The organism is Halorarum salinum, from assembly GCF_013402875.1.
Classification (GTDB): domain Archaea; phylum Halobacteriota; class Halobacteria; order Halobacteriales; family Haloferacaceae; genus Halorarum; species Halorarum salinum.
Genome location: NZ_CP058579.1, coordinates 401,996 through 457,262 on the forward strand (window position 1 = coordinate 401,996; position 55,267 = coordinate 457,262).

Below are 55,267 nucleotides of genomic sequence, written 5' to 3' on the forward strand. Positions count from 1 at the left end.
ACCTACCCCACGGCGCGGGTGCGTTCGCTCGCTGGCGGAGCCTCTCGGAACTGAAACGACGGCGCGCCCGGCTACGAGGCCAGCCCGATCTTCTCGCGGTAGGCGCCGTAGTGGCGTTCGAACACGTCCATGATCTCGCCCATCGTGGCGTACGTCTTCACGGCCTCGACGAGGACGGGCATCACGTTCTCGCCGTCCTCGATGGCTCCGTCCAGGTCGGCGAGCGCCGCCTCCACGGCCGCGTCGTCGCGCTCGGCCTTCACCTCCGCCAGCCTGTCGAGCTGGCGCTCCTGGGTCTCCTCGTCGACGTGGAGCAGGTCCGTGTCGGGGTCCTCGTCGACGGCGTACTTGTTCACGCCGACGACGACCTCCTCGCCCTCCTCGACGCGCTCCTGGTACTCGTAGGACGCCTCCTGGATCTCGCGGTGGAAGAAGCCCTGCTCGATGCCCTCGAGCACGCCGTCGCGGACGGAGCCGTCGCCCATCCCCCGGATCTCCTCGAGGTACGCCATCGTCTTCTCCTCGACCTCGTCGGTCAGGCTCTCGACCATGAACGAACCCGCGAGCGGATCCACGCTGTCGGCCGCGCCGGACTCCTCGGCGATGATCTGCTGGGTGCGCAGGGCGACGCGGACCGCCTCCTCCCCGGGGAGCGCGAGCGCCTCGTCGAAGGAGTTGGTGTGGAGGCTCTGGGTGCCGCCGAGCACGCCCGCCAGCGCCTGGATCGTCACGCGGACGATGTTGTTGAGCGGCTGCTGGGCCGTGAGCGACTGCCCGGCGGTCTGGGTGTGGAACTTCAGGCGCTTCGCCTCGTCGGCCTCGGCGCCGTACCACTCGTCCATCACGTTCGCGTAGACGCGGCGGGCCGCGCGGAACTTCGCCACCTCCTCGAAGATGGAGTTGTGCGAGTTGAAGAAGAAGGAGAGCTGCGGGGCGACCTCGTCGACGCCCAGCCCGCGCTCCTCGGCGTCCTCGACGTAGGCGAAGCCGTCCGCGAGGGTGAAGGCGAGCTCCTGGATCGCGGTCGATCCGGCCTCGCGGATGTGGTAGCCCGAGACGGAGATGGGGTAGATGCCCGGCGTCTCACGAATCGCGAACTCGACGGTGTCGGTGACGAGATCGAGTGAGGGCTCCGGGGGGATGACCCACTCCTTCTGGGCGATGAACTCCTTCAGCATGTCGTTCTGGAAGGTGCCCCGGAGCCGTTCGCGTGGGACTCCCTGCCGGTCCGCGAGCGCGACGTACATCGCGAAGATGACGGGCGCGCTGGGGTTGATGGTGAACGAGGTGGACACCTCGCCGACGTCGATGCCGTCGAAGAGGATCTCCATGTCGCGGAGGGTGTCCACGGCCACCCCCTCCTTGCCGACCTCTCCGTCCGAGAGCGGGTCGTCCGAGTCCTTGCCCATCAGGCTCGGCATGTCGAACGCCGTCGAGAGCCCTGTCTGGCCGTTCTCGATGAGGTAGTGGAAGCGCTCGTTCGTCTCCTCCGCGGTGCCGAAGCCGGCGAACTGGCGCATCGTCCAGGTGCGCCCGCGGTACATCGTCGGGTACGGGCCGCGGGTGTACGGCTCCTCGCCGGGGAAGCCGAGGTCCTCCCCGTAGTCGAGGTCGGCGACGTCCTCGGGGGTGTAGAGGTCCTCGATCTCCAGGTTCGAGACGGTCGCGAACCGCTCCTTGCGCTCGCCGTGGGCGTCGACGGCCGGGTCCCGGGTCTCGGCCTCCCACTCCTCGCGGGCCTCGCGTATCGCCGCGAGGTCCTCCTCGTCGTACATGGACGCACTAATTGCCGGAACGGTCATTAAGGATTCGGGTGGTCCGGAGTTCTCGGTGATCGGTTTCCGGATGGGTACTCGGGTCGTAGGTGGTCGGGCAGACTCCCCTCTGGTAGTGTCGGAGTGCAGACCGCGAAACCCCCGCAGCTATCGCTTTCCGGTTCAGTTAGTGCGTCGCCGAACACGTCCAGAAAGCCCCCGCGGCTGTCGGCGACGGCGCGACTGGCAAGCACCGCAGCGCCCGAACAGGGTGAGGGCGCGAGGAGCGCAGCGGCCGCACCGACCCGAGACCTCCGCGGGGGCTCTCGAGGCAGCCGTCACCACGAAAGCCGAATCAAAAACAGCCGTCACCCGGATGGCCAAACCAACCCATCAACCGACGACGAAGAAGCAACGACACACAAAAGCCCCTCACCCCCCAACGCCCACCCAGAAGTGCAGCCCTACGAACGAAAACAGCTCCTCGAGCGGATCAACCGCGAGAGCGCCACCATCGGCGTGGACATCCCCGATCGGATCGACGTCCAGGGCGAGCCGATCGACCTCCGCGAGTTCGTCTTCGAGATCAAACGGCGCGACACCGTCCCCGAGGGCGAGCGCGACCGCGTCGAGCGGGCGAAGCGGAACCTCCGCCGCGAGCGCATCGAGCGGCTCGAGCGCATCGAGGAGGACGAGGTGGACTTCGCGACCGGCGAGGAACTCGCCGCCAGCATCATCGGCATCGACCGGGCGCTGGAGGCGCTCGAACAGCTCCGGCCGCCCGACCTCGAGTCCGAGGCCGAGCGCCAGGAGGCGATGGACCGCAAGCGGTGGATGAGCTTCCTGAAGAAGGCGCTCGGGCACGACGAGTCGAGCGGCCGTCGGGGCGGACGGTAGCCCCGGACCGCCGCCCTCGCTCGTCCACGTTCCCGCTCGCGAGTCGGTCCCGCCCGGCCCGTCGTTCTAAGTTCCGTCCCCGCGAGAGCACGGACGATGAGGAACGCAGAGGTCGCCGCGCTGCTGGAGGAGTTCGCGGACCTGCTGGAGGCCCGGGACGTCTCCTACAAGCCGAACGCCTACCGGCGGGCCGCCGAGAACGTCCGCGACCACCCCCGTGCGATCGAGGACATGGCCGCCGAGGGGGAGGAGGCGGTCGCCGAGATCGACCAGGTGGGCGACGCCATCGCGAGCAAGGTCGTGGAGTACTTCGAAACCGGCGAGATCGAGGAGCTGGCGGAGCTCCGCGCCGAACTCCCGGTCGACATGGTCGCCCTGACGCGCGTCGAGGGCGTCGGCCCGAAGACGGTCGGCACGCTGTACGAGGAACTCGGCGTGACCACGCTCGAGGAACTCGAGGAGGCAGCCGAGGCCGGACGCATCCGGGAGGTGAAGGGGTTCGGCCCGAAGACCGAGGAGAACGTCCTCGAGAACGTCGCCTTCGCCCGGCAGGCGGGGGAGCGCCAGCGCCTGGGCGACGCCCGCCCGATCGCCGACGACGTGCTGGCGTACCTCCACGAGATCGAGGGGGTCGAGGCGGTCGAGGTCGCCGGCTCCATCCGCCGGTGGAAGGACACCATCGGCGACGTGGACGTGCTCGCCGCGACCGAGACGGGGCCGGCGGTCGTCGACGCGTTCACGGACTGGCCGCTCGCGGACGCGGTCATCGAGGCAGGCGAGCAGAAGGCCAGCGTCCGCGCGAACGACGTCCGGGTCGACCTCCGGGCGGTCGTCCCCGACGAGTTCGGCGCCGCCCTCCAGTACTTCACCGGGTCGAAGGCGCACAACCTCCGGGTCCGCAACCTCGCGATCGACCGCGGGCTGAAGATGAACGAGTACGGCATCTTCGACGTCTCCGACGTCGCGGACCCGGACGCCGACCAGCGTGCGGGCGAGCGCCTCGGCGGCGCGACCGAGGCGGAGATGTACGAGCCGCTCGGCCTGCCGGTGTTCGCCCCCGAGATCCGGTGTGACACGGGCGAGGTCCAGGCGGCCCTCGACGGCGACCTCCCCGACCTGCTCGAACACGAGGACGTCCGCGGCGACCTGCACACCCACACCGACTGGTCCGACGGGGGCTACACCGTCGAGGAGATGGTCGCCGCAGCGGCCGAGCGGGGCTACGATTACCACTGCGTCACCGACCACGCCGTGGGGCCGGGCGTGTTCGGCGACGCGGGGCTCACCGACGAGGAGGTGCGCGAGCAGGCCGAGGCGGTCGAGCGCGTCCGCGAGGAGGCCGCGATCCCGGTGTTCCACGGCGTCGAGGCGAACGTCGACGCCGACGGCGACGTGACCACCAGCGACGACCTGCTCGCTGAACTGGACGTCGTGATCGCGTCCCCACACGCCGCGCTCGACCAAGGGGAGGCGACCGACCGGCTCGTCCGCGCCGTCGAACACCCGCACGTCGACGTGCTCGGCCACCCAACGGGACGGCTCATCAACCGGCGCGCGGGCCTCGACGTGGACTTCGAGCGGCTCGCCGAGGCGGCCGCCGCCGCCGGGACCGCCATCGAGGTGAACGCCAACCCGGCACGGCTGGACGCCAACGGCGACGCCGTCCGCGCGGCGGTCGACGCCGGCGCCCCGATCGCCGTCGACACCGACGCCCACTCGCCCTCGGAGTTCGAGTACGTGCGCTACGGCGTCCACACCGCCCGGCGTGGCTGGGCAGAGACCGCCGACGTGGTGAACGCGCGGGACGCCGAGGGGCTCCGCGAGTTCCTCGACGACTGATGACCCCCGACGGAGCCGACGGGAGCGGAAACGGTGACGCCGGGCCGGACGGTACGGACGAACGCGACCGCCTCCTCCTGGACGCCATGCTCGGCACGCTGGCGACGTACCTCAGGATGTGCGGCTACGACGCCGCCTACGCGCTCGACCGTGGAATCGAGGACGACGACCGGCTCCGCGGGCTGGCGGCCGCGGAGGGGCGCCGGCTGCTCACGCGCGACGCGTCGCTCGCGGACCGAACCGACGGCGCGCTGCTGCTGGAGTCGCGCGAAGTGACCGACCAGCTCCGCGAACTGCGCGCCGCCGGCCTGGACCTCTCGCTGCCCGACCGACCGACGCGCTGTGGAACCTGCAACGGCCCGCTGGCGTGGCTCGACGATTCGGAGCCGCGGCCGTCGAACGCACCCGCCGACGGGCCGACGTGGCGCTGTCGGGACTGCGGGCAGCACTTCTGGAAGGGGAGCCACTGGGACGACGTTCGCGACACGCTCGCGCGTCTGTAGCCGCCTCGGGATCCGGGGGTTACCGGGGGTTCCACTCCTCGCAGGCGTCCATGTCGTCCATCAGGTCGTCGTGGAGCCCGCAGTACGGCTGCATCCCGTTCTCGGTCCTGACGTACTGGAAGTGGGTGCAGGAGCCGCAGTAGGCGTCGCCCGCGTTCTTCGGCCGGTCGCCTGCCGCGTCGGTATCGCCCGTCGACGGGGCCGACTGGGTCGACTGATCCGACGGGGAACCCGCGGCGGGCGAGGACGCGGAGGCGGTCGACGCTCCGCCCGGTCGGTCCCGGAGCGGCTGGATGTCCTGCGTCGACGCGCCGCCGTCGCTGGCGGGTGAATCGCCCCCGGAGGACTCGCGGCTCGCTGAGTCGCGCCCGGACGAATCACGTCCGGGCGAATCACGACTCGCAGGACCCTGACTCGTCGAGTCGCGCCGCCCGGAACCGCGTCGGGTGGGCTCGGACGCGGGCGAGTCCGGGGCGGAGGTCGCCAGGTCGCCGCGGCGGTTCGTCTGCGTTTCGACGTCGCCGTCCGGGGTGTTCCCCATGAAGCCGATCCCTCCCATTCGACCCATCGCGCCCTTCGCACCGTCGACCTCGGTGACCTGCGAGCGGGGGACCTCGATGATCTCCGTCTCGCCCTGGCGGGTGACCTGCAGTCGAACCGTTCCGCCGGGGTCGTTGCGGGACTTGAAGTTCGCCACGCCGACGAACAGACACCAGAAGGTCGTCATGATGCCGAGGAAGTAGACGCCCGACGTCGGGAGCGTGAGGTTGACCAGTCCCTCGCCGCAGTTCGATCCCGACCACTGGCACGGGTACGCGTGGGCGAACAGCGCGACGCCGAGCAACGCGACGCCCGCGCCGACGATGGCGGCCGCCCGGGTGCGTCGACCGGCCGGGAGGACGGTGAAGATGCCGAGAAACACCGCGGGAACGCCGAGTCCCCCGAGCACGCCGCCGTACTGTCGGGCGTCGGTGAGGCCGAGCGCGCTTATCGAGGACTCGGTCGTGGCGACGGCGATGCCACAGACGACCAGCAGCGCGCCGAGGAGAAACAGCCCCACCCCGAGGTACAGCCGACGGAGGCTGGCGTACTCGCCAACCTGCCCCTCGTACACCTCCGAAAGACTGGTCATGCCCCCGGCTATGAGACCATCACACAAAACAGTATGTCAGACGTGGTCGTTCGACGGGCGTGACGGGGAGGCGGAGCCGCGGGCTCGGATTCGACTCCCCAACGGGGTGGCCGCGATCCGCCGCGGTCGGGCGTCCGGTTCCTCACCGTTCGGCGACGACCGCCTCGACGGCGGCGGGCCGGCGGGCGACTCCCCGAAACGCCGCGAACGGAAAGGATTACACCCGGCGCTTTCGAACCTCCGTCCATGGCCGACGACGAATCCGAGGAAGCGGAGGAGCCCGCCGTCGAACTCGGCGAGGGGCCGGCGGTCGAGGGCGCCCCCGTCGCGCGGGTCGCCTCGCGACTCACCTGGCCCCAGGAGAAGTCCCGAATCGTCGAGAAGGAGGGCGACGCGGTGATCCGAACGCCGGACGGTCCGTGCGAACTGGACGAGGTGCTCGATGCGGTGGACGTGACGTACTTCGACCGGAGGCAGACGTTCGTCGCCGCCGTCGAGGACGTCGTCGGACGCGGCCCGGTCGAGACCGCCGAGTGACCGGCCGACGACCCCGGGCACGCGAGTAACCTTTTCCCGCGCTCGGGCGAACCTCCGCACATGACGCTCCCGTTCGATCCCGAGGCGGTGTCCGCCGGCGACGTCGGCGAGAAGCGCGCGACCCTGGAGATGGACCACGAGGCCGCCGTCGAACACGTCCGCGAGACGTTCCTGGCGAACGGCTTCGGCGTCCCGGTCGAGTTCTCGCCGTCCGAGTTGCTGAACGAGAAGGTCGACGCCGGCCGCGACCCGTACTACGTGCTGGGCGCGTGCAACCCGGGGATGGCCGACCGGGCGCTCGACGCGACGGGGAGCCGGATCGGCGCACTGTTCCCGTGTAACGTCGTCGTCTGGGAGGAGGACCCGGGCGTCCAGACGGTGTACCACGTGAGCATCATGCGAATCGCGCGACTGCTCGGTCTCGACGCGGACCGCGAGGCGATCGACGACATCGTCGCCGAGACGGGCGAGATGGTCGACGCCGCGTACGACGATCTGGACACGGTCTGATCGGCCTCACGCGCCGGGACCCCCGGCGGCACGGACGTCGACGGGGATGGCTTCTACACCCCGAAGTCCGCGAGGCTCGACTGGAGTCCGGCGACCATCGTGGACTTCGACCGGAGGCGCCCGAGCGACACGGGGAGGTGGTCGACCACCGAGCGGACCGCGGCCTCGAACGTCTCAGCCTCCCCGTGTTCGCCCTCGAACGCGTTCCGGACCGCCTCGCGGATCTGCCAGACGCCGACCGGGCCCCAGTAGTCGTCCGAGACGTGCCGGAGGACGAGCACCTTCGCCTGTCGACCCTCGGCCGAGAGGTGTTCGAGTACGCCGAACCGCGCGGCGTAGTAGGCGCCGGCGGTCTCCTCGACGTAGCCGGTCCGCCCGTCGCGGTTCTCGTGGGCGCTCGACATCGCCGTCCCGGTCGCCGGGTCCGGGTTCCAGATGCTCCCCGGCGCCTTCATCTCGACCAGTTCGTACTCCCAGTCGCCCGGGGCGAGCACGACCCAGAAGGCGTTCCCGAGGTACTCGTTGCGCCACACCTGGACCGAGTCGACGCTCGGCGCGTCGCGGACGGTCCCCCGGAGGTACTTGCCGACGGTGTCGTCGACGGCGGTGATGGACCACCGGGTCGGGACGAGTCGGCGGTCCTCCCCGCGCCCCAGCGCGCCCGCCGAGAGCACGGTGTTGATGTCGTACACGTCCAGCCCGCGGCGGTAGAGGTAGGTCATCGCGCCCTCGGCGTTCCAGTCGTCATCCTCCAGCGTCTTCTTCACCGGGCGGGGGACGTGCGGGTTCTCGGTGAGTTCGGCCGACTCGGCGCGTGCACGCGGGCCGGTGGGCGTGGCGATGTCGGCCTCCGAGACGTCGAAGTCCAGGTCCGGGCCGTCGTCGAGTCCGATCTCCACGTCCACGGGGCGGTCGGCGATGGCGACCTCGCGCTGGGTGCCGAGGAAGCCGTTCCACGCGTCGTGGACGTTCGTCACGTCGGCCGCCCTGTTGGAGTTGAGCAGCGAGGTGCGCCGCTCGAAGACGTCCGAGATGGAGACGCGCTCGTCGTACCAGCCGGCGTTCGTCTCGAAGCTGGCCGCGTCGGCCTCGTGGCCGACCGGCGAGAGGATGCCCGTCGAGACCTTCGGGTAGTTCGAGCGACCGACGAAGATGGACGGGGAGACGGAGCCGAACACGGAGTCGCCGCTCGTGGCCTCCTCGAAGCGGTGCTGGAACGACTCCATGTGATCGAGGAGTTCGTACGACTTCTCCGAGGCGAGCCGGCGCCGCTCGGCGCGCTCGTTGGCCTCGAACTCCACGAACTCGTCCAGCTTCATTCGGTGCCGGCTAGCGGCCGAACGGGCTTGAACGTTCCCCGTAGCGGCGGCTCGCGGGCCGAGCGTGGGAGTGGCGGGTCGGGAGCGGGGGCGAGCAGGCGACGCGGACGGCGGGGCCGCGCGGCGGTGCGTCACGAGTGTCCGGACCGGCTCCCGTCGGGCCGGAGGCAACCGCGGAGCGCCGCGCGGCGGTGCTCAGGTCACGGGGGCGGTGGTCCCGTCACCGTACTTGAAGCTACGCGTCGCTCGACGGGACGCGTTCCGGACGAAAAGTTCGGTTCCGGGGTTGGGACGACGCCCTAACTGTGGATGCCCATCGCCTCGATCTGCTCCTGGTAGCGGTTGCGGATGGTGACCTCGGTCACCTGGGCGACGTCGGCGACTTCCCGCTGGGTCTTCTTCTCGTTACACAAGAGCGAGGCGGCGTAGATCGCGGCCGCCGCGAAGCCCGTCGGCGACTTCCCCGACAGCAGTCCCTCCTCCGCGGTCGTCTCGATGATCTCGTTGGCCTTGTTCTGGACCTCCTCGCTGAGCTCGAGTTCGGAGCTGAACCGCGGGACGTACTTCTTGGGGTCGACCGGCTTCATCTCGAGGCCGAGTTCCTGGGAGATGTAGCGGTACGTCCGGCCGATCTCCTTGCGTTCGACCCGCGAGACCTCGGAGATTTCCTCGAGCGAGCGGGGGATGCCCTCCTTCCGACAGGCGGCGTACAGCGCGGACGTGGAGACCCCCTCGATGGAGCGGCCGCGGATGAGGTCCTCTTTGAGCGCGCGGCGATAGATGACCGAGGCGACTTCGCGCACCGAGCGGGGCACGCCGAGCGCGGAGGCCATGCGGTCGATTTCCGAGAGGGCGAACTGGAGGTTGCGTTCGCCGGCGTCTTTGGTGCGGATGCGCTCTTGCCACTTGCGGAGGCGGTGCATCTGGGAACGCTTTTCCGAGGAGAGCGAGCGACCGTAGGCGTCCTTGTCCTTCCAGTCGATGGTGGTGGTGAGGCCCTTGTCGTGCATCGTCTCGGTGACGGGCGCGCCGACGCGGGACTTGGACTGCCGCTCGGAGTGGTTGAACGCCCGCCACTCCGGCCCGCGGTCGATCTGGTCGTCCTCCACGATGAGCCCCGTCGGCTCGTGAATCAGCTCCCCGTCAGCCGTTCGAACGAGGTCCTCCTCGTCGACGTCCTCCGGATCGAGCTCCGTCCCCTCGTCCGACTCGGACTCCCCTCGGTCCTCCCACTGTCGTCGCTCCCGTTCCTCCCGCTGGCGGGTGGGCCGTGTCATCGCGTTTTTATACTATCCGTCGCTGCACACTTCAACGTTGGCCCGGTAGGAGGAAAACCGACCGACTGAACGCGAACGGAACGCTTTCGCGTCGAGGGGTTCCAGCGTGAGGTATGCCGGTCATCGAGTGCGACACCGAGTCCGCCCGGAGGCGACTGGAGGACGCCGGGGTCGTCGTTTCCGAGGGCAACACCGACCACGAGCAGTGGCGCGCGGAGCGCGACGGCGCGACGGCGGTCGCCTACGACGACAAGGTCGTGGTCCAGGGGAGCGACCCCGCGCGGCTGACGACGCTGCTCCGTGGTGGGGGCGGGCGGGGACACGTCTACTTCGACGGGGCCTCCCGCGGAAACCCGGGGCCGGCGGCCATCGGCTGGGCCGTCGTCACGAGCGACGGCGTCGTCGCCGAGGGCTCCGAGCGCATCGGGGAGACGACGAACAACCGGGCGGAGTACGCCGCGCTGATCCGGGCGCTGGAGGGCGCACGCGACTACGGGCTCGACGAGGTCGACGTGCGGGGCGACTCCCAGTTGATCGTGAAGCAGGTCCGCGGCGAGTGGAACGTGAACGAGCCGACGCTCCGCGAGAAGCGGGTCCGCGCCCGCGAGTTGCTGGACGGGTTCGACCGCTGGACCCTCGAACACGTCCCGCGGGAGATAAACGAGCGCGCCGACGAACTGGCGAACGAGGCGTTCGATGGTGCCTGAACGGACCGACGAGCCGGACGACGTGGAACCGGACGGGAGGGACCGGGTGGAGACGGGGGCTGACGAGGGAGGTGACGCGGAACCCGAAGCGGACGCGGAATCGGAACCGGACGGCGACGAGGAGCTCCCCGCCGACCTGATCGAGGAGGCCGAACGACTCACCCGCCTGGCCCGAAAGGCCGTGGACGAGGAGGAGGCGGCCGCCTACCGGTCGGACCGCGAGCGGCGGCTGGCCGAGCACGACTTCACCGCGCGGGTCCGCGAGGGGGACGACACCCTCGTGTTGCACCCGGAGGAGTGGCTCGAGGACGGCCTCGCTCGCGTGGACCGCATCGAGGACACCTCGCGGGCGATCGAACGTCCCCTCTCGGGTCCGGGTGACCCGGACGACTGGCAGGCGGTCGAGGAGTACAACGCGTCGCTCGTCGAGCGCGTGACCGCAGAACACGGCGAGACACACGGCGCGAACGCGCGCGCGTTCGCCGACTTCATGGGGAACCACTACGCCAAGCGGATGGACGAGGCGACCGACGAGGAGGTCGCGGAGTTCCTCGCGGAGTACTTCCCGCGGAACGCGTGGCCGACGGACGAACAGCGGGACCTCGCCGAGTCGTCGGTCGGGTTCGTGTTCGAATCGACGGACCGGTAGCTTGGCAGGTGAAAAACGGGGTGGGCCCGACCCCCCGGGCGGGCCCCCCTTCGAGTCGTCGTTCCCCGCGTGATCGTCGGCTCGCCGACCGGCCGTCGGTCGGGCGTCAGTCGTCGATGCGCTCCCGGACCTCGTCCGCGCGGTCCTCCCCGGTGACGTACTTGGAGAGCACCCAGTCGATCCGGTCGAGGACCGCCTGGCGGCCCGTCTCGGTGAGCGCGTACTGGTTCGTGCGCTTGTCGAGTTCGCTCTTCTCGACGAGGTCCATCTCGACCAGGTCGTCCAGGTTCGGGTAGAGCCGACCGTGGTTCACCTCGGCGTCGTAGTACGATTCGAGCTCCCGTTTGATCGCGAGTCCGTACATCGGCTCCTCGGCGAGGATGACGAGGATGTTCTGTTGGAACGCGGTCAGGTCGCGAGCGACGCCCACACTGTCGCTCTTGGTTTGTGCCTCTGACATGCGATAGGGGTAGAGATGTCACCTGTCTATTTAATAGTTGGCAACCGAGACGGCGTTTTCTGGCGATAGAAGGCGAGAGACGGCGCTAATCGACGGTTCCGATCGACCGTTCCCCCGAAGTCGTCGGATCGAGCGTGCGCCTCGGGCGAGTGTCGGACAGCCGAATGGATAAATCCTCGGCCTGCGTTCCCCGGGTGAAAGAGCCTCGTCCCTCGCGCGCGGTTGCCGTCGGAGCGTCCGCGACCGCCGACGCGGACGCGACTGCCGTCCGGGCGAGCGCGTGCCGAAAGGACTTTGCCCGTTTTCCGGGAAGCCACTGGTGCATGACGAACCTCTGGGAAGACCTCGAGACGGGGCCGAACGCCCCCGAGGAGATCTACGCCGTCGTGGAGTGTCTGAAGGGCGAACGCAACAAGTACGAGTACGACAAGGACATCCCGGGCGTCGTCCTCGACCGCGTGCTCCACTCGAACGTCCACTACCCCTCCGACTACGGCTTCATCCCGCGGTCGTACTACGACGACGAGGACCCCTTCGACGTGCTCGTGCTGCTAGAGGACCGGACGTTCCCCGGCTGCATCGTCGAGGCCCGCCCGGTCGCCCTGATGAGGATGGACGACGACGGCGAGCAGGACGACAAGGTCGTCGCCGTCCCCTCGGAGGACCCGCGGTACGACCACGTCGAGGACCTGGCGGACATCCCCCAGCAGACGCAGGACGAGATAGACGAGTTCTTCTCGACGTACAAGAACCTCGAGGAGGGAAAGGAGGTCGAGACGCTCGGCTGGGAGGACCGGCAGGCCGCCTACGACGCCATCGAACACGCACAGGACCTCTACGAGGAGCACTTCGGCTGAGCCCGGGGCCCCGTTCCCGAAGCGACCCCACGAACCGCCAGCCGTAACGCCGGCTCATGCCCTCCGGACATAGCCCCGGTCCGGAGGATGTGTTATGATTATGGGTAATCTTTTGCCGCGGCGGCGGCTAGTGCCGACCGAGCATGGCCGCCAAACGACCGACCCTCGGCGTGAACCACCCGACGGTGATCCCCGCGAACTTCGAGCCCGAGCACCCCCGGGAGGAGGACGAGGACCTCGAAGCACCCGAGACCGACGAGGACGAGTAGCCCGATCCGGGGAGCGCCCCGCTCCACCGAGAACGACGAGCCGGGTATCGGATTCGCACGACCGCTCGTCGACGGAGACGGACGTCGGCCGTGGATGTCCGGCGGTCTCACGACGAGAGTTCCCCGACCGGCGCGCGTGACCGCGAAGGCGGACGAAGTACGGTCGAGCGGACGTTCGACGTCCGGGCTTCCGCGGTCGTCCGGCGTCGGGGGAGACGGCGCCGGTACGCCGCGGAACCGCATCGCTCGGAGGCAACTCCTATTACCGGCCCGCAGGTAAGGGCGGGTAATGGCGAGATGCGAGGTGTGCGGCGAGTACGAGAACATGCCGTACCAGTGCCGTCGCTGCGGGCGGACGTTCTGCGCGGAACATCGGCTCCCGGAGAACCACGACTGTCCGGGGCTGAACGAGTGGAACGACCCCGGCGGCGTCTTCGACTCGGGGTTCGACGACTCCGTGGACGACCGCGGCGGCGACTCGGGCGGCGTGACCTCGCGGATGAGCTCCTACGTGGACCGGCAGACCTCCACCGGCGGCGCAGTCGGGTTCTTCAGGGGGAACATGACGTTCGTGTTCCTCGGGCTGATGTGGCTCACCTTCGCCGCACAGCTCGTCGTCGGGGGCCTGGTCTCGCGCCAGCTCGAACTCGACCTGTTCGTCCTCCAGTTCGCCCACCCCGAGTACGTCTGGGCGTGGTTCACCTCCATCTTCGCCCACGGCGGGTTCACCCACATCGTGTTCAACAGCATCGTGCTGTACTTCTTCGGACCGGTCGTCGAGCGGCGACTGGGGTCGAAGCGCTTCACCGCGCTGTTCCTCGCGTCGGGCGCGCTCGCCGGCCTCGCGCAGGTCGGCGCGACCCTCTACATGACCGGCGGCGCGCTGCCGCGCTCGCCCGGCGTCGTCGGCGCCTCGGGCGCCATCATGGCCGTCATGGGGCTGTTGACGGTGCTCCGGCCGAACCTGAAGGTGTACCTCTACTTCATCCTCCCCATGCCGCTGTGGGTGCTCACGCTCGGGTTCGCCGCGTTCTCCATCTTCGCGGGGCTGGGAACGTTCGGGAACGGGAACGTCGCGAACTGGGCCCACCTCGCCGGCCTCGGGATGGGCCTCGCGTACGGCGCGCTCGTGAAGGGTGAACGACAGGCGCCCGAGTCGCTCCGGTTCGGCGGGCCGGGCGGACCCGGCGGCCCGGGTCGCGGCCGGTTCTGAATGCCGGACGTCGTCCGCCCGGAGTTCCGCCCCGACCCCTCGCTCTCCCGCGAGGCGATGGAGGCGCTCCAGCGGGACGTCGCGGCCGCCGCCGTCTTCGAGGACGACCTGGGGTTCGACCCCGCCGCGGTCCGACTCGACGCCGGCCAACGGTCGCTCGCGACCGGCGTCGAGCCCGCGGCCGGCGCGGACGCCACGGACGGCACGAACACCGCCGACGCCGCCGCCCGGTTCCCGGACCCGCCCCTCGTCGCGGGCATCGACCAGGCGTTCCTCGACGATCGGGCCGTCTCGGCGGTCGTGGTGACGCGGGGAAGCGAGGTCGTCGAGCGGACCTACGCCGTCTCGCCGCTGGACGTCCCGTACATCCCCGGCCTGCTCTCGTTCCGCGAGGGCGGCCCCGTCCTCGACGCGCTGGCGACCCTGGATGCCGAACCGGACCTGTACGTCCTCGACGGGAGCGGGCGGGTCCACTTCCGCGAGGCCGGCATCGCCACCCACGTGGGCGTCATGCTCGACGCGCCCGCCGTCGGCGTCGCCAAGAGCCTCCTCTGCGGGAGGCTGGAGGAGGAACCGGACGGCCGGCCCGCGGGCTGGCGGACGCCCATCCTGGCGAACGGCCGGGTCACGGCCCCCGAGGGGACCGTCATCGGCTACGCCTACCAGTCACGCCAGTACGACACCAATCCCGTCATCAACCCGCTGTACGTCAGCCCGGGCCACCGCGTGAGCGCCGAGACGACGGTCGATCTGGTCGCCGGGTTGTGCGACGGCTACAAGCTCCCCGAGCCGACGCGGCTGGCGGACTCGTACGCCGACGATGCGAAGCGCGAGGTTCGTAAGGGGTAGTTCGTTTCGTTCGGATCGCCCGCCCCTGCGACGCTCGGTTCGTTGATCGGTTCGGGCATCGTAGCGCAGACGCCGAAAGCCCCCGCGACTGTCGGCTCGGTGCGGCCGCTGTGCTCCTCGCGCCCTCACTGCGTTCGGACGCTGTGGTGCTTGACGGTCCGCGCCAGCGCCGACGGCCGCGGCCCCTTTCAGTCCCACCCGCCGCACCCACAGCCACCCCAGCCGATCGCGATGCTCGCTCGCTGCGCGTCTCGTCCCTCGCGCGTCGTTGGCCGCGCACTACCCGGGACCTTCGGTCCCGTGCGGTCACCCTCGCTCGCGTGACCGAGGCGCGGCCGCCGCGCGCCAACCGGCGGGTTCGTCGAGCGCACCTCGGCGACGGCTTCGGAACTCTCCTCGAACGGCCCAGGCCCGAATCGCGGAGCGGGGAGAAACACGAACGGCCGAGGGGGCCGAAAGTTAACACCCAGGCCGCCGACGTGGGGACATGGAACGGACGGTCCTCATCACAGGCTGCTCGTCCGGCATCGGGCGCGCGACCGCCGAGGCGTTTCTCGACGAGGAGTGGACGGTGTACGCGACTGCCCGGAACCCCGCCGACGTCCAGACGCTGGGCGAGCGGGAGGGCTGTCGGATCGCCTCCATCGACGTGACCGACCCGGACGACGTCGAACGGGTCGTCGACGAGATGCTCGACGAGACCGGCCGCATCGACTGCCTGGTGAACAACGCCGGCTACGGGCAGATCGGACCCGTCGAGGACGTGTCCACCGACGCCGTGGAGGCCCAGTTCGACGTGAATGTCTTCGGGCCTCACAGGCTCGTCAGGGCAGTCCTCCCGGCGATGCGCCGGCGCGAGGACGGCACCATCGTCAACGTCTCCAGCGTGCTCGGCCGGACGGTCGTCCCGGGCACGGGAGTGTACGCGGCATCGAAGCACGCGCTGGAGGCGATGAGCGACGCCCTCCGGAGCGAGGTCCGCGAGTTCGGCGTCGACGTGGCGCTCGTCGAGCCCGGTCCGGTCGACAGCATGTTCGAGGACCGCGCCAGGGCCGAACTCGAGGGGCTCGACCGCTCGGGCGCCTACGAGTCGTTCTACGGCCTCTACGAGGACTACGACGCCGTCGGCGGGGGCGGCGTCGGCTCGATCCCTCCCGAACGGGTCGCCGAGGAGATCGTCAACGCCGCGAGCGCGACCAAGCCGGCCGCCCGCTACCCCGTCGGCCCGCTCGCCAAAGCCGGCGAGGTCGGGCGCTACGTCCCGACGTGGCTCGCCGACGGGGTCTGGTCGCTCGTGCGAAAGCTCGGATGACCGCGACTGGTGCGATGAAACGACCGACCGCCGATGACTGACGAACGACTCCGCCGGCTCCACGACCACCTCGACGCGACCGCCGAACTCCCGGTCGAGCGGGAGGCGAGCGCGTACCTCGGCGAGGCGGAGGCGGTCGCCCGGGACCTCGTCGAACGGTCCGCCGAGTCCGCGGTCGTGCGCGAGCGAACCGGCCACGTGCGTGACCTGCTGGCCGAGATCGAGGGAACGGGGAACACGGACGCCGACGAGCACGTCGCGGAGGCGCGCGCGCTCGCGAGCGAACTCGCGGGGGAGGGCGCCGACGATTAGGCGAGGCAGGCCGCGACGACCCGAAGCGCGTCCGGCCCGCGGACCTCGTCGGCGAGCAGGGGGATCCGCCTCACGTCGCGGCCGCGGAACAGGTCGGTCGAGCGCGAGAGGGCGGACTGCTGGACCTCCCAGCGGCGCTGGCAGAACTCACAGCCCTCTAGATCCGGCGTGACGACCCAGTCGTCGTCGATGGCCCCGCCGGCCACGTCGCCCGGGTCCTCCATCACCCGGTTCACGACGAGCGTCCGGACGGGAATCCCGAACTCGTCGAGCCGTTCGACGAGGCGCTCGGACTCCATGACGCTCATCTCCTCGGGCACCATCACGACCCGGAAATCGGTTCGCTCGGGGTCCCGGAGCACCGACCGCAGGCGCGCTATCCGACCTTTCAACTCGTCGAGGTCCGGCCCGCCGGGGCCGCCCTCGCCCATCCCGAACAGCCCCTTCATCCCCTCCATCATCCCGGAGAACCGCTGACGGAGCCTCATCAGGCGACCGACCATCGAGTCCAGCAGTTCGGGAAGCTGGAGCAGTCGGAGCGTGTGGCCGGTCGGGGCGGTGTCGACGACGACGCGGTCGAACCGCGGGTCGTCGAGGTGTTCGAGCAACTGGCGCATCGCCGCGGCCTCGTCCGCGCCGGGCATCGGCCCGCCGAGCATCGCGCCGAGCGGCCCGTCCTCCATCGGACCGGCCCCCGTCGACCCGTCCCCGGCCGATCCGCCCCCCATGGCCCCTCCCAACCCGCCGAGGCCCCCGAGGGGGTTCCCCGCCGACGGGTCCGCGTCCTCGCCCGCTCCCGCCGCGTCGCCGAACAGCCCCTCGTCCATCGCGGCGTCGGGGTCGATCTCGGCTGCGTACAGCGGCACGTCCTCGTGGATGCGCGAGGGCTCGGCCGGAATCGAGGTCCCGAGCGTGTCCGACAGCGAGTGGGCCGGGTCGGTCGAGACGACGAGCGTCGCGACGCCGTCGGCCGCGCTCGCGAGCGCGGTCGCGGCCGCACAGGTCGTCTTCCCGACCCCGCCCTTCCCGCCGTAGAGGACGTACTCGGGCGCGTCGCGCTCGGCGGTCCCCGCGACGTCGACCGCCTCCCCCATCCGCGTCCCCGCTCCCGGTACGGCGTCCTCCTCCCCGTCGTCCACGCGTTCGACGGGTTCGACGTCGATGTCGCTCATTACGTCCGTCGAGGCGTTCGGGACTTGTCTATCCGTTGGTCCCCGTCGAGCCGCGGCCGTCGCGGACTCCGTCGAGCCGACGGTCGAACCACGTCTTGGATACGAGGGTTCAAGTACGAAACCGCAACCAGAACCCCGCGGACGTCCACGGTCCCGACGGCGATCGGGACCGACAGTCCGCGTAGGCCCTCACGGGCCCGAGCCATCCGGCGACGGCCGCTCGAACGGCCCGCGAGCGGCTACGAGAAGTAGTCCGCGAGCCGTGTGGCCGCCTCCTCGACGCGGGGGGTGACGAGCGCGAACCGGAACCATTCCGCACGCGCCGAGCCGAACGTCTCGCCCGGCATCCCGGCGACGCCCGCCCCGTCGACGAGTCGCTTCGCGTTCGCCATCGTCCCCGGGAAGCCGTCGAACCGCGCGAGCACGTAGAACGCCCCGTCGGGAGTGGTGTACTCGGCGTCCGCCACGTCGAGCGCGTCCGTGAAGGTGCTCACCCGGTCGCGGAGCATCGACCTGACCCGCTCGTAGTACTCCGGTTCCGTCCCCCGGAGCGCCCGGAGCACCGCGACCTGCGGCGGCCGGGACGTGGCGACGTTCACGAGCATGTGCCGCGTCTTCGCGCCGCCGACGAACTGCTCGGGGAGCACCGCGTAGCCGACGCGGAAGCCGGTGATCGCCATCGACTTCGAGAAGCCCGAAGTGACGATCACGCGGTCCGAGTCGAGCGTCAGCGCCGACTCGAACCCGCCCGTGAAGTCGAAGTGGTCGTACACCTCGTCGGAGACGAGCGTCGCGTCCACCTCCGCCGCGAGGTCGGCCAGGTCCCGCATCGTCTCCCGGGAGTACACCGCCCCGGTGGGGTTGTTCGGCGTGTTCACCAGGACGAGCGCGGTGTCCTCGCTGGCCGCCTCGCGGAAGCGATCCGGGTCGATGGAGCCGTCGCGCTCGGTCGGCACCAGGGTCGTGTCGCCGCCGAGCAGTTCGGTCTTGCCGGGGTAGTACGGGTACACCGGATCCGCGAGGAGCACCTCGGAGCCGGCGTTCCGATCCAGCGCCGCCGCCATCGCGAGGTAGTTCGCCTCGCCCGTCCCGTTGGTGACGACGATCCGACCCGGGTCGACGTTCCGGCGCGCGGCGATCTCCTCGCGCAGTTCCACGAGCCCCTCGCTCGGGGGGTACTGGAACTCGTCCGGTTCCGCGTCTGCGTACTCCCGGAGTCCGTCCCGGAGCGCGGTCGGCGGCTCCCAGTCCGGGTCGCCCGACACCATGTCCACCACGTCTCCCTCGGCAGCCCTGGCGTACTGCATCAGGTGGAAGAACTGCGGCCGCTCGTAGTTCATGGGCGTCGCTGGGTCCCCGCCGGTCTTTACTCCCGCGGTCACGACGTCGGCACCGGCCCGTCGACGCCGACCCGCGGATATTTGACCGAACCCGACCAAGCGGCCGCCATGGACGAACCCGCGATCGACCCGCCGATCGAGGAGCGCGTCGGCGACGCCCTTCGGGCGGCCGGGGCGACCGTCGCGACGGCCGAATCGTGTACAGGCGGGCTGGTCGGTTCCCTGCTGACCGACGTCCCCGGGTCGAGCGACTACTTCGACCGGGGGGTGGTGACCTACTCCTACGACGCGAAGCTGACCGAACTCGCGGTCCCGCGCGAGCACCTCGACGAGGAGGGCGCCGTCTCGAGGCCGGTCGCCAGGGCGATGGCCCGCGGGATACGCGACACCGCGGGGACCGACTGGGGCGTCGCCACGACGGGCATCGCCGGCCCCTCGGGCGGGACCGAGGAGAAGCCGGTCGGCACCGTGTTCGTCGGGGTCGCCCGTCGCGGGGACTGGGGGACCGGCGAGAGCGGCGCGGCCGTCTCGCGCTACGAGTTCGACGGGAGCAGGGCCGAGATCAAGGGGCGGATCGCCCGGCGGGCGCTCGCGGACCTGCTCGAATCGGTGGAGGGGGACGAAGGGAACTGAAGCCGCCTCGCGGAACTCCGGGCCGAATCGGAGTCGACTCAGTAGACGGAGACCTCGTCGAACCGGCCCCGGTAGGCGATGTGGCGGGGGTGGGTCGGCTCCATCCCCGACAGGAACAGCCGGTCCAGTTTCCCGTAGGAGTTCTCGATTCCGAGGTGGGCAAACTCGGCCAGCCGGCGCGCTCGCGTCGCCGGGTCGGACCGCTTCACGACCGTCCGCTCCACGCGGTCCCTGAGCGCGGCGACCAGCGCCTCCTCGTCGCGCACGTCGTCCTCGAACTCGGTCCAGGCGGCGCCGACGGTGCCGCGAAGGTGGGCGTACGAGGAGCCGAACCCCGGAACGTCGAACGCGTTCGAGATCCGGACGCCGCGCTCGTTCTGTCGGGCGAACAGCTTCGCGTTGTACGTCTCCACGGCGTGGAGGCGGTTCCGATACGCGCTCACCTCGGCGCGCGTGAGGCTCACGTTCATGAACTCCGGGTGGGGGACGAGAACGGCGGCCTCCTGTCGCTCGAACTCGGCGAGCGCGGCCTCGTAGGTGACGAAGTCCGGGACCGGCTCCGAGAGGCCGAGCGCGAGGAGGTGACGGCGGTTCCGCCAGTCGCCGGTGAACACCTCCCGGGCGGGAACGACGGTCACCTCGTCCGTCGAGTACCGCCTCGAGCGGGCGCGGATCTCCGGGAGCCGGGTGAAGTGGGGGGCGTACACCAGCGTGTCGACCCCCGCCTCGGCGGCGCGCTCGACGACTCGCTCGTCGAGCACTTTCACGTGGAGGTCGACGCGTGTCGGGGCGTCGCTCACGACAGGAAATCGACGGGACGGAGGTTAGTGGTTGCGCTTCCGGCGGTCCCGAGAAACGCTTTTGGGGGCGCCGGGCGTGGAACCCCGCATGACCCGGTGGGCCTGCGCGATCGGCGGGTGCGACGCGTCGTTCGAGGGCGTCGAGGACGCCGTCGTCCACCAGACGGAGCGCCACGAGCGCCACGAGTGCAAGGTGTGTGGCACCGTCGTCCCCGACGGCTACTTCGCCATCCGACACGCGTTCGACGAGCACACGCGCGCCGAGTTCGTCCGGGCTTACGACGCCGACTCCGACGCGGTCCGGGTGCGCGAGGAAGTGAAGGAGGACGTCGAGTCGGAGGTCGACCTCGAGTCGGTCGTCGAACGCATCAACGGAGCGGTGTAGCCGGGACCGGCGGCGCGGCGTGGGGGACTACCGTTCGTCGCTGTCCAGCACGCGGATCTGGTCCCCGCGGACCGTCACCGGGATCGGGACCGTCGCCTCGTACAGTTCGACGGTCACCTGGTCCTTGCCCTCGTCGATGCGCTGGACCTGCGCCTTCTCGCCCTTGAACGGGCCGGCGATGAGTTCGACGATGTCGCCCTCCGCGATCCCCTCGACGTCCGGGGTCGGCGAGAGGAAGTGTTCGACCTCGGACATGGAGGATCGGCCGGCCTCGCCGTCGGGGCCCTCGACGAGCCCGCGGGCGTGGGGAACCTCCTCCAGCACGCGGCGGATGATCGCGTCCCCGTCGGCCTCGACGAGCACGTAGCTCGTGAGCTGGTCGGGCGCGAGCACCGCGTGGATCTCCGACATCTCCTTGCTGGCGATCATGTCGGCGACGGTGCGCTCCTGGCTCGCCGTCGTCTTCACCGAGAAGATGGGCAACTCAGACACCCCCCGGGAGGAACGACATGACCGCGAAGATGACGAACCCGAGGAAGCCGACGAGGAAGATGCCCGCACCGGCGATCTTCGAGACCTGGGAGAACTCCTCCCAGGAGGGCGTGCTCGCCAGTTTGAGCACCCGTACGTAGCTGTTCAGGTCGTACTTGACGTCCATCGTTGCCGGGGATACTTCGCCGTGGCATCTATATCTGTTGCATCCGGTGTGAGCGCGGACGGCCGTAGGCAGGTGTTCCTGGTCCGCTGAACGGCGGTCATGGCGGTCGATCGTCCGGGCCCCGTTCGGTCGGAGGTGAGGCGGATCGGATCGCGACGGAGCGTGCGGATCGACGACCGGGCGTTCTCGAACGACGGGTGGCGGGAAGTCGCGTCGAAACGGTGGCACGTACCCGTCGAACCGGATTCGGAGTCACACGCCGTCGAGTTCCCCGAACCGCTCGGGCGGGTGCCGATGGTTCGTCGCCCGTTCGAAGCCGTACGCAAGCTCGAACAGGCGAGGTTCGGCGAAGTCCCGCCCGAGGAGTTCGACGCCGACCGGGAGTCCGGCGTCCGTGAAGCCGGCCGGAACGACGATCGCGGGCAGCCCCGTGTGTGCCGAGAGCTCGCAGTTCATCTCCGTGAACGGCTGGTGCTCTGGAATCTCGACGGGCGGAACCCTCGACGGTGGGTACAGCAGGGCATCGAGGTCGAGTTCGGTCATGCGGGAGAGCGTGGTCCCTCTCAGTCGCTGCCGTCGCCGGAGCCGGCGGAGGTACCCCGCGTTCTCGTCCAGCGATTCGACGTCGACGTCCAGGATGCCGGCCTCGTCGATCCTCGATTCGATCGAGGGTGCGATCTCCCCCGTCCCGTGGACCTCCGCCAGCGAACCGTACGGCGCTGCGTCCCCGAGTTCCGAGAGGTACCGGTCGAAGTCGCGAGCGAACTCGTACTGGAGAACGCGGGCGCTCTTCAGGAAGTCGACGTCGACCACGTCGACGGGGTCGACGATCGCCGCGCCGGCCGCGGCCATCTCCTCGACGGCTTCCTCGACGACGGTCGTCACGGCGGCAGCGTCCGTCTCGGACGCGCTCTCCTCGTCCCGGAGGCCGAAGAACTCCCGTGCGACGCCGATGCGCGCGCCGTCGAGCCCGTCGGCGTCGAGGTGCGGGACGTACCCGTCCGCCGGAACCTCGTCCGCACCGGTCGCCGTGACCGGGTCGTCCGGGTCGTAGCCGGCCATGACCTCCAGCATTCGTGCGGCGTCAGCGACGGTCCGAGTGACGGGGCCGGCGGTGTCCTGGGTCTCGCTCAGCGGGACGATCCCCGACCGGCTGACCAGCCCCCTCGTCGGGCGGACGCCGACGAGGTCGTTGAACGCGGGCGGTGATCGGACGGACGAACAGGTGTCCGAGCCCGTCCCGACGGTGGCCAGGTTCGCCGCGACGGCCGCTGCCGTACCGCCGCTGGATCCGGAGGGTCGGCGGTCGAGGTCGTACGCGTTCCGCGTCTCGCCGCCGAGCGAGCTGATGGTGTCGACGCCGAACGACAGCTCCTGGAGGTTCGCCTTCGCGACGACGACGGCGCCGGCCTCCCGGAGCCGTTCGACGACGAACGCGTCCCGCGGCGGCCTGGACCCCGCGAGCGCTGCCGACCCCGCGGTGGTCGGCATGTCGTGGGTGTCCTGGTTGTCCTTGAGGATCACCGGAACGCCGTGAAGCGGTCCCGCGAGGCCGTCGCGCTCGAACCGCGCGTCGAGTCGGCGGGCACGCTCGCGAGCGTCGTCGTTCACTGCCAGGATCGCGTTCAGCCGGCCGTCGTACGCGTCGATACGCGCCAGATAGCGGTCGACGAGCGCTTCGGCGGTGACTCGCCCGTCCGCCATCGCGGCGTGAACGTCGGCGACGGTCGCCTCGACGACGTCGAACGAATCAGCGGGCGATGTGGACATCGGTGGTCGACTCGTGTGGTACGTCCCGGACCGACGACCTGAATCTGCCGGCCGAGGAAACGTGGGGACCACGGGGATTCTCGCTTTCCGAGCGCTTCCCCGATCTGCTGTAGCCGGGTGCGTCGCCGGCGCCCGTGACCCGTCCGTTCCGAGGGTTCCCGAGGCGGTCGTGCCGGCAGCGACCCGGGTGGTTCCCACGATGGAGCCGTGGCTCCAGGGTCGATCGAACGTTCGGAGGTAGAGCGGGAACCGTGGACCCTCTCGCCGACCGGTACGTCCTGCCCACCCGACTACTCCACGTAGTCGATGTCCTCGAGCTTCCGCTCCGCCTTCGCCTGGGCCGCGTCGTTTCGGCCGTAGATCTGGGGCGAATCGACGCCCGTGACGACGATCATCGTCCGCATCGTGCCGTCGAGTTCCTCGTCGATGGAGGTCCCCCAGATGATGCGCGCGTCGGGGTCGATCCGGTCGTAGATCTCCTCGACGACGCCCTCTGCCTCCTCGATGCTCATGTCAGACCCGCCGGTGACGTTCACCAGCGCGGAGTTCGCGCCGGAGATATCCACGTCGAGTAGCGGGGAACGGAGCGCCGACTGGACGGACTCCTGGGCCTTCGTGTCCGAGTCGGACTCGCCGAGGCCGATCATCGCGACGCCGCCCTTCTCCATGACGGTGCGGACGTCCGCGAAGTCGAGGTTCACGAGGCCGGGCTTGGTGATGAGCTCCGTGATGCCCTTCACCGAGCGCATCAGCACCTCGTCGGAGATCTTGAACGCCTGCCGGACGGGGAGCTTCCCGACGGCGTCGAGGAGCCGGTCGTTCGGGACGACGATGACGGTGTCGGCGACGTCACGCAGGCGCTCGAGACCCGCCTCGGCGTTGGTCCGCCGCACTTCGCCCTCGGCCGTGAACGGCGTCGTGACGATGGCGATGGTGAGCGCGCCGATCTCGCGGGCCGCCTTGGCGACGACGGGCGCCGAGCCGGTGCCGGTGCCGCCGCCCAGACCGGCCGTGACGAACACCATGTCGGAACCGGAGATGGAGTCGCGGATCTCCTCCTGGGACTCGATGGCCGCCTCCTCGCCGACCTGGGGGAGCGAGCCGGCGCCGCGGCCCTTCGTGCGGTCCTGGCCGATGAGGATCTTCGTGTCGGCCTCGATGTTCACGAGGTGCTGGACGTCGGTGTTGGCCGCGACCAGCTTCGCGCCGTGGATCCCCTCCTCGGCCATCCGGTTCACCGTGTTGCCGCCCGCGCCGCCGCAGCCGACCACGGTGATGTTCGTCTGGAGGTCCTGCAGGACGTCCTCCAGCTGTTCGTCGGTCATCTTGCCCGAGGTGGGGGTGCCCTCGGTCGGGTCGGAGGCGCCCGAAGCGGGGTCGTCCACCGTCGCACCCTCCGGCACGTCGGCGGACTGCCCCTCCCCTTCGGCCTCGTCGATCGCGTCCTCGACGATGGAGTCCATAGGTTATGCCGGGCCTACCTCCCCGGGCGTTATTATCCTTCCCCTCTCGTCTGCCACGCGTCAGACATTTCGGGGGCCTACCGCCCGATTCGGGGATCAGACTCGGAACCGCTCCTCGCGCTCGCGGCGGACCTCGGCCGGCCGGACGGTCTCCCCGCCGACCTCGACGGGTTCCCCGGCCGCGAGGCGGCCGAACTCCGGCCCCTCCGGGACGCCGCGCTCGACCGCGGCCGCCGGGTCGAACGCCGCGACCCGGGCGACGACCGCGCCGTCCAGTCGGGTAACCTCGTCGTACTTCCCCCGGAGGACGCGGGCGAGGTCGTCGATCAGTTCCTCGCGGGCGTCGGCGTGGGGGAACGCCGCCCGGCCGTCGGCGCGGGTGCCGTTCTCGCTCGTCTCGAAGGCGACCGAACGGGCCTCCACGGCCGCCAGCGTCGCGTCGGCGTCGATTCCGTGTGCCTCCGCCAGCAGGTCCGCCGGGAGCGAGTGGACCTCGTAGTCGGTCGACCGGGACTCCCCGAACCGCAACCCCTCGTCCACGGGCCGGAGGTCGGCCTCGAGCGCGGCCACCAGATCGAGCGGACGGTCGTCCGCCTCGCGCACCCAGGTCTCGCTCACGACGCGAACGCCGGACGGAACGTCGGTCCCGGCGTCCGCGTCCCCGTCCCCGAGGTCCCGGAGCGCGCGCTCCAGGGCGGGACGGTCGCCCTCGAGCAGCGCGAACCGGGCGTCGCTCGCCGCGAAGGCGGCCGCGAGCGTGTCACGGTGCTCGGCCGGGTGGCCGAGTTCCTCCAGTTGCCAGTCCGAGGCGACGTGGCCGACCCCCCACGCGGTCTCCCGGAGGACCCGCTCGAACCGCGGGGCGTAGTGGCCGCCGCCGAAGCCGACGAGGTGCCGCGGCGCGGACCCGTCGGAACCGTCCGCGTCGTCGACCCCCTCGACCGGACCGTCCCCCCCGTCGACGGCGACCGTCGCGTCCCGTTCCGGGAGGTCGAGGACGGCCCGCGCGACCGCCGCCGCGCCCGCCGGGTCGTCCCACTCGGCCTCGTCGCTGCCGAGTTCGGCGAAGACGGACGGGACCGCGACGTCTGTCGGGCCGTGGTGGGTGCACTCGACGGCCACGTCGTACCCCTCGGGCGCGTGCTCGTCGAACCCGGCGACGAGCGCGCGCTGGACGCCGGGGCAGGCGGGGGCGAACGCGCGGTCGCTCCCGCCGTACTCGGCCGGCCCGAAGTTCCCGGTGAAGTGGCAGGTGAGAAGCGGACCCGTGTCGCCGGAGTGGCGCGAGACGAACACGAGGAAGTCGGGGCGCTCGGAGAAGGCGGGCGTCGGGTCGTCGAGGCGGATGTGGAGGTCGTCGAACTCGCGGCGTTCGAGGACGGTCCCCCCGACCGTCGTCCGGTGGTACGTTCCGCCGCCGTCGGCGTCCGGTCGGGAGTCGTCCTCGCGTGCGGTCCAGTCGGCGAGCGCGAGCAACTGCTCGCCGGTGTGCTCGGAGGCGCTGTCGGCCCGTGAGACGACGACGGCGATCACGCCCGAGGGGAGGAGGCGGGGGCGGAAAACGGGGTCGATTCGCGCATGGCGGGAGCGAACCGGCCGATCGGCGCGCGGCGACCGGGCCTCCGTTCGGGCGAGCGAGGGAGACCGCACGAGACCGAAGGTCCCACATAGCGTGTGGCCGGTGCGCGCCGGGCGACCGACTCCCGTACGGCTCCGTTCGGACGACGTCGACGCAGTCGCCGGGGGAATCGTTAAGAGGAATCTCGCCGTCACATCGACCGATGACGGAGTCCGAGGACTGTCACATCCCCGAGTGGGCGGCGCTCATGGGCGTGTCGGTCCCCGAGACGGCCTGCGAGGAGCGGGCCCTCGGTTCCCGGGGGCGAGAGGACCGCTGAGCCGGCCGTTCAGTTCCGCCGCGGTTCGCGAAGTTTTACCCGCGGTGACGGCCAAGAGCCGCTGATGGCGGAGGCCGCCGACCCCGACACCGAGTACGTCGACCACGCCCTCCTGAACCCCGGGTTCATCGAGCGGCGGCGCTACCAGGTCCAGCTCGCCGAGACGGCGAAGCGGGCCGACACGCTCGTCTGCCTGCCGACCGGGCTGGGCAAGACCACCGTCTCGCTGCTCGTGACGGCCCACCGACTCGCGGAGGTCGGCGGCAAGGCGCTGCTGCTCGCGCCGACGAAGCCGCTCGTCCAGCAGCACGCGGAGTTCTACCGCGAGGCGCTGTCGGTGCCCGACGACGAGATCGTCGTGTTCACGGGCGACGTGAAGCCGGACGACCGCGCGGCGCTGTGGGACGAGTCGCGGGTCGTCATCGCCACGCCGCAGGTGGTCGAGAACGACCTCGTCGGCAACCGCGTCTCGCTCGCGGACGTGACCCACGTCACCTTCGACGAGTGCCACCGCGCGACCGGCGACTACGCGTACGTCTACATCGCCGATCGCTACCACGCCGACGCGGAGCGACCCCTCGTCACGGGGATGTCCGCCTCGCCGGGCGGCGACGAGGAGGAGATCCTGATCGTCTGCGAGAACCTCGGGCTCGACGAGGTCGAGGTGATGACCGAGGCCGACTCGGACGTCTCGGAGTACACCTACGACACGGACGTCCAGTGGGAGAAGATCGAACTCCCCGACTCCATCATCGAGATCCGGAACTCCCTGAACGAGGTGATCGGGGACCGGCTGGAGAGCCTCAAGTCGCTCGGCGTCTCGAACACGACCCAGCCCGACGTCTCCCAGAAACAGCTCAACGAGATGCGCGCGCAGCTCCAGCGCATGATGGACGGCGGGAACTCGGACGCGTACAAGGGGATGTCCGTCCACGCCGAGGTGATGAAGCTCCGACGCGCGGTCGAACTCGTCGAGACCCAGAGCGTCGAGGCGCTCCGGCGCTACTTCGAGCGCCAGCGCAACGCCGCCCGCTCGTCGGGGGCGTCGAAGGCGAGCCAGCGGATGATCGCCGAGCCGAAGGTGCGGGAGGCGATGCGGAAGGCCGAGTCGTTCGACGACCTCCACCCGAAGTTCCGGCGCACCAGGGTGCTGCTCGCCCAGACGCTCGGCATCGGCGGCGGCGAGCGCGTCATCGTGTTCACCGAGTCGCGCGACACCGCAGAGGCGCTGACGGAGTTCCTCTCGGCCTCCTTCGACACCCGGCGGTTCGTCGGGCAGGGCGACAAGGAGGGGAGCGACGGGATGACCCAGAAGCAGCAGGGGGAGACGCTCGACGCGTTCCGCGCCGGCGAGTTCGAGGTGCTCGTCTCCACCTCCGTCGCCGAGGAGGGGCTGGACGTGCCGGAGGTCGACCTCGTGCTGTTCTTCGAGCCAGTTCCGACGGCCATCCGGTCGATCCAGCGGAAGGGCCGGACCGGCCGGCAGGACGAGGGGGAGGTCGTCGTGCTGATGGCCGAGGACACCCGCGACGAGGCGTACTTCTGGATCTCACGGCGCAAGGAGAAGCAGATGGAGGAGGAGCTCCGGTCGCTGAAGGGCGTCGCCGAGAACGTCGAGGCGGAACTCGGCGGCGACGGCCAGGCCGACCTCTCGTCGTTCGACGGGGACGGGTCGAGCGGCGGGTCGGCGGGCGGCCCGAACGCCGACTCCGGGAACGAGGGCTCGGCCGACGGAGCGGCGAGCGGGAGCGCACAGCCCGGACTGACGGAGTTCGACGCCGAAACCGGCGACGGGTCGGACCCCCGGGACGACGGGTCGGGTTCCGCGGTCGACGACCGGGCGGGCGCGGGGGACGATTCGGCGGCCGCCGAGGACGACGCCGAAACGTCGGACGGGGGCGTCGTCGCGACCGCCGGGACGAACGACGACGTCGAGGGCACCGAGATCGTCGTCGATCAACGCGAACTCGACTCGACCATCGCGCGCGACCTCTCCACGCGGGATGGGGTCACCACCCGGCTCGAGACGCTCGAGGTCGGCGACTACGTGCTCTCGGACCGGGTCGCCGTCGAGCGCAAGTCCGTCGCGGACTTCCTCGACACGCTCGTCGGCGGCGATCGCTCGATGTTCGAGCAGGTCAAGGACACGGCCCGTGCCTACTCGCGTCCGATCGTCATCGTCGAGGGCGAGGACCTCTACGGCGAGCGGAACGTCCACCCCAACGCGGTCCGGGGGGCGCTCTCCTCGCTCGCCATCGACTTCGACGCCTCCGTCCTGCGGACCGAGGACGAGGCCGACACGGCGGACTTGCTGGAGGTCATCGCGAAGCGCGAGCAGGAGACGAACGACCGCGAGGTGTCGGCCCACGGCGAGAAGGCGGCCAAGACGCTCGCCGAGCAGCAGGAGTACGTCGTGAGTTCCATCGCGGACATCGGCCCGGTGACCTCGCGGGCGCTGCTGGAGCACTTCGGCACCGTGGAGGCGGTGATGACCGCCCGGGAGGAGGACCTGCTGGAGGTGTCCGGCGTCGGCGAGGTGACCGCCGAGCGCATCCGCGAGGTCGTGGGCGAGGAGTACCCGGAGTAGGTTCGACCCGGCCGTCACTCCCCGAACGGGTGGTCGAAGGCGGCCCTCACTCGACCCCGCCCAGGGAGTACGGGCCGGTGTTGTTCCGTGCCGACAGGACGACGCTCCGGGCGTTCTCGCGGATCGAACGGCTGGTCGATCCGGAGAGGAGCTGCCGGAGGCGGCCCGTCGTCGGCGCGCCGAGGACGGTGAGCCCGTAGTAGCGCGACTGCTCGACGATCGCCTCGGCGGCGTCGTCCGCCTCGAGCACCCACGTCGTGGTCGTCCCGGGCCGCCCGATCCGCCGGGACGCGGCGTCGACGTACTCCTCCGCGAGCTCCCGCTCGTCCGCGGAGGCGTCCCCGTCGACGACGTGGAGGACGTCGATCCACGCCCCCCAGTCCTCGGCGACGCGCCGGGCGACGTCCGCCGCGAGCCCGGAGTGGGGACCGCCGGCGATGGAGACCAGGATCGACGGCGCCTCCCCGTAGCCGTGCTCGCCGTTCGCGACGACGACGTCGCAGTCGGCCTGGACGGCGATCCGCTCGGCGACCTCCCGGCCGAGCAGGTCGCTCGGCGATCCCCCGGGGAGCACGAGCGTGTCGACGTCGTCGCCGTCGACCGCGCGGAGCACCTCGTCGACGAGGCGGCTCCCGTGGGCCGCTCGCCCGCCCGCTCGCCCGGTCGACCCGTCCAGGGACCGGGAGAGGAGGCGGGCCGCGTCGTCGTCGGCGACCCGGTCGCGCGCCTCGCGAAGCGTCCGTTCGGAGGCCCAGCCGGGGTCCAGCACCCCGACCGACGCGTCCGCGATCCGGGCGAGCGTGGCGGCGACCCCGAGCTGGTCGGCGAGAGCCGGGGCGTCCACGTCGAGCAGCGGTGCCATGAGGCGTCGACCCTCGAGTTCTCCCCCGAAGTACGGCGCCCCCTCGGGGAGCCCGTCCCCACCCCCCAGCGCGGTGAACGGCGACAGCGTCATACATCGTTCCTCCCGCCCCGGTCACAAAAAACCGGACGTCGGTTCGGGGGACGAACGGGCGGGAACGCGGTCGAAACTGGGTCAGTACGGCGCTAACGGCCGTCCGACGGCTCCGACGCGCCCGTCAGGCGGAGGTTCGGTTCACATGCGTGGGCCGGCGTCACCAGGTCGTACACCGCCGAGCGGCCGACCGACTCCTCGAGGTACCGACGGTCGGCCCCGTCGAGACCCTCGCCGGCGACGTCGATGTCGACGTTCAGGTCGCCGAACGTGTCGATCGGATCGCCGGCCCCGTCCTCTACGTCCGCCAGGTGGAGGAAGACGAACGGGCCCCAGTCGATGGACACGCTGGTCTCCAGGCGGTCGAGTTCGATCCCGCGCCGATGGCGCTCATGGAGACGGCGGCGTTGAGACAGCCCGTGAGCGACGCCAGCGCCGTCTCGGTGACCTGGGGCCCGTCGGTCGGGTCGAGGAAGCCCACGGCCGCCTCCACCTCGCGATGCCCGCCCAAGTGGTGGGCGTACTCGCGGGCGACGCGGTCGATCCGCTCCCCGCCGAGCGTGTACGGCCCGGTCGTCGCCCTCGTGTGGATGGCGCGTCCCTCGTAGACGCCCTCGGCCGCGAGGCCGAACTGGACGTCCTCGGGGTCCGCCTCGGCGTTGGTGGGTGCCGGTGTTCGTCGGCAAGTAGGGAGCCGGTCGAGGTACGACCGGCCGTCGAGTCGGGACCCGACCGCGTTCAGCGCCGCAGGGCGGAGAGCGCCTCCGCCGCCTCGCGGGCGGCCGCGAGGTGGTCGCGCGCGACCCGCGGGTCGTCGGCGTCGGCGCCGGCGGTCGCGTGGCGGGTCACCGCCGCGACGAGCGCGTCCGTCGCCTCGCCCGGGTCGCCGGCCGCGTCCGACGGTGGAGCCGCCGCCGTCGACGCCTCCGACCGGCCGTCGGGGCCGGATCGGCGTCCGGCGCCGGTCCGCCGCGGGTCGTCGCCGTCGTTCGACCCCGACCCCGACGGCGGCGCCCGTCGCCGGCCGCCCGCGTGCCGTCGGGCAGCAGGTGCATCGCCGGCGTTCCGTCCCGCGGGGTCGTCGCGCCCCGCCGGGTCGTCGTCCGGCCGCCCGTCGAGCGGGGCGTCCGCGGCTCCGTCCGTCGCGTCGGCGGCCGCGTCCGTCGCCGGTGGCGCGTCCGCGTCGTCCGCCGCCACCTCGTCGCCCTCGGCCGCCCCGTCGCCATCGACCGTCCCGTCGTTCGCGGGTCGCTCGGCCCGACAGGTCACGCAGAACTCCTGGCCGTTCTGCCGGAACAGGGGGTCGCCGCAGGTGTCGCAGTGCCTGTTCGTCATCGTCGCACCCTTGAGCAGCAGTTCGCTCATCCGGCGCGTCGACTCGCGCTTCTCCTCGTCGCGAGCGTACTTCTCGCGAAGCTTCTCGCGTTCGGCCTCCTTGTCGAACCCGGAGTCGCCGGCGTCCCCGCCGTCGCCGGGGTCTGTATCGCTCATACGCGTGTGAAGGAGGGCGGCGGCGAAAAAGTCAGCGGAGCGTCGTGCCGGCGGCCAGCGACCGGGGAGCCGCGCACCCGAGCGTTCAAATCCGATGACACGCTACTACGACCGTGTCGACCACGGACGACCACCTGCGCTTCTTCCCGTACGAGGAGCCGTACCCGAACCAGCGGGAGGCGATGGACCGGGTCGGCAACGCGCTCGCGCGGGGCCAGGACGTGCTCCTCGAGGGCGCACCCGGCACCGGGAAGACGCTCTCGGCGCTCGTGCCGGCGCTCGCACACGCCCGCGAGCACGACCGCACGGTCGTCATCACCACGAACGTCCACCAGCAGATGCGCCAGTTCGTCGAGGACGCCCGCGCCATCAACGAGGCCGAGCCCATCCGCGCGACGGTGTTCAAGGGGAAGTCCTCGATGTGCCACATCGACGTGGACTACCAGGAGTGCCAGACGCTCCGGGACACGACCCGCTCGCTCGTCGAGGACCGGCAGGACAGGGAGCAACTGGAACGCCGGCTGGAGGACCTCACCGACGAGATGCGCGACGGCGGGGGCGGAGGATCCGACGGGGGCGGGGTGAACGGCGGCGACGCCGGCTCCGCCGCGGAGGCCCGGCAGGCGGTCGCGGCGGAACTCGAGTCGCTGGAGGAAGAGATCGAGGACGCGACGAACGTCTGCGAGCACTACATGAACAACCTCACGGCCGACACCGGCGAGTTCTTCTCGTGGCTGTTCCGGGACGTCCGGCGACCCGACGAGGTGTACGAGTACGCCGAGCGCCAGGGGCTGTGCGGCTACGAACTGCTGAAGGAGGGAATGGAGGACGTGGAACTGGTCGTCTGCAACTACCACCACCTGCTCGACCCGACCATCCGCGAGCAGTTCTTCCGCTGGCTCGACCGCGAGCCGGAGGACGTCATCACGGTGTTCGACGAGGCCCACAACGTCGAGGGCGCCGCCCGCGAGCACGCCAGCGAGGCGCTCACGGAGAACACCCTCGAGTCGGCGCTCTCGGAACTGGAGGAGACGGACGACTCCCGCGCCGAGCCGGCCGAGAACGTGCTCCGGGCGTTCACCGAGGCGCTCCGGGCGACGTACGACGAGAACCTCGGCTTCGGCGAGCGCGAGCGGGTCGGCGAGAACTGGTTCGACGTCTCCGTCGCGAACGAGGACCGGCGCGACGACCTCACGCTCGCGTTCCTCGACCGCTACGAGGGGCGGGGGATCCGCGCGGAGTGCGACCTCGCGCTCCAGCTCGGCAAGCGCCTCGACGAGGAGTACGAGGACGCCTACCGCGACGGCGAGACCACCACCCGGCGCGAGTGTCACCTCCTCTCGGCGGCCGCGTTCGTCTCGGCGTGGATGGACGGCGGCGGCGAACTCGGCCAGCACCCGATGGTGTCGGTCCGCAGGGACGCCGGCACCGACGAGGTGTACGGCCGCGCGGAGCTGTACACCTGCATCCCGCGGGAGGTCACCCGGGACCTGTTCGAGGAGGTGTACGGCTCGGTGCTGATGTCCGCGACGCTGCGCCCATTCGACGTGACCCAGGACGTGCTCGGACTCGACTCGCCGGCCACGCTCGCCTACGAGCTGTCCTACCCCGAGGAGAACCGCCGGACGTACTCGGTGTCGACGCCGGCGCTGTTCTCCTCGGAGCGCGACGACCCCGGGACCCAGGAGACGGTCGCGTCGACGCTCTCGGACGCCGTCCGCTTCACGCCGGGCAACAGCCTCCTCTTCTTCCCGTCGTACGCCGAGGCCGAGCGCTACCACGAACTGCTCTCGGGCGACCCCGAACTCGGCACCGTTCTGCTCGACGGCTCGGACCAGGACACGGAGGACCTCCGGACGACGCTCGTCGGGAGCGACGACGCGGCGCTTTTCACCTCGCTGTGGGGGACGCTCGCGGAGGGGGTGAGCTTCGACGGCGACGCGGCCCGGACCGTCGCGGTCGTGGGGGTCCCGTATCCGCACCTCTCCGAGCGCATGGAGGCGGTGCAGGACGCCTACGACCGCGTGTTCGCCGAGCGCTCGCGGGACGCCGGGTGGGAGTACGCCGTCGAGATCCCCACCGTTCGGAAGACGCGACAGGCGCTCGGGCGGGTCATCCGCTCGCCGGAGGACTTCGGGGTTCGGTTGCTGCTGGACAAGCGGTACACGAGCGCGGACATGGGGAAGTACTCGGTGCGCGGGACGTTCCCGCCCGAGGAGCGGGAGGAGTTAATCGACATCAGGCCCGGGAAGCTGAAGTTCGCGATGCTGAACTTCTACTCCGATCACGACGCGTACTCGGGGTCGCCGCCGGAGCCGTAGTCGGGGTCGGCGGACGGCTCGAACGTCCGCCGACGTGTCGCCGACCGTGGCGCCGTCGGTTCCGTCGTCGGCACGCGGACCCCCGTTGCTTGCCCACTGAAGTCCACCAGCCTCCCCAACCGATCGCGCTCCTTGCTCCCTCCGGTCGCTTGCGGTGCTCATCCCTCGCGCGCTTCGGCCGCGCACGGGGCGCGGCCGAAGCGCGCCACCCCTGCTGCGATCGCACGGCAGGAATGCGGCCGTGTCCTACGCGAGCAGTTCCACGAGCAGCGCCTTCTGGGCGTGCATCCGGTTCTCCGCCTGCTCCCACACCAGCGTCCGGTCCGACTCCAGCACCTCGTCGGTGATCTCCTCGCCCCGGTGGGCCGGCAGGCAGTGCATCACCTTCGCGTCCGTGCCCCCGAGCAGGTCCTCGTTCAGCTGGTACCCCTCGAACGCGGGTAGTTTCTCCTCGCGCAGTTCTTCCTGGCCCATGCTCACCCAGACGTCGGTGTAGACGACGTCGGCCCCCTCGACCGCGCCCTCGGGCGAGTCCGCGAGCGTCGGCGCCCTCCCGGCCGCCGCGGCGCGCTCGATGCAGTCCTCGCCGAGGCCGTAGCCCTCCGGGGTGGCGACCGCGAGGTCCACGCCGGCGACCCCGCAGCCGACCGCGAACGACCGGGCGACGTTGTTGCCGTCGCCGACCCACGCGACCGAGACGTCCTCGAAGCCGTCGAACGTCTCCCGTATCGTCAGCAGGTCGGCGAGCGTCTGGCACGGGTGGGCGTCGTCGGTCAGCCCGTTGACCACGGGTACGTCGGCGTACTCCGCGAGCGTCTCGAGGTCCGAGTGGTCGAACAGCCGCGCCATGACGGCGTCGACGTAGCCCGAGAGCGCCCTGGCGGTGTCCTTCAGCGGCTCTCCGTGGCCGAGCTGGATGTCGCCGGGGCCGAGGAACATCGCGTGGCCCCCGAGCTGGGTCATCCCCGTCTCGAAGGACGCCCGCGTTCGGGTCGAGGGCTTCTCGAACAGCATCGCGAGCGTCGTCCGGGGCAGTTGCGTGAGGTCCCTGCCGGTCTTCAGCTCGGTCGCGCGATCGAGGAGCGCGGCCAGCTGGTCGGCCGTCAGGTCGTCCACGTCGAGCAGGTCGGTCGGGAACGGTTCGTCGGCGTCGGCGGTCGTGTCGGGGTCGTGGGTTGGTGTGCTCATGCTGGGTCGCTGAGGCGCTCGCTCACCGCGCACAGCACGTCGACTGCGCGGTCGAACTCCGCGAGCGGGAGGCGTTCGTTCGGGGCGTGGTCCAGGTCGGAGTCGCCGGGGCCGTAGGTCGCCATCGGAGCGTCCCAGGCCGCGGCGAACAGGTTCACGTCGGCGGTGCCGGTCTTGCGGAGGAGTCGAGGGTCGCCCCCCGCTCGTCGGATCGCCCCACGGAACGCCGTCGCCACCTCGCTCCGCGGGCTGGTCATCACCGGAGGGATGGGCTCCTCCCAGTGGACCGTCCCCGCGTCGAGTTCGGCGTCGGCGCGCTCGCGCACGTCCGCGGCCTCCATCTCGGGCGGCACGCGGAACTGCACGTCCATCGTCGCCTCCATCGACAGCCCGTCGGCCGAGAGCCCGCCGTCGAAGCGCACGGGCTTGGTCGTCACCCCCTCGAACACGGGTTCGTAGTCCTCCGTCTCGAAGGAGTCCTCGACCCGGCGCCACCAGTTCATCGCGTGCTCGACCGCGTTGGGGTCGGGCCGGGAGGTGTGACCCGACTCGCTCGTCGCGACGTAGGTGCCGGCGAGAAAGCCCCGGTAGCCCAGCGTCACGCCGTCCCAGCCGGACGGCTCGCCGTTGACGACCGCGTCGGGCGCCTCGCGGTCCTCCACGAGGAACCGGGCGCCCCGGGAGTCGGTCTCCTCGCCGACGACGCCGGCGAAGGAGACGCCCGTCTCGACGGCCGCGACGGCCATCGCCGCGAGCGGGCCGGTGGCGTCGACGCTGCCGCGCCCCCAGAGCACGGCGTCGCCGTCCGGCGAGTACTCGTCCCCCGCGTCGTGCTCCACGCGGACGGGAATGTCCCCGGGTACCGTGTCGACGTGGGAGGTCAGCAGCACCGAGTCGTCGGCGGGCGCGCGGACGTTCCCGACCTCGTCGACGAACACCTCGCGGTCGTGCTCGGCGAAGAACGCCGCCAGGCGCTCGGCGGCCTCCGCTTCCTCGCCCGACGGCGAGGGGATGGAGACGAGGTCGTACAGCAGTTGGCGCCCCTCGGTGTCGAGCGCGTCGCCGGCATCGTCCGCGTCGTCGACGGCGGACGCCATCGCGCTACAGCACCTCCGTCAGCGCGTCCACGACCGCGTCGACGTGCGCCTCCTCGACCACCAGCGGCGGGAGGAGGCGCAGCACCGACCGGCCGGCCGGGAGCGCGAGCACCTCGTGGTTCAGCGCGAGGTCGCGCAGCAGGCGGTTCGACCCGCGCTTCACCTCGATGCCGACCATGAGCCCCTGCCCGCGCACCTCGCGGACGCCGAGGTCGTGCTCCTCGACGGCGGCCGACAGTTCCTCGTGGAGGTAGTCGCCGACCGCCTCGGCGTGGCCGGGCAGGTCCTCCTCGACGATTCCGTCGAGCGTCGCGTTCGCGGCGGCGGCGACGAGCGGCCCGCCGGAGAACGTCGAGCCGTGGTCGCCCGCCTCGTCCGCCAGCCAGTCGGCACACAGCGTGGCGCCCGTCGGCAGGCCCGACGCCATCCCCTTCGCGGTCGTGAGCGCGTCGGGGACCACCCCGGCGTGCTCGCAGGCCCACAGCGCGCCCGTCCGCCCGAGGCCCGTCTGGATCTCGTCGAACACCAGCGCCGCGCCGGCGTCCTCGGTCAGTTCGCGGGCCGCGTGCAGGTAGTCGGCCGTCGCGGGGTTCACCCCGCCCTCGCCCTGCACGGGTTCGAGGAAGACGGCCGCCGTCTCGTCGTCGACGGCGTCGGCGAGTTCGTCCGCGTCGCCGTAGTCGACGAACTCCACGCCGCCGGCCAGCGGCTCGAACGCGGCGCGGTACTTCCTCTTCCAGGTCATCGCCAGCGCGCCCATCGTCCGGCCGTGGAAGCCCCGCTTCGCGGCGACGATCTTCTCCCGGCCGGTCGCCGAGCGCGCGAACTTCATCGCCGCCTCGTTCGCCTCCGTCCCGGAGTTGCAGAGCCACACCTTCCGGAGGTCGCCGGGCGCGAGCGCGCCCAGTTTCCCGTACAACTCGGTGCGGGCCTCGACGGGGTACGAACCCTGGACGTACAGCAACTCGGCCGCCTGCTCCCGGATCGCATCCACGACCGCGGGCGGGCAGTGCCCGAGCGGCGTGCAGGCGTAGGAGGCGCCGAAGTCGAGGTACTCCGTGCCGTTCGCGCCCGTGAGGTGGACGCCCTCGCCCGACTCGATGCCGAGCGGCTTCTCCGAGAAGACGAACCCCTCGCCGAGTTCGTCCTCGGCGACGTCGAGGGAACTCACTGCTCCACCCCCTCGGCGTCCTCGCCGCCCTCGGCGTCGCTGCCGGATCCGACCACGGCGGCGCGGTCGATCCGCGTGCCGGCGCCGTCGAGCGCGGCGACGATGGGGTCGCGGACGTTCGCGTCCGAGACGTACACCGCCGCGGCACCGCCCTCGAGCGCCTCCTTCGCGGCCATCACCTTGCGCGTCATGAACCCCTCCGCCGCGGCCTCGAGGTCCTCGAAGTCCGCGGGGCCGTCCACGGCGCCGATGAGCGTGTCGGCGTCGTCGGGGTCCTCGTACACGCCGGCAACGTCCGTCAGGACGACCAGTTCGCCGCCGAGCGCGCCCGCGACGGCCGCGGCCGCGCGGTCGGCGTCGGTGTTGACCGCCGTGACGTCGCCGTCGCTCTCCTCGCCGAGCATCGGCGGCGAGAGCACCGGCGTGTAGCCGTCGGCGAGCAGCCCCGAAAGGAGCCCGTCGTCGACGGCGTCGATGCGGCCCGAGTGGTCGCCGCGTTTGATCTTCCTCTTGCCGTCCTCCAGAACGCGGACCGCCGACTTGCGGGGGCCGGCCAGGAGGCCGCCGTCGACGCCCGAGAGGCCGAGCGCGTCGACGCCGGCGTTCCGGAGGCCGACGACGAGTTCGGTGTTGAGCTTGCCGGGCAGCGCCATCTCGAACACCTCCATGGCGTCCTCGTCGGTGAACCGACCGGTGACGCCGCCGGGCGTCTCGACGTACTCGGGCTCGCGCCCGAGCGCCTCGAGCTGGTCGTCCACCTCGGTCGAGCCGCCGTGGACGACGACGACCTCCCGGCCGTTGGCGACGAGGTGGGCCACGTCGCCGACCGCGCCCGCGGGGTCGACCGCGCGGGCGCCGCCGAGCTTCACGACGACCGGCGGTTCCGTTCCTCCGTCCGTGTAGAGGTCGGGAGTCCCGGTCATGGCGAACCCACGGGGTGGAGCCCCAGTTGGTCCAGCCCGGCCGTCTCCTCCAGGCCGAGTGCGACGTTGGCTGCGTGGACCGCCTGGCCGGCCGAGCCCTTCATCATGTTGTCGATGGCGCCGAACGCCACGACGCGCTCGTTACCGGGGTCCAGCGCGAAGCCGACCTCCGCGCGGTTCGTCCCCGCGACCGCCTTCGGCTCGGGGTAGCGGTACGTCCCGCCGCCGCCGGCGACCAGGTCCACGAACGGCTCGTCCTCGTACGCCTCGCGGTAGGCGCCCCAGAGGTCGCCCTTCGTGACGGGACCGTCGGGGAAGGCGTGACACGTCGCCGACGCGCCGCGGACCATCTCCACCGCGTGCACGGTGAACGCCGTCGGGAGGTCGAGGTACGCCTCCAGTTCCGCCTCGTGGCGGTGGCCGGTCGGCGCGTACGGCCGGACGACGCCGGAGCGTTCGGGGTGCGAGGAGGCCTTGCCGCCGCTCGCGCCGCCCTCGGAGGAGCCGACTTTCACGTCCACGACCACGCGGTCGTCGCCGGTCACGACGCCGGCGTCCACGAGCGGCTTCATCGCCAGCAGGGTCGCCGTCGCGTTGCAGCCGCCCGCGGCGATCAGCTCCGCGCCGGGGAGGTTCCCGCGGTTCAGTTCGGGGAGCGCGTACTCCGCGTCGGCGAGGTGTTCGGTCGCCGTGTGGCCGTCGTACCACTCGTCGTAGGCGTCGGCCTCGGGCAGGCGGAAGTCCGCCGAGAGGTCGACGACGAGCCCCGCAGCGTCGCGGAACGAGTCGATATGCTGCATGGAGACGCCGTGGGGCGTCGCCGCGAACAGCACGTCCACGGACTCCAGCTCCTCCGGCGAGGAGAAGCGGAGGTTGAGCCCCCGCAGGTTCGGGTGGACGTAGCCGACCGTCTTGTTCTCGTACTCGCGGGAGGTGGCCTGCACGACCTCGAACGCGGGGTGGCCGACGAGCAGGCGAAGCAGCTCGCCGCCGGTGAAGCCGGAGCCGCCGACGACCGCGGCGGTGAACCCTTCGCCCGTCCCCTCGTCCTCGGCGCTCGTCGTCATACCGCGGCCGCCTCCGCAGCCACGTCCGCCTTCAGTTCGAGCCAGTCGACGACCGCCGCGGGCACGTCGACGTCGACGCAGCCGTTCAGCGCCTTGAACTCGACCGTGTGGTTCACCTCGTGGACGGTGTACTCGCCGCTGCCGGCGCCGCCGACCTCCATGAGGTCGACGCCGAGCAGGCCGCCGCCGACCGCGTCGCTCGCCCTCCGGACGAGTTCCCTCGCCTCGTCGTCCAGTTCGAACTCGGCCGTCTCGCCGCCCTTCGCGGCGTTCGTGAGCCAGTGGTCGGAGGTGCGCGTCATCGCCGCGACGGGCTCGCCGTCGCAGGCCACCACGCGCACGTCGCGGCCGGGCTTCTCGACGAACTCCTGGACGTAGAACACCTTGTGCTCGTAGTGGCCGAGCGTCTCCTTGTGCTCGAGGATGGCCTCGGCGGCCGAGCGGGTGTCGATCTTCGCCATCAGGCGGCCCCACGAGCCGATCACCGGCTTGAGCACGCAGGGGTAGCCGAACGCCTCGATGGCCTCGAGGGCGGCGTCGGTCGTGAACGCCACCTCCGTCGCTGGCGTGGGAACCCCGGCGGCCTCGAGCGCGAGGCTGTTCTTCACCTTGTTCGCGCACGTCTCGGCCGTCTCCGGCGCGTTGACGACGGGGACGCCGTAGTGCTGCAGGTACTTCGTCGCGTACAGCGAGCGCGAGGTGGCGAGACAGCGGTCGAGGACGACGTCGCAGTCGGCAACGTCGGCCCCGTTCGCGTCGAGGCCGTCGAGGCCGAACCGGAGCTTGCGCACGTCCAGCTTCTCGACCTCGTGGCCGCGGTCGCGGAGCTCCGAGAGGAGGAGCTTCTCGTCCCTGCGGATCCTGGAGTAGAGGAGCCCGACCCTCATCTCACTCCCCCCAGTCCTCTTCGAGCTCCGGGGCTCGCTCGAGGACCGGCGGGGAGACGTCCACGACCTCCAGTTCCGCGCCGCAGGTTCCACAGTCGACGATCTCCCCGATCTCCAGGTCGTCGTGCAGGGTCACCGCGGACCCGCACTCGACGCATTCTGCTTCCGTCATGGTGTACCCGACCGTAGCCGCCTCACCACCTTTAATCCGTCGGTTTTGTAATTTAAATTAAAAGACGGGGTCGTCGCTATCGGAGTCGAGAGGGGCTGAAACCGTCGTGTTCCGTTTCGATGTCGGAAATGTGTGATGTGGCCCCGAGGAGGGCCGGCGGCGGGACCTCGCCCGCCGGGACCGGGGACGGGGCAGGCACCGGGATCGGCGCGACGGCCGGCGTCGGTCGCCCCGGTCGTCGCGGCACGACGCCGGGCCCTCGCGGCGGTCGCGGCGCGACGCGGAGCGGTCGTCGCACCGCTCGCCGTCGCTCCCGGCGTCGTCGAACCCGTCGGACGGCGGGGAGCGACTCAGACACGCTCGCTCACCGCCCGTTGCAGATCGTCGGCCGCGGCGTCGAGCGCGTCGCGGCGCTCGGCCAGCGCGACCGCGTGGTCGTCGTACGAATCCTCCATGCGCGCGAGGGACGCTGCCAGCGCGTCGGGCGCGGGGCCGCCGCGCGAATCGCGGGCGGCGACGCTCCCGGCCGGGTCGAGCGCGGCGTCGACGTCCTCACGGCTCACGTGCGTCCACAGGGACTCCCCCAGTACCTCCTCGGCGGCCGCGTCAAGATTTGCGGCGAGAGCGTCGGGGCTGGCGGAATCCTCCGTTTCGGCCGCGGCCGTCGCCACCAGTTCGTGGGCCGTCCGGAACGGCACGCCCGTCGTCGCCAGCGCGTCGGCGACGCCCGTCGCCGTCGAGAACCCGGCGCCCGCGTCGGCGGCGCACGCCTCCGCGTCCCACTCGGCGGTGGCGACCGCGCCGGCGGCGACCTCGGTCGCCTCGGTCACGGAGTCGACGGCCGTCCAGGCGTGGGGCGTCGCGCGCTGGAGGTCCCGGTTGTACGCGCGGGGGAGCCCCTTCAGCGTCGTCAACAGCCCCGTCAACGCTCCGACCGCGTCGCCCGCGGCCGCGCGGACGAGTTCGAGCGTGTCGGGGTTCTTCTTCTGGGGCATGATCGACGAGGTCGAGGAGTAGTCGTCCGAGAGGACGAGGTAGCCGTCCTTCGCGTGCTCGATGCCGTCGGTCGCGAGCCCCGAGAGCGTCGTCGCGAGCGTCGCCAGCGCCGCACACGACTCCGCGAGGAAGTCGCGGGCCGACGACGCGTCGGTCGAGTTCTCCACGACGCCGTCGAACCCCAGCAGGTCCGCGGTCCGCTCGCGGTCGACGTCGAACGGCGTGCCCGCGAACGCGGCGCCGCCCAGCGGCGACCGGTTCGTCCGGTCGTACGCGTCGAGCAGGCGCGCGGTGTCGCGCTCCAGCGCGCCGGCGTAGGAGGCGAGGAAGTGGCCCGCCGTCGTCGGCTGGGCGAACTGCCGGTGGGTGAACCCGGGCATGACCGTCTCGGCCTCCTCGGCGGCCGCGTCGAGCAGCGCCTCGCGGAGCGCGAGCGTCGCCTCGACGGCCGAGAGCAGGTCCCCCCGCAGGCGGTGGCGGATGCAGGCGGCCACCTCGTCGTTGCGCGAGCGGGCGGTGTGCATCTTCCCGCCGTCCGGGCCGACGCGGTCGACGACGGCGGACTCGACGGCCTCGTGCACGTCCTCACCGTCGGGGAGCGCGTCGTGCCCCTCGGCCTCGACGTCGTCCAGGGCGGCGAGGACGTCGGCCGCCTCGTCGTCGCCGACGATGCCCCGTTCGGCGAGCATGACGACGTGCGCGCGGTCGACGGCGAGGTCGGCGGCGAGGATGCGCTCGTCGGCCGCGAGGCTCGACAGGAACGAGCGGGCCGGGCCGCCCGCGAAGCGCTCGCGCCGGATGACTCCGGCGCCCTCGCCGCCTTCGTGAGGCGCCTCCGGCGCCTCTCCCTCGCCGGTGTCCATGGAACTACTCCTCGCTGCCGCCGTCGGTGGTCAGCGTCGCCTTCTCCTCGACTGCTTCCTCGGTCGCGCTCTCCTTCGCGTTCTCGAGCACCTCGTTCGCCAGGCGCTCCTGGAAGCCGTGGTACTTCGCGACGCCGGTCGCGTCGGCCTGCTCGATGCCGTCGACCGTCTCCGTGTTGAACGAGGCGGCCGACTCGGAGTAGACGCCGTACTCGGAGTCGCGGGCGACCGGGCGAGCCTGCCCGCCCTGGAGCTTCACGGTCACCGTGCCGGTGACCTTCGACTGGCTCGCGTCGAGGTAGCCCTCCAGCGACGCCATCAGCGGCGTGTCGACGAGCCCCTTGTAGCCCTGCTGGGCCCACTCCTCGTCGACGGTCGTCTTGAAGTCGCGCTCGGACTTGGTGAGGACGAGCTGTTCGAGCCCCTCGTGGGCCGTGAGCAGCACGGTCGCGGCCGGGTGCTCGTAGTTCTCGCGCACCTTCAGCCCGAGCATGCGGTCCTCCATCATGTCCGTGCGCCCGACGCCGTGGGCGCCCGCGAGTTCGTTGAGCTCCTCGACGAGTTCGACGGGGTCGAGTTCCTCGCCGTTCAGCGCGACGGCGTAGCCGTCCTCGAACTCGATCTCGACGAGTTCCTCGCCGCCCGCCTCGCCCGGGGCGTCGGTCCACTCGTAGATGTCCTCGGGCGGGACGTAGGTGGGGTCCTCCAGGTCGTCGCCCTCGACCGAGCGGGACCAGAGGTTCGTGTCGATCGACCACGCGCCCTCGTTGCCGCCCTCGACGGGCAGGTCCTTCTCGTCGGCGTACTCGATCTCCCACTCGCGGGTGAGCCCGAGTTCACGGACGGGCGCGATGACCTCCAGGTCGGAGGCGCGCCAGACGGCCTCGAACCGGAGCTGGTCGTTGCCCTTGCCGGTGCAGCCGTGCGCGACGGCGGCGCAGTCGTGCTCCACGGCCACCTCGAGGATCTTCTCGGCGATGACCGGGCGCGCGAGCGCGGTGCCGAGCGGGTAGCCCTGGTAGGTCGCGTTCGCGCGCACGGAGTCGAGACACAGCTCCGCGAACTCCGCCTTGGCGTCGACGACGTAGTGTTCGAGGTCGAGGGCCTCGGCCGTCTCCTCGGCCTCCGCGAACTCCTCTTCGGGCTGGCCGACGTCGACCGTGACGCCGATAACCTCGTCGTGTCCGTACTCCTCCTCCAGCAGCGGCACGCAGACCGTCGTGTCGAGTCCGCCGCTGAACGCGAGTGCCACGCGTGTCATTACCGATAGCTGTGGGCTTCAGGGTATTAAATTCGGCGCTTTTGGATTTGGAATAAAATTGTGAAGTGCGGACTCGGGGAGCCTGTTCGGCGGGGAGCACGTCAGCAACCGGCGGGGGAGGTGGGGGTAGTGTGGGCTCAGAGGCCCGGTCGTCGCGGCGGTCGCGACGGGACGCCGACGCGTCGCTCGACGGAAGAGCGGGCGCGAGCGACGGCGGCGTCCGTCATCGTTCGGGTCATCGTGCTCTATCGGCTTAAATCGTGCAGGTGCGGCAACGTTTGGGTGGGTTCAGTGTCCGAGGATTGGGGTCGGTCCGGTTCCGCGAGTGATCGACGGTAACGGGGCGCACCCGAAAGCCCCCGCTGCCCCGTTCAGTCCCACCCGCCGGACGGTCGGCCGAGCGACGGGGGCCTGACTACCGCTGTGCCCGCCGTGGGTAGTCCGCCCCGATGGTCTCGTTCGTCGGTCAGCCGACGGTGGCGTCGGCAGCAGGGGTGGCGCGCGACGCGAGCACTCGCGCGCGACGCGAGCACTCGCGCGCGAGGCTCACACGAGCATGGCGAGTGTGATGGTTCGAGACGGCGGTGCCGTCTCGTCACTCCGCGAATCGGAGATTCGCTGAGGCCGCGAGAGCGAAGCTCTCGCCCGCTGCCGAAGATCGGAGGGTTTCGTGCGGTTCCGCGGAGCGTGCTCCGAGGTGACTGGTGGACCTCAGTTGCCAAGCGGTAGTGGTCTGCCTCCACCCCCACCCCATCGGAACCGAGCGGAGTCCGATCTCGAGACACGAGCGGGCGAATCGGCCGAGGAGGCGGAACTGAACGCTACGTACGTCCGCGAACGTATCGCTCCAGTCCGAGTAACGACGAGTCCGTCCCCTCCCGGGCCTACTGAGTGTCCAACTGTTCGAGCTCCTGAGTGAGGTCCAGGATCTCCTCGACGGCCTCCGGTAAGGGTTCGAGACATGCCACGTTCGTTCGGGGGTCGTACGAGACGAGCCCATGGTCCGCCAACTTCGGAAGCTGCTGATGGTGCAAATTCAAGCGGATCCGTTCGACCTCCCTATCGTCGGTTTCGACCCCTTCGTGTTCCGCGACTAACGCCACGAGTCGGTCGAGGTCGGCACAGCCGTGGTCGTTGAGATAGAGGAGGACGAGACGACGGCGCGTCTCCCCCAATGCGTCGAAGAACCTGTCGATGTCCGCCCCTCCGTCCTGTACTACCTGCGGAAGCCGTCGGTGAGCTTCAGACCGATTCCGTTCGGGGCGGTCTCGCTCGGGTAGGGAGCCGGACATGTGGTTCTTATTTTATTTATTCGTGCTTAATTTCTTCTCCGTTTGAAGTGGCGAAGTCACCTCGATGTGCCCCGAATCGAGTAGCGAACCGCCGTCACCGAGCAACGAACGAGAGTCCACCGTGTGTCTCCGCTGGCAGGGGCAGCGTAGCCACTTTAGGGGCTAACTCATGTCCTGGTCCACCATGGACCGAGTACTGAACGTGCACACCCGTACCCTACACAAGCCGTGTGAAGAGGGAAGCCTTCGGGCGACCGCGTGTGGTTCGCTCTCGCACGTCTCCTCGGAGCACGTGCGATGGACGACGGACGAGGACCTCCGAACGCTGGACGCCGTTACTCGCTGCGGCAGCGGTCTTCCCGACGAAGGGGACTACTGACCGATCCGTCGCTCTCCCTTCACAGTTGTCGCAACCCCGGGTTTCCGTAGGTAGCGAACCGAACTCCTCGGCCAGTGTCGCGTGCGCCGGCCGTACTGGCCGCCCGCTTCCGGCCGACTCCGAATCGAGAGACTGTAGTCGATCCACCGACGAAACCACCCGGGGCAGAAGCGAGCGTGTTTTCCCCGCCGCCGCCGCACACCCGACAATGACTGACGGCACGCTGCGACTCGCGACGCGGGGCTCCGCGCTCGCCCGGGTGCAGGCCGAGGGCGTCGCGGACGCGCTCTCCACCCGCCGGCGCTCGGTCGAACTCGTGGAGGTCGAGACGCGCGGCGACCGCCTCTCGGAGGAGCTCATCACGCGGCTTGGGAAGACGGGGGCGTTCGTCCGGGCGCTCGACGAGCGGGTGCTCTCCGGGGAGTGTGACGCCGCGGTCCACTCGCTGAAGGACGTGCCGACCGAGATGCCCGAGGACCTCGTCGTGGCCGGCGTGCCCGAGCGCGCGCCGTCCGGCGACGTAATCGTCACCCTCGAGGGCGGAACCGTGGCGGACCTCCCGTCCGGCTCGGTCGTCGGCACCTCCTCGCTCCGCCGGAGGGCGGAGGTGCTCGCCGCCCGGCCCGACCTGGAGGTCGAACCGCTCCGGGGGAACGTCGACACCCGCCTGCGGAAGCTCGTCGGGCCGGCGCTCCAGCGGGAGCACGAGGCGCGCACCGAGGAGGAGCGCGAGCGGAAGGGGGACCTCACGTCGAGCGACGACGCCGGGGAGTTCGACCGGACCGTCGAGGAGTGGTTCGACGACCTCTCGGAGTTCCAGCGCCGGGCCATGGAGTACGAGCCGGACCCCGAGTACGACGCCATCGTGCTCGCGGAGGCGGGGCTGCGGCGCTCGGGCCTGCTGGACCGCCCCGAGTACGAGGTCGAGCGGCTGGAGCGCGCGGAGTTCGTCCCCGCGCCCGGGCAGGGCGCGATCGCGGTCACCGCCGCCGAGCGAGACGTCGTCGAGGCGATCCGCGAGGCCGTCGACCACCCGCCGACCCGGATCGCGGCGACCGTGGAACGAACGGTCCTCGCGGAACTCGGCGGCGGCTGTATCGCCCCCATCGGCGTCGGCGCGCTGCTCCAGGGCGAGCACGTCCAGGTCCGTGCCCGCGTCCTCTCGGCCGACGGCACCGAGGAAGTGGCGGCCAGCCGGGACCTGCCGGTCCGGCACCACGCGGACGCCGCCGCCGAGTTCGCCGCCGAACTCCGCGAGCGGGGCGCCGCGGAACTCATCGAGGAGGCCAGGCGCGAGGGTGACGCGAACGGCGAGGCCGCCCGGGAGGACGGATGACGGGGCGGGAGGCGTCCGGCTTCGTCTACCTCGTCGGCTCCGGCCCGGGCGACCCGGAGCTGCTCACGGTGAAAGCCCGCAGACTCGTCGACGAGGCCGACGTGGTGCTCCACGACAAGCTTCCGGGCCCGGAGATCCTCGGAGCCATCCCCGAGGGGAAGCGCGAGGACGTCGGCAAGCGCGCCGGCGGCGAGCGGACCAGCCAGGAGTACACGAACGACCGGCTGGTCGAACTCGCCGAGGAGGGCAAGACGGTCGTGCGGCTGAAGGGCGGGGACCCGTTCGTCTTCGGCCGCGGCGGCGAGGAGGCCGAACGCCTCGCGGAACACGGGATCCCCTTCGAGGTCGTCCCCGGCGTCACCTCCGCCGTCGCCGCGCCGGGCGTCGCGGGCATCCCCGTCACCCACCGCGACCACGCCTCCTCGGTCTCGTTCGTCACGGGCCACGAGGACCCCGACAAGCCCGAGTCGGCCGTGGACTGGGACGCGCTCGCCGCTTCCGGCGGGACGCTCGTCGTCCTCATGGGCGTCGGAAAGCTGCCCGAGTACACCCGCGCGCTCCGGGAGGCCGGCATGGACCCGGGGACGCCCGTCGCCCTCGTCGAGCGCGGCACGTGGCCGGAGATGCGCGTCGCGACGGGGACGCTCGCGGACGTCGTCGACGTGCGGGACGAGGCGGGCATCGAGCCGCCCGCGGTGACCGTGATCGGCGAGGTGGCGGCGACCCGCGAGCGCGTCGTCGAGTTCCTCCGGGGGCGGGGCGGCGCCGACGCGACGGCCGACGGCGGAGGTTCCGAATGAAGGTCGCCGTCTTCCGGCCCGACGACGAGCGGCTGGCCGGGGCGGTCGAGCTCCTCTCGGATCTGGGCGTCGAACCGGTCGCTGATCCGATGCTGGCGGTCGAACCCACCGGCGCGACCCCCGAGTCGGCCGAGTGGGTCGTGCTCACCTCGAAGACCGGCGTCGAGCTCGCGGCGGGGGAGGGCTGGTCGCCCGGCGACGCTCGACTGGCCGTCATCGGCTCCGCGACGGCCGAGGCGGCCCGCGAGGCGGGCTGGACGGTCGATCTCGTCCCGGCGGAGTACTCCTCCACGGGGCTGGTCCACGAGTTCGAGGACCGCGTCGGCGACGCGTCGGGCGTCACGGTCGAGGTCGCGCGCTCGGACCACGGGAGCCCGGTCCTGCTGGACGGGCTCCGGGCCGCGGGCGCGACGGTCCACGAGACGGTGCTCTACCGGCTCGTCCGCCCCGAGAACGCCGGCAAATCAGTCGAACTGGCCGCTGAAGGGGAGCTGGCGGCGGCCTGCTTCACCTCGTCGCTGACGGTCGAGCACTTCCTCGAGGCCGCGGACGAGCGCGGGGTCCGCGAGGCGGCGCTCGCGGGGCTGAACGACGCGACGGTCGGCTGCATCGGACACCCGACGCGCGAGACGGCCGAGGACCTCGGCGTCGAGGTCGACGTGGTGCCCGCACAGGCGGAGTTCGCGGCGCTCGCCGAGGCCGTCGTCGCCGAACTGTGAATCCGGCCCGGCGGGGTCGGGCTCAGCGGCCGTAGGTGAGCTTCGTCGCCCACTCGTCGAGCCTGTCGGTCACGCCCTCGAGCCACGCGGCGGGCGAGACGGCGCGCGCCTCCCGCTCCGAGAGCTCGATCCGCGGGCCCTGGTAGGGGTCGGCGGGGTCCTCGAGCACCTCGGTCACGGTGCTCATCGCGCACCGGCCGCAGGACTCGACCTCCTTGTCTCCCATGACCGGAACGTGGGGCCGGCGGATAGTTAACGCTTGTCGTGGCCCTTTTGAGTGGCGGCGCGTAGGGGAGGGTATGAGCTACCACCACGTGGACCCGGCGACGCTCGAGCCCACCCCGGACCGCCCCTCCGTCCAGCGGTCCATCAGCGACGCCTGCGGGCTGGAGAAGCTGGCGCTCCACCGGTACGAGGTCGGACCGGGCGAGGCGGTCCCGCTCGCGTACCACTACCACGACGAGCAGGAGGAGGCGTTCTACGTCCTCGAGGGGGCGCTCCACGTCGAGACGCCCGAGCGGGAGTACGTCGTCGAATCCGGCGAAGCGTTCGTCGTCGAACCGGAGGCCCCCCAGTTCGCTCACGTCCCGGAGGACGGCGTCGAGACGACAGCGCTCGTCGTCGGCGCCCCGGCCGTGAACGGCGACGCACACCCCTACGAGGACGCATGACCTGGGACGACCCGCCGTCCGCGGGCGACGTCGCGGACGCGGACGGCGCGGGACCGGACGCCGACCCGGCCCCCGAGTGGGACGACGAGTACCTCGACCGCGTCGGCGACGCGCTGAAGTTCAACTACGACCTGGAGAGGGACCGTGCGGTCGAGGTCGGGGCCAGCGGGTCGGCCGAGAGCGCGGCCGGCGGGTCGAGCGAGGACGGAACCGCCGACCCGGCCGGGTCGGCCGGCGGCCTCACGCGCGAGCGGTTCGACCTGTACGGCCTGCTCCGCATCGACGGCCGGAAGCAGTTCCTCCACCCCTCCATCTCGTTCGCCAACAGCCGCGTCCGCGAGCACCTGTTCGCGCGCCGCGCGGAGCGCGTCACGCCGGCGGACCTCGAACGCCTCGTCGACCTCGGTCACGACCTGGCCGACGAGTGGGTCGAGGCCGACGAGACCCACCAGGGGACCGAGTTCACGTTCGTCGTCGTCGCCCCGCGGGTGACCGACGAGGTGCGCGAGTTCGTGGAGGGGTTCAAGGACCGGACGCTGCTGAAGTTCGGCTACTACGGCCACTACGAGATCCACCTCGCGGTCGTCGCGCCCGACGTCGAGGACGCCGCCGCCAGTCCCGGCGCCGACGTGGCGAAGGCGTTCGCGTTCTGGGCGGAGCCGGAGCGGGAGTCGCCCGGCGTCCTCGGTCGGTTGCTGGGGCCGCTCCGGCGCTGAGCGGCCGTTTCCGCCGCCGTCGCGGTTCTTCGCCGGCGTCGCGGCTCCCGTCGGAATCGGGCGGTCCCGTACGGCCGTCGCCGTCGACGTGGAAAAACGTGGAGGGAATCGGGTCGGGGGCCGGTCAGTCGTCGGACGGTTCGCCGCGCATCGCCTCGGTGTCGAGCCCGCCGCGGGCCTCCCTGATGTTGGAGTAGCCGAGGCGCAACAGCGCCAGGATGAGCCCCACCAGCACGAGCGCGATGACGCTCTGGAACGCCAGCGAGACGGTGGCGATGGTGCCGCCGGCCTCGCCGGCGAGGATGGTCGACGGGTTGCGGTAGATGCCGATCCACAGCAGCGCGACGACCGTGACGCCGATCATGAACACCAGCGGGACGCCGGTGCTGACCAGCTGTTTCGTGTCCTTCCAGTTGGCGAGCCAGACGGTCGCGACCAGCAGCGCCAGCGCGGCCAGCGACTGGTTCGCGCCGCCGAACAGCGGCCAGATGTTCTCCCAGGTGCCGGAGGCGACCAGCAGGTAGCCGGCCAGCGCCAGGATGCCCGCGTTGACGTAGCGGTTGACGACGGTCTCCTGGGTCGAGGTCTCGGGCGTCCCGACGATCTCCTCGATCATGTACCGGCCGAGCCGCATCCCCGTGTCGGTGCTCGTGAGCAGGAAGCTCACGAACACGAGGCCGATGAACGTCGCCGCCGCGGTGACGCTCAGCCCGAACACGGTCAACAGCGCCCCGCCGCCGGCGGGGAACGTGACCAGCGCGGAGGTGAGCGAGGCGTTGCTGCCCGCGATGATGGACACCGCCACGATGGCCGTGACCGCCAGCAGCCCCTCGCCGATCATGCCGCCGTAGCCGATGAGCCGGGCGTCGCTCTCCTTGTCGAGCTGCTTGGCGGTCGTCCCCGAGGACACCAGCGAGTGGAAGCCGCTGATCGTCCCGCACGCGATGGTGACGAACAGGAACGGGAACAGCGGCCCGAGGTCCTCGTGAACGAACCCGGTGAACGGCTCCACCTGGGTCACCAGCGTGGCGACCTCGACGCCCTCGATGCCGGCCGAGGCGACGTCGACCGTGACGGGCGAGAACCCGATGACGGTGCCGACGATGACGGCGAGCAGCATCCCGCCCACGCCGGTGTACAGCAGGCTGGACGTGAGGAAGTCACGCGGCTGGAGCAGCACCCACACCGGGAGCACGCTCGCGACGAACGCGTACAGGATGGTCATCAGGACCCAGCCGGCGAAGTTCGGACCGAGGGCCTGCGCCAGCGGAAGCCAGCCGCCTCCGTCGCCGAACAGGACGATGGTGCCGGCCGGCAGCGCGTCGGTCGCGAACAGCGCGAGGGGGTACTGCAGGCCGACCCAGACGCCGCCGAACACCATCGCGACGAACGCGACGGCGCCCGGCAGGAACGGCAGGTCGAACTGGTAGAGGTACACCCCGAACAGCATCGCGAGCGCGATGTAGATGACCGAGGCGGTCGCCGCCTGCGGGAACGCGTTCAGCACGGCGCCGATGAGGTACGCGAACGCCGCGACGACCAGGATGATCGTCAGGTACGCGAACCACAGCAGCATGTTCTTGCCGCGCTCGCCCACGTACTCGCCGATGATGTAGCCGATCGACTTCCCCTCGTGGCGGACGCTCGAGGAGAGCGACATGAAGTCGTGGACGCTCCCGAACAGGGGGTTCCCGATGGCGACCCAGAGGATCGCCGGGAGCCAGCCGAACGCCGCGGTCGCCGTGATGGGTCCCGCGATGGGCGCCCCGCCGGCGATGCTCGAATAGTGATGCCCCAGCAGCACCGGCTTCGAGGACGGGACGTACTCCTGTCCGTCCTCGTACTTGTGCGCCGGCGTCTCGCGGTCGTCGTCGAGTTCGACGAACCGTGACAGGTACCGCGAGTACCCGAGGTACCCGGCGGAGAACGTCACGAACGCCCCGATTACCAACCACATTACCTGAACCATGTGTGATACCCGTCCTCACGATTGGGGATGGAATACATAAACGTTCACACTTATTTCGGCCGTCCCGGCCCGGATCATGGGTCGACGTGCCGGTACGCGCCCGCCGGGTCGCTCGATCGACGTGGTTTCGATCCGTCAGGTCCGCCGAGCGACCGGTCGCTCGTTCCGGCCAAGACGGGTCGGCACTTCGAACGGCGCGGGGCCGTCGAGCGGCACGGCCGGGGGAGGACCGCCGCCCGTGGGGTCACCTTCCCGGCGTCTCCGCCGAGACCTCGATGTCGAGTTCCTCGGCGACCGAGCCGAGCAGGTCGCCTTTCACCTCCTCGGTCCGGGTCCCGATGGCGGCGACGAGCGGCTGATCGAACGTCTCCCGTATCTCGTCGAGCCGCTCCCGCTCGGTCGCCACCCGGTCGCGGAGGAACCGGGCGCCCCTGCCGTCCTCGTGGTCCTCCGGCTCCGGCGTCAGGCGGTTCGCCACCAGCCCGGTGACGGCGAGCCCCTCCGAGGAGAGGCTCTCGACGGCGCGGCGCGTCTCCCGGATCGACAGCTCGTCGGGGTTGACGACGAGGAAGAAGGCTGCCTCCTCCCGGAGCGTCCGGCCGGCGAACTCGAAGTTCCCCTTCCGCTCGCGCAGCCGGGCGATGATCGGGTCGCCGATGGCGGTCCGGCGCGGCTCGCGTCCGCCGATGGCGGCCTTCTCGTACAGGTCCACGCTCGCCTCGCGCTTCTCCAGCAGGCGGTCGATCCAGCCGCCGAGGTACTCCGGGAGCGAGAGCAGCCTGAGCGTCCCGCCCGTCGGCGAGGTGTCGAAGACGACGCGGTCGTGCTCGGCCTCGCGCATCACGTCGATGAAGCGGTCGAACAGCGCGGCCTCGTGGGCGCCCGGCGTCCGGTGGGCGAGCTCGATCTGGCGGTCGATCTCGTTGACGATGGCGGGGCTCACCTGGTCGCCGAGTTGGCGCTTGATGCCCATGAGGTGGTCGTCCACGGCCTCCTCGGGGTCGATCTCCATCACCTCGAGCGAGTCGTAGCCGTCGACGGGCGTGGGGTCGTCGTCGAACGCCTGGTCGAACACGTCGGCCGTGCTGTGGGCAGGGTCCGTGGAGACGAGGAGCGTGTCCAGCCCCCCGCGAGCGCACCTGTGTGCGTACGCGGAGGAGACGGTCGTCTTGCCGACGCCGCCCTTGCCGCCGAAGAAGACGAACCGGCGCATCAGTAGTGGAACTGGTGGCCCTTCCGCTCCAGCACGGAGCCGCGGTCCCACATCCGGCGCTCCCACTGTTCGAACTCGGGCCCGAGGTACGGGAGCAGTTCGGCGGTGTAGTACGAGACGGGGCTCGGGATGCCGAACGCGTCCGGGAAACACGCGAGCAGGAACGCGTCCTCCTGGTCCTCGGCCTCCTGCTCGATGTACTCGTACGCACGGTGGGAGACCATCCCGTGGTAGAGCCCGCGCAGCCACTCCTCGACCGTCTCGCGGAACGCGGCGATACGGTGGGACAGGTCCATGTGGTCTCCTGTCACGGTGTGAGGATAAGGGTGTCGGGTCGCGTTCGGGCGACGGCGCGGGTGCCGCGTCGACGACGGATCGGCGGTGCCGCGGCGGCGGCCCTCGTGCCGTGTCGGGGAGCCGCCCTCCCGGAGGGCGGCTACAGTTGCGGCGACGTCGCGTCGGCGCTCGCCCGCCCCTCGCCGACCCGCCTGCTGAGCGCGCGGTCGATCCGGCCCGCGGCGTCGACCCGGAGCCGAACGATCCGCCCGTCGGCGAGGTGGATGCTCACCTCCTGTTCGCGCCGCCGGGAGCCGGCGGCGCGCGCGAGGACCCGTTCGCGCCGGTAGGCGTAGTCGGCCACGCCCAGCCCCCCGAGCGCGGCGAGCGCGAGCGGGAGGACGGCCAGGCTCGCGGCGAGCGCGACCGGGCCGATCAACGCCGCCAGCCCGACGCCCCCGAACGCGAACGTGAGGAGTTCGCGCTCGTCGAGCTCGCCCGCCTCCCGCACGCGACCGCGGAGGCGCTCGAGGCCGCCGGGGTCGACGCCGAGGCGGTCGAAGCCGTCGAGGTCGGGGCCGACGGGATCGACGACCCCGGGACGCTCGGGGAGGCGTTCGCCGACCCGCTCCAGCGCGGTCCACACGACGTCGGGGCCGCTCCGCCGGACGTGTTCCGCGAGGACGAACCCGCCGACGCCGACGAGAAAGAGGGCGGTGCCGAGCGCGCTCGCGGTCAGCACGGCCGCCCCGACGACCGCCGCCACGGCGAGGAGCGCCCCCGCGGCCGCGGCCAGCCTGTACCTGGCCTCCTCGGAGGAGACCGTCGTCCGGGGGTGGCTCCGGATCGAGGAGATGCACGACTGGGCGACGTCCACGTACCCCCCGTCCTCGGCGACGAACAGCACACGCCGGTCGGTCACGCCGATCGCTCCCTCCCGCCGGCGGGCGTCGTCCACGAGCGTTCCCGTCCCGGCGTCGACGACCGACTCGCCCGGCGCGAGGTACTCCCGGAACTCGTTCGCTGGCGCTCTCATGTGGGGAACGGGTTCGCCCGTTTCGGGCATTGTTACGTGCATCTTATTCAGGGACGGTCCTCCCCCCGGGTCGCGCGTCGGCCCCTCTCCTCCCCTCCCGGCACCGGACGGCCGGGAGGGCGCAGTCGCTCGCCGGATAGCACGACTCCTAAGTTCGCGAGGCGCTTAGCGGGGGCGTATGAATGGCGGCACGCCGGTGACGATCCTCAGCGGCGCCCTGGGGGCCGGGAAGACGACGACGCTGAACCACCTGCTCTCGTACCCCGGCGGGCGACGGATCGCCGTCCTCGTCAACGACATGGGCGAGGTGAACGTCGACGCCGCGCGAGTCGAGAACCGGGCCGACGGCGTCGCCGAACTGTCGAACGGCTGTATCTGCTGTGACCTGCGGGACGACCTCGAGGTGGCGGTGAGCCGCCTCGCCCGCGAGCGGGAGTTCGACTACCTCGTCGTCGAGTCCTCGGGCATCTCCGAGCCCGCCCCGGTCGCACGACTGTTCACCACGGGCGCCGCCTCGGCCCCCTACGACCTCGACACGCTCGCTACGGTCGTCAACGCCCAGACGTTCCGCGACACCCTGACCGAGGGGGAGGAGGTCGAGACGGAGGACCTCCGGCGCACGCGGCCGGGGCAGGTCGAGCGCGAGGGCGGGGAGACGCGCCCGCTCTCGGAACTGCTCGTCGGCCAGGTGGAGTGTGCGGACGTGCTCCTGCTCAACAAGTGCGACCTCGTGAGCGAGGACGACCTCGCCGGCACCGAGGCGCTGCTCGACTCGCTCAACCCGGAGGCGCGCGTCGTCCGGACCACCCACGGCGAGGTCGACCCAGGCGACCTGCTCGGCACCGGCCTGTTCGACGTTGACACCGTGAGCGAGACGGCGGCGTGGCAGCGAGCGGCCCGGCACGCGGAGGAACACCGCGACGGAAACCGGCACGTCGACGAGGGGGGACACGGTGGCGAGGGGGGCCACGGCAACGAGGGGAACCACGAGCACGGTGGCGAGGGCGCTCACGGCCACGACCACGGGGACCACGGCCCACAGGCCGTCTACGGGGTGGACTCGTTCGTCTTCCGCGCGCGACGGCCGTTCCACCCGGAGCGGTTCGCCGCGTTCGTGCGCGACCTCCCCGACTCGGTCGTCCGATCGAAGGGGACCGTCTGGGTCGCGGGCCGGGACGAGGCGGCGCTGTTCCTCAGCCAGGCCGGCCCCTCCGTCCGGGTCGAACCGGACCGGCAGTGGATGGCGGCGATGTCCGAGTCGCGCCGGGAGATGCAGCGGCGGATGAACCCCGACGTGGAGTGGGACGATGAGCACGGCGACCGCCGGACCGAACTCGTCGTCATCGGCCGCGGGATGGACGATGAC

55 protein-coding genes (1 of these 55 only partly in view) are annotated in these 55,267 nt (G+C 71.1%); 24 read left to right on the forward strand and 31 right to left on the reverse strand.

Annotated features, from left to right (window positions below; genetic code table 11):
- Positions 1–71 precede the first annotated feature (71 nt).
- Positions 72–1,775, reverse strand: a complete 1,704-nt coding sequence (locus HUG12_RS01850; protein ID WP_179267139.1) for an acyl-CoA mutase large subunit family protein — start codon at positions 1,773–1,775, stop codon at positions 72–74.
- A 435-nt stretch (positions 1,776–2,210) separates the two neighbouring features.
- Here HUG12_RS01850 and HUG12_RS01855 point away from each other — a divergent pair, with 435 nt between their 5' ends.
- The 3 genes from HUG12_RS01855 to HUG12_RS01865 all read left to right on the forward strand — a co-directional run bounded on the left by HUG12_RS01855 (position 2,211) and on the right by HUG12_RS01865 (position 4,993).
- Positions 2,211–2,651: a DUF5788 family protein gene (locus tag HUG12_RS01855; RefSeq protein ID WP_179267140.1), complete on the forward strand. Its 441-nt coding sequence runs from the start codon at positions 2,211–2,213 to the stop codon at positions 2,649–2,651.
- Positions 2,652–2,747: 96 nt separating this feature from the next.
- Positions 2,748–4,490 (forward strand): DNA polymerase/3'-5' exonuclease PolX, encoded by a 1,743-nt coding sequence (gene polX, locus HUG12_RS01860; protein WP_179267141.1) that lies wholly within the window; start codon positions 2,748–2,750, stop codon positions 4,488–4,490.
- Positions 4,490–4,993, forward strand: coding sequence for a Mut7-C RNAse domain-containing protein (locus HUG12_RS01865; protein WP_179267142.1), 504 nt, complete (start codon positions 4,490–4,492; stop codon positions 4,991–4,993). Before polX ends, HUG12_RS01865 begins: the two co-directional genes overlap by 1 nt.
- A gap of 19 nt (positions 4,994–5,012) precedes the next feature.
- On the opposite strand, the gene HUG12_RS01870 is transcribed toward HUG12_RS01865, so the two are convergent.
- Positions 5,013–6,125 (reverse strand): DUF7139 domain-containing protein, encoded by a 1,113-nt coding sequence (locus HUG12_RS01870; RefSeq protein WP_179267143.1) that lies wholly within the window; start codon positions 6,123–6,125, stop codon positions 5,013–5,015.
- Positions 6,126–6,371: 246 nt separating this feature from the next.
- On the opposite strand from HUG12_RS01870, the gene HUG12_RS01875 reads away from it, so the two are divergent.
- Both HUG12_RS01875 and HUG12_RS01880 read left to right on the forward strand, forming a co-directional pair.
- Positions 6,372–6,662 carry a DUF5789 family protein gene (locus HUG12_RS01875; protein WP_179267144.1) on the forward strand — a complete coding sequence of 97 codons (291 nt, stop codon included), beginning with the start codon at positions 6,372–6,374 and terminating at the stop codon, positions 6,660–6,662.
- A 60-nt stretch (positions 6,663–6,722) separates the two neighbouring features.
- The gene (locus HUG12_RS01880) at positions 6,723–7,172 is read left to right on the forward strand and encodes a DUF302 domain-containing protein (RefSeq protein WP_179267145.1); all 450 of its coding nucleotides are present in this window, start codon (positions 6,723–6,725) and stop codon (positions 7,170–7,172) included.
- Positions 7,173–7,225: 53 nt separating this feature from the next.
- On the opposite strand, the gene nreA is transcribed toward HUG12_RS01880, so the two are convergent.
- On the reverse strand, positions 7,226–8,491 hold the full coding sequence (gene nreA, locus HUG12_RS01885; protein ID WP_179267146.1) for a DNA repair protein NreA: 1,266 nt from the start codon (positions 8,489–8,491) through the stop codon (positions 7,226–7,228).
- Positions 8,492–8,790: 299 nt separating this feature from the next.
- Positions 8,791–9,768 carry a transcription initiation factor IIB gene (locus tag HUG12_RS01890; RefSeq protein WP_179267147.1) on the reverse strand — a complete coding sequence of 326 codons (978 nt, stop codon included), beginning with the start codon at positions 9,766–9,768 and terminating at the stop codon, positions 8,791–8,793.
- 113 nt (positions 9,769–9,881) lie between these two features.
- On the opposite strand from HUG12_RS01890, the gene rnhA reads away from it, so the two are divergent.
- The gene (gene rnhA / locus HUG12_RS01895) at positions 9,882–10,475 is read left to right on the forward strand and encodes a ribonuclease HI (RefSeq protein ID WP_179267148.1); all 594 of its coding nucleotides are present in this window, start codon (positions 9,882–9,884) and stop codon (positions 10,473–10,475) included.
- On the forward strand, positions 10,468–11,124 hold the full coding sequence (locus HUG12_RS01900; protein WP_345776996.1) for a DUF7108 family protein: 657 nt from the start codon (positions 10,468–10,470) through the stop codon (positions 11,122–11,124). Before rnhA ends, HUG12_RS01900 begins: the two co-directional genes overlap by 8 nt.
- A gap of 106 nt (positions 11,125–11,230) precedes the next feature.
- Here the strand turns inward: HUG12_RS01900 and HUG12_RS01905 are convergent, their stop codons facing one another.
- On the reverse strand, positions 11,231–11,584 hold the full coding sequence (locus tag HUG12_RS01905) for a PadR family transcriptional regulator (protein ID WP_179267149.1): 354 nt from the start codon (positions 11,582–11,584) through the stop codon (positions 11,231–11,233).
- A 323-nt stretch (positions 11,585–11,907) separates the two neighbouring features.
- Here HUG12_RS01905 and HUG12_RS01910 point away from each other — a divergent pair, with 323 nt between their 5' ends.
- From HUG12_RS01910 to HUG12_RS01930, 6 genes are all read left to right on the forward strand, one after another.
- On the forward strand, positions 11,908–12,441 hold the full coding sequence (locus HUG12_RS01910; protein WP_179267150.1) for an inorganic diphosphatase: 534 nt from the start codon (positions 11,908–11,910) through the stop codon (positions 12,439–12,441).
- A gap of 143 nt (positions 12,442–12,584) precedes the next feature.
- Positions 12,585–12,710 (forward strand): hypothetical protein, encoded by a 126-nt coding sequence (locus HUG12_RS21830; RefSeq protein WP_281362325.1) that lies wholly within the window; start codon positions 12,585–12,587, stop codon positions 12,708–12,710.
- Between the two features lie 289 nt (positions 12,711–12,999).
- Positions 13,000–13,923: a rhomboid family intramembrane serine protease gene (locus HUG12_RS01915; RefSeq protein WP_179267151.1), complete on the forward strand. Its 924-nt coding sequence runs from the start codon at positions 13,000–13,002 to the stop codon at positions 13,921–13,923.
- A complete protein-coding gene (locus HUG12_RS01920) occupies positions 13,924–14,772 on the forward strand; it encodes an endonuclease V (RefSeq protein WP_179267152.1) in 849 nt (282 codons plus the stop codon).
- Positions 14,773–15,259: 487 nt separating this feature from the next.
- Positions 15,260–16,084 (forward strand): SDR family oxidoreductase, encoded by an 825-nt coding sequence (locus tag HUG12_RS01925; protein WP_179267153.1) that lies wholly within the window; start codon positions 15,260–15,262, stop codon positions 16,082–16,084.
- A gap of 33 nt (positions 16,085–16,117) precedes the next feature.
- A complete protein-coding gene (locus HUG12_RS01930; RefSeq protein ID WP_179267154.1) occupies positions 16,118–16,396 on the forward strand; it encodes a hypothetical protein in 279 nt (92 codons plus the stop codon).
- Here the strand turns inward: HUG12_RS01930 and HUG12_RS01935 are convergent.
- Both HUG12_RS01935 and HUG12_RS01940 read right to left on the reverse strand, forming a co-directional pair.
- Complete coding sequence (locus HUG12_RS01935) at positions 16,393–17,568, reverse strand: ArsA family ATPase (RefSeq protein ID WP_179267155.1); 1,176 nt, start codon at positions 17,566–17,568, stop codon at positions 16,393–16,395. The two genes, HUG12_RS01930 and HUG12_RS01935, sit on opposite strands and share 4 nt — an antisense overlap.
- A gap of 239 nt (positions 17,569–17,807) precedes the next feature.
- The gene (locus HUG12_RS01940; RefSeq protein ID WP_179267156.1) at positions 17,808–18,908 is read right to left on the reverse strand and encodes a pyridoxal phosphate-dependent aminotransferase; all 1,101 of its coding nucleotides are present in this window, start codon (positions 18,906–18,908) and stop codon (positions 17,808–17,810) included.
- A 108-nt stretch (positions 18,909–19,016) separates the two neighbouring features.
- Here HUG12_RS01940 and HUG12_RS01945 point away from each other — a divergent pair, with 108 nt between their 5' ends.
- On the forward strand, positions 19,017–19,541 hold the full coding sequence (locus HUG12_RS01945) for a CinA family protein (RefSeq protein WP_179267157.1): 525 nt from the start codon (positions 19,017–19,019) through the stop codon (positions 19,539–19,541).
- Between the two features lie 38 nt (positions 19,542–19,579).
- Here the strand turns inward: HUG12_RS01945 and HUG12_RS01950 are convergent, their stop codons facing one another.
- A complete protein-coding gene (locus tag HUG12_RS01950) occupies positions 19,580–20,341 on the reverse strand; it encodes a PHP domain-containing protein (protein ID WP_179267158.1) in 762 nt (253 codons plus the stop codon).
- A gap of 88 nt (positions 20,342–20,429) precedes the next feature.
- Here HUG12_RS01950 and HUG12_RS01955 point away from each other — a divergent pair, with 88 nt between their 5' ends.
- Entirely contained in the window at positions 20,430–20,726 is a 297-nt protein-coding gene (locus HUG12_RS01955; protein ID WP_179267159.1) for a DUF7565 family protein, read from the forward strand.
- A 27-nt stretch (positions 20,727–20,753) separates the two neighbouring features.
- Here the strand turns inward: HUG12_RS01955 and HUG12_RS01960 are convergent, their stop codons facing one another.
- The 5 genes from HUG12_RS01960 to HUG12_RS01980 form a co-directional block, all read right to left on the reverse strand.
- A complete protein-coding gene (locus HUG12_RS01960; protein WP_179270539.1) occupies positions 20,754–21,209 on the reverse strand; it encodes a transcription elongation factor Spt5 in 456 nt (151 codons plus the stop codon).
- 1 nt (position 21,210) lies between these two features.
- Positions 21,211–21,384, reverse strand: coding sequence for a protein translocase SEC61 complex subunit gamma (locus HUG12_RS01965; protein ID WP_179267160.1), 174 nt, complete (start codon positions 21,382–21,384; stop codon positions 21,211–21,213).
- A gap of 252 nt (positions 21,385–21,636) precedes the next feature.
- On the reverse strand, positions 21,637–23,154 hold the full coding sequence (locus HUG12_RS01970) for an amidase (protein WP_179267161.1): 1,518 nt from the start codon (positions 23,152–23,154) through the stop codon (positions 21,637–21,639).
- A gap of 290 nt (positions 23,155–23,444) precedes the next feature.
- The gene (ftsZ, locus tag HUG12_RS01975) at positions 23,445–24,617 is read right to left on the reverse strand and encodes a cell division protein FtsZ (protein WP_179267162.1); all 1,173 of its coding nucleotides are present in this window, start codon (positions 24,615–24,617) and stop codon (positions 23,445–23,447) included.
- A 96-nt stretch (positions 24,618–24,713) separates the two neighbouring features.
- Positions 24,714–26,150, reverse strand: coding sequence for a D-aminoacyl-tRNA deacylase (locus tag HUG12_RS01980; RefSeq protein ID WP_179267163.1), 1,437 nt, complete (start codon positions 26,148–26,150; stop codon positions 24,714–24,716).
- A gap of 429 nt (positions 26,151–26,579) precedes the next feature.
- Here HUG12_RS01980 and HUG12_RS01985 point away from each other — a divergent pair, with 429 nt between their 5' ends.
- Positions 26,580–29,102, forward strand: a complete 2,523-nt coding sequence (locus HUG12_RS01985; protein WP_179267164.1) for a DEAD/DEAH box helicase — start codon at positions 26,580–26,582, stop codon at positions 29,100–29,102.
- A 46-nt stretch (positions 29,103–29,148) separates the two neighbouring features.
- Here the strand turns inward: HUG12_RS01985 and HUG12_RS01990 are convergent, their stop codons facing one another.
- Both HUG12_RS01990 and HUG12_RS01995 read right to left on the reverse strand, forming a co-directional pair.
- Positions 29,149–30,057: a universal stress protein gene (locus HUG12_RS01990; RefSeq protein WP_179267165.1), complete on the reverse strand. Its 909-nt coding sequence runs from the start codon at positions 30,055–30,057 to the stop codon at positions 29,149–29,151.
- Between the two features lie 92 nt (positions 30,058–30,149).
- Positions 30,150–30,404 (reverse strand): hypothetical protein, encoded by a 255-nt coding sequence (locus HUG12_RS01995; RefSeq protein ID WP_179267166.1) that lies wholly within the window; start codon positions 30,402–30,404, stop codon positions 30,150–30,152.
- 72 nt (positions 30,405–30,476) lie between these two features.
- Between HUG12_RS01995 and HUG12_RS02000 the strand changes: the two genes are divergently transcribed.
- Entirely contained in the window at positions 30,477–30,665 is a 189-nt protein-coding gene (locus HUG12_RS02000) for a hypothetical protein (RefSeq protein ID WP_179267167.1), read from the forward strand.
- 130 nt (positions 30,666–30,795) lie between these two features.
- Here HUG12_RS02000 and HUG12_RS02005 read toward each other — a convergent pair whose 3' ends face one another.
- Complete coding sequence (locus HUG12_RS02005; RefSeq protein WP_179267168.1) at positions 30,796–31,548, reverse strand: Sjogren's syndrome/scleroderma autoantigen 1 family protein; 753 nt, start codon at positions 31,546–31,548, stop codon at positions 30,796–30,798.
- A 182-nt stretch (positions 31,549–31,730) separates the two neighbouring features.
- On the opposite strand from HUG12_RS02005, the gene HUG12_RS02010 reads away from it, so the two are divergent.
- Complete coding sequence (locus HUG12_RS02010) at positions 31,731–33,869, forward strand: ATP-dependent DNA helicase (RefSeq protein ID WP_179270540.1); 2,139 nt, start codon at positions 31,731–31,733, stop codon at positions 33,867–33,869.
- Positions 33,870–34,115: 246 nt separating this feature from the next.
- Here HUG12_RS02010 and argF read toward each other — a convergent pair whose 3' ends face one another.
- From argF to HUG12_RS02060, 10 genes are all read right to left on the reverse strand, one after another.
- On the reverse strand, positions 34,116–35,057 hold the full coding sequence (argF, locus tag HUG12_RS02015) for an ornithine carbamoyltransferase (RefSeq protein ID WP_179267169.1): 942 nt from the start codon (positions 35,055–35,057) through the stop codon (positions 34,116–34,118).
- Complete coding sequence (locus HUG12_RS02020) at positions 35,054–36,154, reverse strand: [LysW]-lysine hydrolase (RefSeq protein ID WP_179267170.1); 1,101 nt, start codon at positions 36,152–36,154, stop codon at positions 35,054–35,056. The genes argF and HUG12_RS02020 overlap by 4 nt, the downstream gene beginning before the upstream one ends.
- A gap of 4 nt (positions 36,155–36,158) precedes the next feature.
- On the reverse strand, positions 36,159–37,325 hold the full coding sequence (locus tag HUG12_RS02025; RefSeq protein ID WP_179267171.1) for an aspartate aminotransferase family protein: 1,167 nt from the start codon (positions 37,323–37,325) through the stop codon (positions 36,159–36,161).
- Entirely contained in the window at positions 37,322–38,248 is a 927-nt protein-coding gene (locus HUG12_RS02030) for an acetylglutamate/acetylaminoadipate kinase (protein ID WP_179267172.1), read from the reverse strand. Before HUG12_RS02030 ends, HUG12_RS02025 begins: the two co-directional genes overlap by 4 nt.
- Positions 38,245–39,315 carry an N-acetyl-gamma-glutamyl-phosphate reductase gene (argC, locus tag HUG12_RS02035; RefSeq protein WP_179267173.1) on the reverse strand — a complete coding sequence of 357 codons (1,071 nt, stop codon included), beginning with the start codon at positions 39,313–39,315 and terminating at the stop codon, positions 38,245–38,247. The genes HUG12_RS02030 and argC overlap by 4 nt, the downstream gene beginning before the upstream one ends.
- Complete coding sequence (gene lysX, locus HUG12_RS02040) at positions 39,312–40,202, reverse strand: lysine biosynthesis protein LysX (RefSeq protein WP_179267174.1); 891 nt, start codon at positions 40,200–40,202, stop codon at positions 39,312–39,314. Before lysX ends, argC begins: the two co-directional genes overlap by 4 nt.
- A gap of 1 nt (position 40,203) precedes the next feature.
- Positions 40,204–40,374, reverse strand: coding sequence for a lysine biosynthesis protein LysW (lysW, locus tag HUG12_RS02045; protein WP_179267175.1), 171 nt, complete (start codon positions 40,372–40,374; stop codon positions 40,204–40,206).
- A gap of 350 nt (positions 40,375–40,724) precedes the next feature.
- Entirely contained in the window at positions 40,725–42,233 is a 1,509-nt protein-coding gene (gene argH / locus HUG12_RS02050) for an argininosuccinate lyase (protein ID WP_179267176.1), read from the reverse strand.
- A gap of 4 nt (positions 42,234–42,237) precedes the next feature.
- Positions 42,238–43,494, reverse strand: coding sequence for an argininosuccinate synthase (locus tag HUG12_RS02055; RefSeq protein WP_179267177.1), 1,257 nt, complete (start codon positions 43,492–43,494; stop codon positions 42,238–42,240).
- A gap of 884 nt (positions 43,495–44,378) precedes the next feature.
- On the reverse strand, positions 44,379–44,786 hold the full coding sequence (locus HUG12_RS02060; RefSeq protein WP_179267178.1) for a DUF7344 domain-containing protein: 408 nt from the start codon (positions 44,784–44,786) through the stop codon (positions 44,379–44,381).
- 587 nt (positions 44,787–45,373) lie between these two features.
- Between HUG12_RS02060 and hemC the strand changes: the two genes are divergently transcribed.
- The 3 genes from hemC to HUG12_RS02075 are packed head-to-tail and all read left to right on the forward strand — an operon-like array spanning position 45,374 to position 48,020.
- Positions 45,374–46,501 carry a hydroxymethylbilane synthase gene (gene hemC, locus HUG12_RS02065; protein WP_179267179.1) on the forward strand — a complete coding sequence of 376 codons (1,128 nt, stop codon included), beginning with the start codon at positions 45,374–45,376 and terminating at the stop codon, positions 46,499–46,501.
- Entirely contained in the window at positions 46,498–47,301 is an 804-nt protein-coding gene (gene cobA / locus HUG12_RS02070; protein ID WP_179267180.1) for a uroporphyrinogen-III C-methyltransferase, read from the forward strand. The genes hemC and cobA overlap by 4 nt, the downstream gene beginning before the upstream one ends.
- Positions 47,298–48,020: a uroporphyrinogen-III synthase gene (locus HUG12_RS02075; RefSeq protein WP_179267181.1), complete on the forward strand. Its 723-nt coding sequence runs from the start codon at positions 47,298–47,300 to the stop codon at positions 48,018–48,020. The genes cobA and HUG12_RS02075 overlap by 4 nt, the downstream gene beginning before the upstream one ends.
- 22 nt (positions 48,021–48,042) lie before the next feature.
- On the opposite strand, the gene HUG12_RS02080 is transcribed toward HUG12_RS02075, so the two are convergent.
- A complete protein-coding gene (locus HUG12_RS02080) occupies positions 48,043–48,246 on the reverse strand; it encodes a hypothetical protein (RefSeq protein WP_179267182.1) in 204 nt (67 codons plus the stop codon).
- Between the two features lie 73 nt (positions 48,247–48,319).
- Between HUG12_RS02080 and HUG12_RS02085 the strand changes: the two genes are divergently transcribed.
- On the forward strand, positions 48,320–48,691 hold the full coding sequence (locus HUG12_RS02085; protein WP_179267183.1) for a cupin domain-containing protein: 372 nt from the start codon (positions 48,320–48,322) through the stop codon (positions 48,689–48,691).
- Positions 48,688–49,407, forward strand: coding sequence for a hypothetical protein (locus HUG12_RS02090; RefSeq protein ID WP_179267184.1), 720 nt, complete (start codon positions 48,688–48,690; stop codon positions 49,405–49,407). The genes HUG12_RS02085 and HUG12_RS02090 overlap by 4 nt, the downstream gene beginning before the upstream one ends.
- A gap of 124 nt (positions 49,408–49,531) precedes the next feature.
- Here HUG12_RS02090 and HUG12_RS02095 read toward each other — a convergent pair whose 3' ends face one another.
- From HUG12_RS02095 to HUG12_RS02110, 4 genes are all read right to left on the reverse strand, one after another.
- Positions 49,532–51,376, reverse strand: coding sequence for a carbon starvation CstA family protein (locus HUG12_RS02095; RefSeq protein WP_179267185.1), 1,845 nt, complete (start codon positions 51,374–51,376; stop codon positions 49,532–49,534).
- 244 nt (positions 51,377–51,620) lie between these two features.
- Entirely contained in the window at positions 51,621–52,589 is a 969-nt protein-coding gene (locus tag HUG12_RS02100) for an ArsA family ATPase (RefSeq protein ID WP_179267186.1), read from the reverse strand.
- Positions 52,589–52,885 (reverse strand): hypothetical protein, encoded by a 297-nt coding sequence (locus HUG12_RS02105; protein ID WP_179267187.1) that lies wholly within the window; start codon positions 52,883–52,885, stop codon positions 52,589–52,591. Before HUG12_RS02105 ends, HUG12_RS02100 begins: the two co-directional genes overlap by 1 nt.
- Before the next feature lie 140 nt (positions 52,886–53,025).
- The gene (locus HUG12_RS02110) at positions 53,026–53,901 is read right to left on the reverse strand and encodes a hypothetical protein (protein ID WP_179267188.1); all 876 of its coding nucleotides are present in this window, start codon (positions 53,899–53,901) and stop codon (positions 53,026–53,028) included.
- Between the two features lie 178 nt (positions 53,902–54,079).
- Between HUG12_RS02110 and HUG12_RS02115 the strand changes: the two genes are divergently transcribed.
- Positions 54,080–55,267, forward strand: the 5' portion of a protein-coding gene (locus HUG12_RS02115) for a CobW family GTP-binding protein (protein ID WP_179267189.1). 114 nt of this gene lie beyond the right edge of the window; only the first 1,188 of its 1,302 coding nucleotides appear in the window; its start codon is at positions 54,080–54,082; the stop codon falls past the right edge of the window.

Coding starts and splice junctions, on each gene's coding strand:
- HUG12_RS01850 (WP_179267139.1), bottom strand. CDS start 1,775: ATGTACGACGAGGAGGACCTCGCGGCGATACGCGAGGCCCGCGAGGAG.
- polX (WP_179267141.1), top strand. CDS start 2,748: ATGAGGAACGCAGAGGTCGCCGCGCTGCTGGAGGAGTTCGCGGACCTG.
- HUG12_RS01865 (WP_179267142.1), top strand. CDS start 4,490: ATGACCCCCGACGGAGCCGACGGGAGCGGAAACGGTGACGCCGGGCCG.
- HUG12_RS01870 (WP_179267143.1), bottom strand. CDS start 6,125: ATGACCAGTCTTTCGGAGGTGTACGAGGGGCAGGTTGGCGAGTACGCC.
- HUG12_RS01875 (WP_179267144.1), top strand. CDS start 6,372: ATGGCCGACGACGAATCCGAGGAAGCGGAGGAGCCCGCCGTCGAACTC.
- HUG12_RS01880 (WP_179267145.1), top strand. CDS start 6,723: ATGACGCTCCCGTTCGATCCCGAGGCGGTGTCCGCCGGCGACGTCGGC.
- nreA (WP_179267146.1), bottom strand. CDS start 8,491: ATGAAGCTGGACGAGTTCGTGGAGTTCGAGGCCAACGAGCGCGCCGAG.
- HUG12_RS01890 (WP_179267147.1), bottom strand. CDS start 9,768: ATGACACGGCCCACCCGCCAGCGGGAGGAACGGGAGCGACGACAGTGG.
- rnhA (WP_179267148.1), top strand. CDS start 9,882: ATGCCGGTCATCGAGTGCGACACCGAGTCCGCCCGGAGGCGACTGGAG.
- HUG12_RS01905 (WP_179267149.1), bottom strand. CDS start 11,584: ATGTCAGAGGCACAAACCAAGAGCGACAGTGTGGGCGTCGCTCGCGAC.
- HUG12_RS01910 (WP_179267150.1), top strand. CDS start 11,908: ATGACGAACCTCTGGGAAGACCTCGAGACGGGGCCGAACGCCCCCGAG.
- HUG12_RS21830 (WP_281362325.1), top strand. CDS start 12,585: ATGGCCGCCAAACGACCGACCCTCGGCGTGAACCACCCGACGGTGATC.
- HUG12_RS01915 (WP_179267151.1), top strand. CDS start 13,000: ATGGCGAGATGCGAGGTGTGCGGCGAGTACGAGAACATGCCGTACCAG.
- HUG12_RS01920 (WP_179267152.1), top strand. CDS start 13,924: ATGCCGGACGTCGTCCGCCCGGAGTTCCGCCCCGACCCCTCGCTCTCC.
- HUG12_RS01925 (WP_179267153.1), top strand. CDS start 15,260: ATGGAACGGACGGTCCTCATCACAGGCTGCTCGTCCGGCATCGGGCGC.
- HUG12_RS01930 (WP_179267154.1), top strand. CDS start 16,118: ATGACTGACGAACGACTCCGCCGGCTCCACGACCACCTCGACGCGACC.
- HUG12_RS01935 (WP_179267155.1), bottom strand. CDS start 17,568: ATGAGCGACATCGACGTCGAACCCGTCGAACGCGTGGACGACGGGGAG.
- HUG12_RS01940 (WP_179267156.1), bottom strand. CDS start 18,908: ATGAACTACGAGCGGCCGCAGTTCTTCCACCTGATGCAGTACGCCAGG.
- HUG12_RS01945 (WP_179267157.1), top strand. CDS start 19,017: ATGGACGAACCCGCGATCGACCCGCCGATCGAGGAGCGCGTCGGCGAC.
- HUG12_RS01955 (WP_179267159.1), top strand. CDS start 20,430: ATGACCCGGTGGGCCTGCGCGATCGGCGGGTGCGACGCGTCGTTCGAG.
- HUG12_RS01965 (WP_179267160.1), bottom strand. CDS start 21,384: ATGGACGTCAAGTACGACCTGAACAGCTACGTACGGGTGCTCAAACTG.
- HUG12_RS01970 (WP_179267161.1), bottom strand. CDS start 23,154: ATGTCCACATCGCCCGCTGATTCGTTCGACGTCGTCGAGGCGACCGTC.
- ftsZ (WP_179267162.1), bottom strand. CDS start 24,617: ATGGACTCCATCGTCGAGGACGCGATCGACGAGGCCGAAGGGGAGGGG.
- HUG12_RS01985 (WP_179267164.1), top strand. CDS start 26,580: ATGGCGGAGGCCGCCGACCCCGACACCGAGTACGTCGACCACGCCCTC.
- HUG12_RS01990 (WP_179267165.1), bottom strand. CDS start 30,057: ATGACGCTGTCGCCGTTCACCGCGCTGGGGGGTGGGGACGGGCTCCCC.
- HUG12_RS02005 (WP_179267168.1), bottom strand. CDS start 31,548: ATGAGCGATACAGACCCCGGCGACGGCGGGGACGCCGGCGACTCCGGG.
- HUG12_RS02010 (WP_179270540.1), top strand. CDS start 31,731: ATGGACCGGGTCGGCAACGCGCTCGCGCGGGGCCAGGACGTGCTCCTC.
- argF (WP_179267169.1), bottom strand. CDS start 35,057: ATGAGCACACCAACCCACGACCCCGACACGACCGCCGACGCCGACGAA.
- HUG12_RS02020 (WP_179267170.1), bottom strand. CDS start 36,154: ATGGCGTCCGCCGTCGACGACGCGGACGATGCCGGCGACGCGCTCGAC.
- HUG12_RS02030 (WP_179267172.1), bottom strand. CDS start 38,248: ATGACCGGGACTCCCGACCTCTACACGGACGGAGGAACGGAACCGCCG.
- argC (WP_179267173.1), bottom strand. CDS start 39,315: ATGACGACGAGCGCCGAGGACGAGGGGACGGGCGAAGGGTTCACCGCC.
- lysX (WP_179267174.1), bottom strand. CDS start 40,202: ATGAGGGTCGGGCTCCTCTACTCCAGGATCCGCAGGGACGAGAAGCTC.
- lysW (WP_179267175.1), bottom strand. CDS start 40,374: ATGACGGAAGCAGAATGCGTCGAGTGCGGGTCCGCGGTGACCCTGCAC.
- argH (WP_179267176.1), bottom strand. CDS start 42,233: ATGGACACCGGCGAGGGAGAGGCGCCGGAGGCGCCTCACGAAGGCGGC.
- HUG12_RS02055 (WP_179267177.1), bottom strand. CDS start 43,494: ATGACACGCGTGGCACTCGCGTTCAGCGGCGGACTCGACACGACGGTC.
- HUG12_RS02060 (WP_179267178.1), bottom strand. CDS start 44,786: ATGTCCGGCTCCCTACCCGAGCGAGACCGCCCCGAACGGAATCGGTCT.
- hemC (WP_179267179.1), top strand. CDS start 45,374: ATGACTGACGGCACGCTGCGACTCGCGACGCGGGGCTCCGCGCTCGCC.
- cobA (WP_179267180.1), top strand. CDS start 46,498: ATGACGGGGCGGGAGGCGTCCGGCTTCGTCTACCTCGTCGGCTCCGGC.
- HUG12_RS02075 (WP_179267181.1), top strand. CDS start 47,298: ATGAAGGTCGCCGTCTTCCGGCCCGACGACGAGCGGCTGGCCGGGGCG.
- HUG12_RS02080 (WP_179267182.1), bottom strand. CDS start 48,246: ATGGGAGACAAGGAGGTCGAGTCCTGCGGCCGGTGCGCGATGAGCACC.
- HUG12_RS02085 (WP_179267183.1), top strand. CDS start 48,320: ATGAGCTACCACCACGTGGACCCGGCGACGCTCGAGCCCACCCCGGAC.
- HUG12_RS02090 (WP_179267184.1), top strand. CDS start 48,688: ATGACCTGGGACGACCCGCCGTCCGCGGGCGACGTCGCGGACGCGGAC.
- HUG12_RS02095 (WP_179267185.1), bottom strand. CDS start 51,376: ATGGTTCAGGTAATGTGGTTGGTAATCGGGGCGTTCGTGACGTTCTCC.
- HUG12_RS02100 (WP_179267186.1), bottom strand. CDS start 52,589: ATGCGCCGGTTCGTCTTCTTCGGCGGCAAGGGCGGCGTCGGCAAGACG.
- HUG12_RS02105 (WP_179267187.1), bottom strand. CDS start 52,885: ATGGACCTGTCCCACCGTATCGCCGCGTTCCGCGAGACGGTCGAGGAG.
- HUG12_RS02110 (WP_179267188.1), bottom strand. CDS start 53,901: ATGAGAGCGCCAGCGAACGAGTTCCGGGAGTACCTCGCGCCGGGCGAG.